The 56428-nt window shown below is 64.8% G+C and carries 54 protein-coding genes and 1 pseudogene (1 of these 55 cut by a window edge); 46 read left to right on the top strand and 9 right to left on the bottom strand.

The genetic code is table 11. From position 1 onward, the window contains the following. The 10 genes from AAG813_RS15890 to AAG813_RS15845 form a co-directional block, all read left to right on the top strand. Window positions 1-198, top strand: partial view of a response regulator gene (locus AAG813_RS15890; RefSeq protein ID WP_341916645.1) — the end only. 918 nt of this gene lie to the left of the window's left edge; the window shows 198 of its 1116 coding nt (coding positions 919-1116); its start codon lies off the left edge, out of view; it ends in the stop codon at window positions 196-198. 467 nt (window positions 199-665) lie between these two features. After that, entirely contained in the window at window positions 666-3098 is a 2433-nt protein-coding gene (gene nirB / locus AAG813_RS15885) for a nitrite reductase large subunit NirB (protein ID WP_341916644.1), read from the top strand. 29 nt (window positions 3099-3127) lie between these two features. After that, the gene (locus AAG813_RS15880; RefSeq protein WP_341916643.1) at window positions 3128-3910 is read left to right on the top strand and encodes a type IV pili methyl-accepting chemotaxis transducer N-terminal domain-containing protein; all 783 of its coding nucleotides are present in this window, start codon (window positions 3128-3130) and stop codon (window positions 3908-3910) included. 14 nt (window positions 3911-3924) lie between these two features. Continuing rightward, on the top strand, window positions 3925-4347 hold the full coding sequence (gene nirD / locus AAG813_RS15875; protein WP_341916642.1) for a nitrite reductase small subunit NirD: 423 nt from the start codon (window positions 3925-3927) through the stop codon (window positions 4345-4347). After that, window positions 4347-7247, top strand: a complete 2901-nt coding sequence (locus AAG813_RS15870; RefSeq protein ID WP_341916641.1) for a molybdopterin-dependent oxidoreductase — start codon at window positions 4347-4349, stop codon at window positions 7245-7247. The genes nirD and AAG813_RS15870 overlap by 1 nt, the downstream gene beginning before the upstream one ends. Window positions 7248-7303: 56 nt before the next feature. Beyond that, a complete protein-coding gene (gene ybiB / locus AAG813_RS15865) occupies window positions 7304-8209 on the top strand; it encodes a DNA-binding protein YbiB (protein ID WP_341916640.1) in 906 nt (301 codons plus the stop codon). Further along, the gene (gene cobA, locus AAG813_RS15860) at window positions 8206-8997 is read left to right on the top strand and encodes a uroporphyrinogen-III C-methyltransferase (protein WP_341916639.1); all 792 of its coding nucleotides are present in this window, start codon (window positions 8206-8208) and stop codon (window positions 8995-8997) included. Before ybiB ends, cobA begins: the two co-directional genes overlap by 4 nt. Window positions 8998-9106: 109 nt before the next feature. Further along, window positions 9107-10360, top strand: a complete 1254-nt coding sequence (locus tag AAG813_RS15855; RefSeq protein ID WP_341916638.1) for an NAD(P)/FAD-dependent oxidoreductase — start codon at window positions 9107-9109, stop codon at window positions 10358-10360. 141 nt (window positions 10361-10501) lie between these two features. After that, entirely contained in the window at window positions 10502-10714 is a 213-nt protein-coding gene (rpsU, locus tag AAG813_RS15850) for a 30S ribosomal protein S21 (protein ID WP_007872347.1), read from the top strand. Between the two features lie 84 nt (window positions 10715-10798). Continuing rightward, a complete protein-coding gene (locus tag AAG813_RS15845; RefSeq protein WP_341916637.1) occupies window positions 10799-11245 on the top strand; it encodes a GatB/YqeY domain-containing protein in 447 nt (148 codons plus the stop codon). Between the two features lie 94 nt (window positions 11246-11339). Here the strand turns inward: AAG813_RS15845 and pmbA are convergent, their stop codons facing one another. After that, entirely contained in the window at window positions 11340-12752 is a 1413-nt protein-coding gene (gene pmbA / locus AAG813_RS15840; RefSeq protein ID WP_341916636.1) for a metalloprotease PmbA, read from the bottom strand. A 25-nt stretch (window positions 12753-12777) separates the two neighbouring features. Between pmbA and yjgA the strand changes: the two genes are divergently transcribed. After that, complete coding sequence (gene yjgA / locus AAG813_RS15835; RefSeq protein WP_341916635.1) at window positions 12778-13365, top strand: ribosome biogenesis factor YjgA; 588 nt, start codon at window positions 12778-12780, stop codon at window positions 13363-13365. Between the two features lie 2 nt (window positions 13366-13367). Beyond that, window positions 13368-13958, top strand: a complete 591-nt coding sequence (mog, locus tag AAG813_RS15830; RefSeq protein WP_341916634.1) for a molybdopterin adenylyltransferase — start codon at window positions 13368-13370, stop codon at window positions 13956-13958. Window positions 13959-14527: 569 nt separating this feature from the next. Here mog and cysE read toward each other — a convergent pair. Together cysE and AAG813_RS15820 are read right to left on the bottom strand one after the other, a co-directional pair. Next, window positions 14528-15304, bottom strand: a complete 777-nt coding sequence (cysE, locus tag AAG813_RS15825; RefSeq protein WP_341916633.1) for a serine O-acetyltransferase — start codon at window positions 15302-15304, stop codon at window positions 14528-14530. A gap of 41 nt (window positions 15305-15345) precedes the next feature. Continuing rightward, entirely contained in the window at window positions 15346-16146 is an 801-nt protein-coding gene (locus AAG813_RS15820) for an RNA methyltransferase (protein WP_341916632.1), read from the bottom strand. Between the two features lie 100 nt (window positions 16147-16246). On the opposite strand from AAG813_RS15820, the gene AAG813_RS15815 reads away from it, so the two are divergent. From AAG813_RS15815 to AAG813_RS15745, 15 genes are all read left to right on the top strand, one after another. Next, window positions 16247-17191: an inositol monophosphatase family protein gene (locus AAG813_RS15815; protein WP_341916631.1), complete on the top strand. Its 945-nt coding sequence runs from the start codon at window positions 16247-16249 to the stop codon at window positions 17189-17191. Window positions 17192-17399: 208 nt separating this feature from the next. Beyond that, complete coding sequence (locus AAG813_RS15810) at window positions 17400-17699, top strand: phosphopantetheine-binding protein (RefSeq protein ID WP_096699803.1); 300 nt, start codon at window positions 17400-17402, stop codon at window positions 17697-17699. Window positions 17700-17707: 8 nt separating this feature from the next. Next, entirely contained in the window at window positions 17708-18367 is a 660-nt protein-coding gene (locus AAG813_RS15805; RefSeq protein WP_341916630.1) for a hypothetical protein, read from the top strand. Window positions 18368-18414: 47 nt separating this feature from the next. Then, window positions 18415-19794, top strand: coding sequence for an AMP-binding protein (locus AAG813_RS15800; protein ID WP_341916629.1), 1380 nt, complete (start codon window positions 18415-18417; stop codon window positions 19792-19794). Continuing rightward, entirely contained in the window at window positions 19784-20110 is a 327-nt protein-coding gene (locus AAG813_RS15795; RefSeq protein ID WP_341916628.1) for a 3-hydroxyacyl-ACP dehydratase, read from the top strand. The genes AAG813_RS15800 and AAG813_RS15795 overlap by 11 nt, the downstream gene beginning before the upstream one ends. Further along, complete coding sequence (locus tag AAG813_RS15790; RefSeq protein ID WP_341916627.1) at window positions 20107-21084, top strand: acyl-CoA synthetase; 978 nt, start codon at window positions 20107-20109, stop codon at window positions 21082-21084. The genes AAG813_RS15795 and AAG813_RS15790 overlap by 4 nt, the downstream gene beginning before the upstream one ends. After that, the gene (locus tag AAG813_RS15785) at window positions 21081-21686 is read left to right on the top strand and encodes a LolA-related protein (protein ID WP_341916626.1); all 606 of its coding nucleotides are present in this window, start codon (window positions 21081-21083) and stop codon (window positions 21684-21686) included. Before AAG813_RS15790 ends, AAG813_RS15785 begins: the two co-directional genes overlap by 4 nt. Next, window positions 21683-24037, top strand: a complete 2355-nt coding sequence (locus tag AAG813_RS15780; protein WP_341916625.1) for an MMPL family transporter — start codon at window positions 21683-21685, stop codon at window positions 24035-24037. Before AAG813_RS15785 ends, AAG813_RS15780 begins: the two co-directional genes overlap by 4 nt. Continuing rightward, window positions 24024-24833, top strand: coding sequence for a polysaccharide deacetylase family protein (locus AAG813_RS15775; RefSeq protein WP_341916624.1), 810 nt, complete (start codon window positions 24024-24026; stop codon window positions 24831-24833). Before AAG813_RS15780 ends, AAG813_RS15775 begins: the two co-directional genes overlap by 14 nt. Then, on the top strand, window positions 24830-25531 hold the full coding sequence (locus AAG813_RS15770; RefSeq protein ID WP_341916623.1) for a phosphatase PAP2 family protein: 702 nt from the start codon (window positions 24830-24832) through the stop codon (window positions 25529-25531). The genes AAG813_RS15775 and AAG813_RS15770 overlap by 4 nt, the downstream gene beginning before the upstream one ends. Before the next feature lie 73 nt (window positions 25532-25604). Then, window positions 25605-26798, top strand: coding sequence for a beta-ketoacyl-[acyl-carrier-protein] synthase family protein (locus AAG813_RS15765; protein WP_341916650.1), 1194 nt, complete (start codon window positions 25605-25607; stop codon window positions 26796-26798). Between the two features lie 7 nt (window positions 26799-26805). Further along, window positions 26806-27636 carry a beta-ketoacyl synthase chain length factor gene (locus AAG813_RS15760; RefSeq protein WP_341916622.1) on the top strand — a complete coding sequence of 277 codons (831 nt, stop codon included), beginning with the start codon at window positions 26806-26808 and terminating at the stop codon, window positions 27634-27636. Then, window positions 27630-28160 carry a 3-hydroxylacyl-ACP dehydratase gene (locus AAG813_RS15755; protein ID WP_341916621.1) on the top strand — a complete coding sequence of 177 codons (531 nt, stop codon included), beginning with the start codon at window positions 27630-27632 and terminating at the stop codon, window positions 28158-28160. The genes AAG813_RS15760 and AAG813_RS15755 overlap by 7 nt, the downstream gene beginning before the upstream one ends. Further along, window positions 28157-28888, top strand: a complete 732-nt coding sequence (gene fabG / locus AAG813_RS15750) for a 3-oxoacyl-ACP reductase FabG (RefSeq protein WP_341916620.1) — start codon at window positions 28157-28159, stop codon at window positions 28886-28888. Before AAG813_RS15755 ends, fabG begins: the two co-directional genes overlap by 4 nt. Window positions 28889-29117: 229 nt before the next feature. Next, on the top strand, window positions 29118-29876 hold the full coding sequence (locus AAG813_RS15745) for a class I SAM-dependent methyltransferase (protein ID WP_341916619.1): 759 nt from the start codon (window positions 29118-29120) through the stop codon (window positions 29874-29876). Window positions 29877-29960: 84 nt separating this feature from the next. Here AAG813_RS15745 and AAG813_RS15740 read toward each other — a convergent pair whose 3' ends face one another. From AAG813_RS15740 to AAG813_RS15730, 3 genes are read right to left on the bottom strand one after another with little or no spacing between them, the layout of a single operon-like run. After that, a complete protein-coding gene (locus tag AAG813_RS15740; RefSeq protein ID WP_341916618.1) occupies window positions 29961-30734 on the bottom strand; it encodes a glycosyltransferase family 2 protein in 774 nt (257 codons plus the stop codon). Between the two features lie 39 nt (window positions 30735-30773). Continuing rightward, window positions 30774-31586, bottom strand: a complete 813-nt coding sequence (locus AAG813_RS15735) for a lysophospholipid acyltransferase family protein (RefSeq protein WP_341916617.1) — start codon at window positions 31584-31586, stop codon at window positions 30774-30776. A 21-nt stretch (window positions 31587-31607) separates the two neighbouring features. Then, entirely contained in the window at window positions 31608-32960 is a 1353-nt protein-coding gene (locus tag AAG813_RS15730) for an NAD(P)/FAD-dependent oxidoreductase (protein ID WP_341916616.1), read from the bottom strand. Between the two features lie 405 nt (window positions 32961-33365). Here AAG813_RS15730 and mutS point away from each other — a divergent pair, with 405 nt between their 5' ends. The 3 genes from mutS to AAG813_RS15715 are packed head-to-tail and all read left to right on the top strand — an operon-like array spanning window position 33366 to window position 37606. Continuing rightward, window positions 33366-35915 carry a DNA mismatch repair protein MutS gene (gene mutS / locus AAG813_RS15725; RefSeq protein WP_341916615.1) on the top strand — a complete coding sequence of 850 codons (2550 nt, stop codon included), beginning with the start codon at window positions 33366-33368 and terminating at the stop codon, window positions 35913-35915. Window positions 35916-35943: 28 nt separating this feature from the next. After that, window positions 35944-36771, top strand: coding sequence for a proteasome-type protease (locus tag AAG813_RS15720; protein ID WP_341916614.1), 828 nt, complete (start codon window positions 35944-35946; stop codon window positions 36769-36771). Window positions 36772-36775: 4 nt separating this feature from the next. Continuing rightward, window positions 36776-37606: an alpha/beta hydrolase gene (locus AAG813_RS15715; protein ID WP_341916613.1), complete on the top strand. Its 831-nt coding sequence runs from the start codon at window positions 36776-36778 to the stop codon at window positions 37604-37606. A 587-nt stretch (window positions 37607-38193) separates the two neighbouring features. Here the strand turns inward: AAG813_RS15715 and AAG813_RS15710 are convergent. Further along, complete coding sequence (locus tag AAG813_RS15710; protein ID WP_341916612.1) at window positions 38194-39027, bottom strand: undecaprenyl-diphosphate phosphatase; 834 nt, start codon at window positions 39025-39027, stop codon at window positions 38194-38196. Window positions 39028-39229: 202 nt separating this feature from the next. On the opposite strand from AAG813_RS15710, the pseudogene AAG813_RS15705 reads away from it, so the two are divergent. The 8 genes and pseudogenes from AAG813_RS15705 to AAG813_RS15670 form a co-directional block, all read left to right on the top strand. Continuing rightward, window positions 39230-39637: pseudogene (locus AAG813_RS15705) on the top strand (DUF2306 domain-containing protein); the annotation flags it as partial. Continuing rightward, entirely contained in the window at window positions 39614-40195 is a 582-nt protein-coding gene (locus tag AAG813_RS15700) for a DUF6622 family protein (protein WP_341916649.1), read from the top strand. The pseudogene AAG813_RS15705 and the gene AAG813_RS15700, both read left to right, overlap by 24 nt. Window positions 40196-40210: 15 nt before the next feature. After that, entirely contained in the window at window positions 40211-40504 is a 294-nt protein-coding gene (locus AAG813_RS15695; protein WP_341916611.1) for a 2TM domain-containing protein, read from the top strand. Window positions 40505-40518: 14 nt separating this feature from the next. Continuing rightward, window positions 40519-41541 carry a dienelactone hydrolase gene (locus AAG813_RS15690; RefSeq protein WP_341916610.1) on the top strand — a complete coding sequence of 341 codons (1023 nt, stop codon included), beginning with the start codon at window positions 40519-40521 and terminating at the stop codon, window positions 41539-41541. Beyond that, window positions 41538-42512, top strand: a complete 975-nt coding sequence (locus AAG813_RS15685; protein ID WP_341916609.1) for an alpha/beta fold hydrolase — start codon at window positions 41538-41540, stop codon at window positions 42510-42512. The genes AAG813_RS15690 and AAG813_RS15685 overlap by 4 nt, the downstream gene beginning before the upstream one ends. A 45-nt stretch (window positions 42513-42557) precedes the next feature. Beyond that, entirely contained in the window at window positions 42558-42863 is a 306-nt protein-coding gene (locus AAG813_RS15680) for a 2TM domain-containing protein (RefSeq protein ID WP_341916608.1), read from the top strand. Next, on the top strand, window positions 42860-43903 hold the full coding sequence (locus tag AAG813_RS15675) for a histidine kinase (protein WP_341916607.1): 1044 nt from the start codon (window positions 42860-42862) through the stop codon (window positions 43901-43903). The genes AAG813_RS15680 and AAG813_RS15675 overlap by 4 nt, the downstream gene beginning before the upstream one ends. Continuing rightward, window positions 43900-44727: a LytTR family DNA-binding domain-containing protein gene (locus AAG813_RS15670; RefSeq protein ID WP_341916606.1), complete on the top strand. Its 828-nt coding sequence runs from the start codon at window positions 43900-43902 to the stop codon at window positions 44725-44727. Before AAG813_RS15675 ends, AAG813_RS15670 begins: the two co-directional genes overlap by 4 nt. Before the next feature lie 26 nt (window positions 44728-44753). On the opposite strand, the gene AAG813_RS15665 is transcribed toward AAG813_RS15670, so the two are convergent. After that, on the bottom strand, window positions 44754-46769 hold the full coding sequence (locus AAG813_RS15665; RefSeq protein ID WP_341916605.1) for a prolyl oligopeptidase family serine peptidase: 2016 nt from the start codon (window positions 46767-46769) through the stop codon (window positions 44754-44756). A gap of 317 nt (window positions 46770-47086) precedes the next feature. Between AAG813_RS15665 and AAG813_RS15660 the strand changes: the two genes are divergently transcribed. From AAG813_RS15660 to AAG813_RS15645, 4 genes are all read left to right on the top strand, one after another. Then, complete coding sequence (locus AAG813_RS15660) at window positions 47087-47725, top strand: DUF924 family protein (RefSeq protein WP_341916604.1); 639 nt, start codon at window positions 47087-47089, stop codon at window positions 47723-47725. 274 nt (window positions 47726-47999) lie between these two features. Further along, window positions 48000-48545 (top strand): DUF3455 domain-containing protein, encoded by a 546-nt coding sequence (locus AAG813_RS15655; protein ID WP_341916603.1) that lies wholly within the window; start codon window positions 48000-48002, stop codon window positions 48543-48545. Window positions 48546-48936: 391 nt separating this feature from the next. Beyond that, window positions 48937-49422, top strand: coding sequence for a hypothetical protein (locus AAG813_RS15650; protein ID WP_341916602.1), 486 nt, complete (start codon window positions 48937-48939; stop codon window positions 49420-49422). Window positions 49423-49540: 118 nt separating this feature from the next. Next, window positions 49541-50128, top strand: a complete 588-nt coding sequence (locus AAG813_RS15645; RefSeq protein ID WP_341916601.1) for a DUF3455 domain-containing protein — start codon at window positions 49541-49543, stop codon at window positions 50126-50128. A gap of 91 nt (window positions 50129-50219) precedes the next feature. Here AAG813_RS15645 and AAG813_RS15640 read toward each other — a convergent pair whose 3' ends face one another. Further along, window positions 50220-50675: a hypothetical protein gene (locus AAG813_RS15640; RefSeq protein WP_341916600.1), complete on the bottom strand. Its 456-nt coding sequence runs from the start codon at window positions 50673-50675 to the stop codon at window positions 50220-50222. Window positions 50676-50824: 149 nt separating this feature from the next. Between AAG813_RS15640 and AAG813_RS15635 the strand changes: the two genes are divergently transcribed. The 4 genes from AAG813_RS15635 (at window position 50825) to AAG813_RS15620 (ending at window position 55952) form a co-directional block, all read left to right on the top strand. Then, entirely contained in the window at window positions 50825-52921 is a 2097-nt protein-coding gene (locus AAG813_RS15635) for a glutamine--tRNA ligase (protein ID WP_341916599.1), read from the top strand. 128 nt (window positions 52922-53049) lie between these two features. Beyond that, window positions 53050-55296, top strand: a complete 2247-nt coding sequence (locus AAG813_RS15630; protein WP_341916598.1) for a hypothetical protein — start codon at window positions 53050-53052, stop codon at window positions 55294-55296. A gap of 197 nt (window positions 55297-55493) precedes the next feature. Beyond that, window positions 55494-55673 carry an SMR family transporter gene (locus AAG813_RS15625; protein ID WP_341916597.1) on the top strand — a complete coding sequence of 60 codons (180 nt, stop codon included), beginning with the start codon at window positions 55494-55496 and terminating at the stop codon, window positions 55671-55673. Window positions 55674-55703: 30 nt separating this feature from the next. Beyond that, window positions 55704-55952 carry a hypothetical protein gene (locus tag AAG813_RS15620; RefSeq protein WP_341916596.1) on the top strand — a complete coding sequence of 83 codons (249 nt, stop codon included), beginning with the start codon at window positions 55704-55706 and terminating at the stop codon, window positions 55950-55952. Window positions 55953-56428: the final 476 nt, after the last annotated feature.

Genomic DNA, 56428 nt, shown 5'->3' with positions numbered 1-56428 from the left:
CTGCCGGTCGGCGACAGCGTCAGCACCACCCTGCAGCTGCAGAAGCAGGCCACCTCGGCCGGCTGGAAGATAGCGGCCAGCGCCACCTTGCTGCGCGAGGTCGCCGGCACCGTGAAGACCGGACGGCGCAAGCGCTTTTCCCTGGCGGGTCGCAGTGGTGCCGTGGACGGCACCGAGGTGCTGGGCATCGCGCTGTAAGCGTCAGGAGCTGTCTGCGGTCCACTTCCCGCGAACGGGTACAAGCAGCGCGACGCAGACAGGCCCTGCACCATGACAAGCCCTGTGCATGCCCGCCTTTGGTGCGAATGGCGGGCCTCCCGGGCAACTGCGGCCACCAGCGCGGAGTCAGCCAGGCATGCCGCGCACGGGCCGAACCGGCCGGCCCTCCCCGGCGCGCCAAGGCCACACCCTCAGGCCCGTCCCTTGCGCCAACGCATGGCACAACTTTTGCGTAAGCCTTCACGGGCGCAACGACGCGCCCACCCGCAATCAGCACACTGCGGGTTCTGCGCATAACGACGTGCGTATTGGTGTACCTCATACCGGCCACAACCGGGTCCCTGTTCTGCAGGAGAGAGCATCATGGTTTTTACCTCCCCTTTTTCGCAAGCCGGCATGGCTTTGGCGCTTGCGCCGACGGCACCGGCCCCCACTGGAGTGGCACGATGAAAAAATCAAAACTGGTCATGGTCGGCAACGGCATGGCGGGCGTCCGTACCATCGAGGAACTGCTCAAGGTCGCGCCCGAGCTGTATGACATCACGGTGTTCGGCGCCGAGCCGCACCCCAACTACAACCGCATCCTGCTGTCCCCCGTGCTGGCCGGCGAGCAGACCCTCGACGAGATCGTTCTCAACAGCTGGGACTGGTACAAGGACAACCACATCACCTTGCATGCCGGCAAGAAGGTTGTCGAGGTGGACCGCATCAAACGCATCGTGCGCGCCGAAGACGGCACCGAAGAAGAATACGACCGCCTGCTGATGTGCACCGGCTCCAATCCCTTCATCCTGCCCGTGCCCGGCAAGGACCTGCAGGGCGTGATCGCCTACCGCGACATCGCCGACACCAACGAAATGATTGCCGCGTCGGAAAAATACAAAAAAGCCGTGGTGATCGGCGGCGGCCTGCTCGGCCTGGAGGCCGCCAACGGCCTGATGCTGCGCGGCATGGAGGTCAGCGTGGTGCATGTGATGCCGACGCTGATGGAGCGCCAGCTCGACAGCGTGGCCGGCAAGCTGCTGCAGAAGTCGCTGGAAGAACGCGGGCTGACCTTCCTGATGGGTGCGCAGACGCAAGAGCTGGTGGGCGGTCCGGACGGCCGCGTCACCGCCATCAAATTCAAGGACGGCACGGAAGTGGCCACTGACCTCGTCGTCATGGCGGTCGGCATACGCCCGAACACGCAGCTGGCCGAATCCATGCGCCTGCACTGCAACAAGGGCATCGTCGTCAACGACACCATGCAGACCGTCACGGACGCCCGCATCTACAGCGTGGGCGAATGCGCGGCCCACCGCGGCATCGCCTACGGCCTGGTCGCGCCGCTGTTCGAGCAGGCCAAGGTCGCGGCCAACCACCTGGCGCAGTTCGGCATCGGCCGCTACACCGGCTCGCTGACTTCGACCAAGCTCAAGGTCACCGGCATCGACCTGTTCTCGGCCGGCGAATTCATGGGCGGCGAAGGCACGGAAGAAATTGTCATGAGCGACCCCTTCGGCGGCGTGTACAAAAAGCTGGTCATCCGGGACGACAAGCTGATTGGCGCCTGCCTCTATGGCGACACCGTGGACGGCTCGTACTACTTCAAGCTGCTGCGCGACGGCCGCAGTGTCGGTGACATCCGCGACAAACTGATGTTCGGCGAGTCCAACATCGGCGACGCCGGCCACGAAGGCCACAGCAAGGCAGCGGCCATGCCTGATGAGGCCGAAGTTTGCGGCTGCAACGGCGTGACCAAGGGCACGATCTGCAAGGCCATCAAGGAAAAAGGCCTGTTCACACTCGACGAAGTGCGCAAACACACCAAGGCCAGCGCGTCCTGCGGCTCCTGCACCGGTCTGGTCGAGCAGATCCTGATGGCCACCGCCGGCGGCGACTACTCGGCCACGCCCAAGCTCAAGGCCATGTGCGGCTGCACCGACCACGGCCACCAGGCGGTGCGCGACGCCATTCGGAACAACAGGCTGATGACGATTGCCGATACCTTCAAGTTCATGGAATGGAGGACGCCGAACGGCTGCGCGTCCTGCCGGCCCGCCGTCAACTACTACCTGATCAGCACCTGGCCCAAAGAAGCGAAAGACGACCCGCAAAGCCGCTACATCAACGAGCGCAGCCATGCCAACATCCAGAAAGACGGCACCTACAGCGTGATCCCGCGCATGTGGGGCGGCGAAACCACGGCCAGCGAGTTGCGCCGCATCGCCGATGCGGTGGACAAATACAAGATCCCGACCGTCAAGGTCACCGGCGGCCAGCGCATCGATTTGCTGGGCGTGAAAAAGGAAGACCTGCAAAACGTCTGGAAGGACATCGGCATGCCTTCGGGCCACGCCTATGCCAAGGCCTTGCGCACGGTAAAAACCTGCGTCGGCAGCGAGTGGTGCCGCATGGGCACGCAGGACAGCACGCAAATGGGCAAGGACCTGGAGCGCGCCATGTGGCGCATGTATGCACCGCACAAGGTCAAGTTCGCGGTGTCGGGTTGCCCGCGCAACTGCGCCGAATCCGGCATCAAGGACGTCGGCATCATCGGCGTCGATTCCGGCTGGGAGATGTACATCGCCGGCAACGGCGGCATCAAGACCGAGGTCGCGCACTTTTTCACGAAGCTGAAAACCGCCGCCGAGGTGCTCGAGTACACCGGCGCCTTCTGCGAGCTGTACCGCCAGGAAGGCTGGTACCTGGAGCGCACGGTGCACTATGTGAACCGCGTCGGCCTCGACTACGTGAAGAAAAAAATCCTCGAGGACCACGAGGGCCGCAAGAAGCTCTGGGAGCAGTTGCAGTTTGCGCTCGATGGCGAGCCCGATCCGTGGTTCGACCTGAAGGAAGCGGCCGTTGATACGCGGCAGTTTTCCGCACTTCCCGCCTGACGCCCGCGATGTCCAGGATGAAAACACCGATGACCCACCTTCTACAGCGCCGCGTTTTCTGCAGCTTCGCCCTGGCCGCCGTGGTCCCCGTCCACGCCCAGGTGGCCGGACTCGGTGACGCCATCAACAAGGCCGGACGCCAGCGCATGTTGTCGCAGCGCATGAGCAAGGCCTGGTTCGGCCTGGGCCAGGGGATCCAGGCTGAATCTGCACGCCGCGTGCTCGACCAGTCCATGGCCCTGTTCGACCGGCAGCTGGTCGAACTCAAGACCTTTGCACCGGCCGGCGACACCCGCGATACCTACGTCTTGCTGGAATCCGCCTGGTCGGACTACAAAAGCCTGCTCGTCGGCGCCCTGCCGTCGCAGGACCGGGCCAAGGCGGTGCTCGACCAGGCCGGCAAGGTCCTGGCCCTGGCACACAAAGGCACAGGACTGTTCGAGCAACAGGCCGGCAAGCCGGGCGCCAGGCTGGTGAACGTCGCCGGCCGCCAGCGCATGTTGTCGCAACGCATGGCCCAGTTTTACCTGGCCAACAGCTGGAACGTGGAGAGCGCCCTAAGCCTGCGGGAAATCAGCAAGGCGCGCGAAGAGTTTGTGCCGGCGCTGGAACTGCTGCGCAATGCGCCCGAGGCCACCGCCGAGATCAAGCAGGAGCTGGTCCTGGCCGACAACCAGTGGATCTTCTTCGACAACGCCCTGAAGGCACGCGTGACAGGCCCCAAAGCCGCCACCGATGTTTTTGTGAGCAGCGAAAACCTGCTTCAAGTCATGGACCGGGTCACCGGCATGTACGCCCGCGTGCTCGGCTAAACAAGGACATTTTTATGAGCGAATGGAAAAAAATCTGCCTGGTCACCGACATTCCGGTGCTGGGCGCGCGCCGCGTGGCGCGGGAACGCGGCATCGATGTGGCCGTCTTTCGCAACGACCAGGACCAGGTCTTCGCGCTGCTGGATCGCTGCCCGCACAAGGGCGGCCCGCTGTCGCAGGGCATCGTGTTCGGCACCAGCGTGGCCTGCCCGCTGCACAACTGGACCATCGGCCTGGCCGACGGCTGCGCCCAGGGCGCCGACGAAGGCTGCACCCCGAAATTTGCCTGCAAGGTCGAGGCCGGCCAGGTGCTGCTGGACACTGTCGAGCTGGCCACGCTGGCCCTGGACCTGGTGCCTCCGCGCGCCGGTCCCTGCGCATCCACGGGTGCGCTCGGCGACGAAACCTTTGACGTGCAGGCACCGCAGACCGCGTGATGCCAAAGGAAACCAGATCCACCTGCCCTTATTGTGGGGTGGGCTGTGGTGTGATCATCGAGTCGCAGAGCGACGAGATCACGGGTGTGCGCGGCGACCCCGACCACCCGGCCAATTTCGGACGGCTTTGCACCAAGGGCTCGACGCTGCACCTGACGGCCTCGAACATCGTCACGCGCCAGACCCGGTTGCTGCACCCGATGCGGCGCGAGCAGCGCGGCGCCGCGCCGCAGCGCATCAGCTGGGACAGCGCGCTCGATGTGGCCAGCGAAGGTTTCGCGCGCATCATCCGCGAACACGGGCCGGACGCGGTCGGTTTCTATATCTCCGGCCAGTTGTTGACCGAGGACTACTATGTCTTCAACAAGCTCGCCAAGGGCCTGATCGGCACCAACAACGTCGACACCAACTCGCGCCTGTGCATGAGCAGCGCGGTGGCGGGCTACAAGCAGACCTTGGGCGCCGATGCGCCGCCCAGCTGTTACGACGACGTCAACCATGCACAGTGCATCTTCATTGTCGGCAGCAACACCGCCTACGCGCACCCCATCCTGTTCCGCCGCATCGAGGACGCCAAGGCCGCCAACCCGGCCATGAAAATCATCTTCTGCGACCCGCGCCGCACCGACACCGCGGGCATAGCCGACCTCTACCTGCCCATCCAGCCCGGCACCGACGTCGCGCTGTTCAACGGCATGCTGCACATCATGCTGTGGGAAGGCTGGACTCAGCCGGCATACATCGCCGAACACACGGGCGGCTTCGACGCGCTGAAAACCACGGTGCGCGACTACACGCCCGACCTGGTGTCGCAGACCTGCGGCATCACGAAAGACGACCTGTTCACCGCCGCGAAACTGTTCGCCACCTCGGCCTCTACCCTGAGCCTGTACTGCCAGGGCCTGAACCAGTCGAGCAGTGGCACCGCCAAGAACGCGGCGCTGATCAACCTGCACCTGGCCACCGCGCAGATCGGCAAGCCCGGCGCCGGTCCGTTTTCGCTGACCGGCCAGCCCAATGCCATGGGCGGGCGCGAGGTCGGCGGCCTGGCAAATCTGCTCAGCGCGCACCGCGACCTGGCCAACCCGCAGCACCGCGCCGAAGTCGCCGCGCTCTGGGGCATTCCTTCGGTGCCTGACCAGCCCGGCAAGACCGCCGTGGAAATGTTCCAGGCCGCGGCCGACGGCGAGATCAAGGCGCTGTGGATCGCCTGCACCAACCCGGCGCAGTCCATGCCCGACCAGGCCACCGTGCGCCGTGCGCTGCAGCGTGCCGAGTTCGTGGTGGTGCAGGAAGCTTTTGCCACGCCAGCCACCTGCGACTATGCCGACCTGTTGCTGCCGGCCACCACCTGGGGCGAAAAAACCGGCACCGTGACCAACAGCGAGCGCCGCATCAGCCGGGTGCGCCCGGCGGTGGCCGCGCCGGGTGAAACGCGGCACGACTGGTCGATTGCCGTGGCCCTTGCTCAGCGGCTGGAAAAGCTCCTGCCGGTGCAGAAAATCAGCACGCTGTTTCCCTGGTCCGCCGGGGACGAGGCGGCCGCCGTGGAGGGCATCTGGAACGAACACCGCGAATCCACGCGCGGGCGTGACCTCGACATCACCGGCATGAGTTACGCCATGCTGGACACCGCACCGCAGCAGTGGCCACTCAAGGAAGGTGAACACACCGGCAAAGCACGGCTCTACGAAGACGGCATCTTTCCGACCGACGACGGCAAGGCGCGCTTCGTCAACACGGTGTACAAGCCGGTGGCCGAGCCGCGCGAATCGCGTTACCCCTTCTCGCTGACCACGGGCCGGTTGCGCGACCAGTGGCACGGCATGAGCCGCACCGGCACGCTGGGCCGCCTGTTCGGCCATGTCGCCGAGCCGGCCCTCCAGATGAATGCGCAGGACATGGCGCGCCGCCTGCTGAAAGATGGCGACCTGGTCTACGTGACGTCCAAGCGCGGCTCCATCGTGGTGCCGCTGCAGGCTTCACCCGAAGTGGCGGTCAGCCAGGCCTTCATGGCCATGCACTGGGGCGGGGAGTACCTGAGCGGCCTGTCCAGCAGCGGCGAACCGCTGGCCGGTGTCAACGCGCTGACCACTTCCGCCTACTGCCCGAGCTCCAAACAACCCGAACTCAAACACGCGGCCATCAAGATCCTCAAGGCCGAACTGCCCTGGTCGCTGCTGGCCATGGCCTGGCTGCCGGAGGGCCAGGCGCTCGCGGCGCGTGAGCAGCTCAAGCCGCTGATGGCGAGCTTTGCCTTCAGCAGCTGCGTGCCGTTTTCCAACCAGGTGCCGCTGGGGGAGGCAGGCCGCCAGCGCACCGGCGTGCTGTTTCGTGCCGCCGGTTTTGAAGCGCCGCCCGAAGGCCTGCTGCAAAAAATCGAAAGTATTCTCGGCCTGGGCGGCGCTGATGCCCTGCGCTACGCGGACAGGAAAAAAGGCCAGCACCGAACGGCACGACTGGTTCGCCATGGCGACAACGCCGAACTCACCGGGTTTGTCCTCGCTGGCGATACCAGCGCGCAAGCCTGGATCAAGACCCTGCTGCAGGACGAACTGCCGGCGCAGAGTTATGGCCGCCTGCTGCTGCTGCCGGGCGCCAAGCCCCCGGTGGCCCTGCAGTCGCGCGGCAAACCGGTATGCACCTGTTTCAGTGTCACCGATGCCGAGATCGGCGCCTGCCTGACGGACATCACCCACGCGGTCGGCGGCGCCGGCTATCTGGCCAGCGAGGACGAACGGCTGCAGGCGTTGCAGGACAAGCTCAAATGCGGCACCAACTGCGGCTCCTGCGTACCCGAGATCAAGCGCCTCATCCGGACGACGGCCCAGGCCCGGCCCGCGGCAGCCACCGGCCCCACCGGCGACCGCACCGTGATCCCGATCAAGGTGATCGCCTGACAAACACCGGCTTAAGCTCATAACGGGAAGTTATCTGCCTTCGCCGACAATCACGCATGTCCATCGCTCAGTACATCAAGGTCATAGGCCGCGGCAAAGACGGCGCCAGGCCGCTCACGCGTGAGCAGGCGGCCGATCTGTTCGGCCAGGTGCTCGACGGCACGGTGACCGACCTGGAGGTGGGCGGCTTTTGCCTGGCCATGCGCATCAAGGGTGAAACGCCGGAAGAGATGGCCGGTTTCCTGGACGCGACTTACCAGCGCATGTTGCGTTTTCCGGCGAGTGACCGACCCGTCGTGGTGCTGCCGAGCTACAACGGCGCGCGCAAGCTGCCGGTGCTGACGCCGCTGCTGGCGCTGCTGCTGGCGCGTGAAGGGCTGCCGGTGCTGGTGCATGGCACGGCCACGGAGTCCGGCCGGATTTTTACATCGGATGTGCTTGCAGCCCTTGACATACCTGCGCTGACAGCTATTGAAAAAATAGCAAATGGCGAGGTGGTGTTTGCCCCCACCGAACTGCTGTGTCCGGGGCTCAAACGCCTGCTCGATGTGCGGCGTGCCGTCGGCCTGCGCAACCCGGCCCACAGCCTGGTCAAGATCATGAACCCCTGCCTGGGCAAGGCGCTGGTGGTCAGCAGCTACACCCACCCCGAATACGCTATCTCCATGGGCCGGACTTTCGAGCTGATCGCCGCCAACGCCCTGCTGCTGCGCGGCACCGAGGGCGAGGTCGTTGCCGATGCGCGCCGCACGCCGCAGATGGAAGCCTTTGTGGGCGGCAAGCGCACCCTGCTGCAGGAAGCGCAGCCCGGCACCCTGGCCAGCGTGCCGGATCTGCCCGCTGCCATCGACAGCGACAGCACCGCCGCCTATATCCGCGCCGTGATGTCGGGCTCACACGCCGTGCCGGCATCGATCACGCGACAGGTGGAACATATCTTGCAACTGACATTGCAACTATGACAAGCCGCAACAACAAGCTCTCTTCCAACGGCCGGTGCACCCTGGTCGGCGCGGGTCCGGGCGACCCGGAACTGCTGACCATCAAGGCGCTCAAGGCGATCCAGGTCGCCACCGTGCTGCTGGTCGACGACCTGGTCAGCGACGAGATCGTGGCTTATGCCAAGCCCGGTGCACGCATCGTGCATGTCGGCAAACGCGGCGGCTGCAAATCCACGCCGCAGGAGTTCATCGAAAAACTGATGATCATGGCCGCGCGCGAAGGCGAGAACGTGGTGCGGCTCAAGGGCGGCGACCCCTTCATCTTCGGCCGCGGCGGCGAAGAGGTCGAACACCTGCAGGCCGCCGGCATCGAGGTCCATGTCGTCAACGGCATCACCGCCGGCCTTGCCGCGGTGACCTCGCTGGGTGTTCCGCTGACACACCGCCAGCATGCCCACGGCGTGGTGTTCGTCACCGGCCACGCCAAGCCCGGCGACGCCGGCACCGACTGGCGCGCGCTGGCCGACACCGCCTGCAAGGCCAAACTGACGCTGGTGATCTACATGGGCGTCAGCGGCGCCGGCCGCATCCAGAGCGAATTGCTGACCGGCCTGCCCGCCACCACCCCGGTGGCCGTGATCCAGAACGCCTCGCTGCCCACGCAGCGCCACATCACCACCACGCTGGGCCAGCTGGCCGATGCCATAGTCGCGTCCGGGCTGGCCAGCCCGTCGGTCATCGTCGTCGGCGATGTGATCAGCGGCGTGGCCGCAGCGGCGGAGCTTCCCGCCCAATTTCGCGCCGCCTGAACGCCGCGGACGCCGGGGAGGCCCGGCTACACTCCTGTGTCCCGGTCGGGCCGGAACGCTATCTCTTTCATAGCTGCTTGTGCCCGCCCCTATTGGGCTGGAGGCCGATTTGACCCATAAATTTGACGTGGTGGTGGTGGGCGCCGGTGCGGCCGGGCTGTTCTGCGCCGGCATCGCCGGCCAACGCGGCCTCAAGGTGCTGCTGGTGGACCACAGCGAGAAGGTCGCCGAGAAAATCCGCATCTCGGGCGGCGGCCGCTGCAACTTCACGAATCGCGACACCACCCCGGCGAACTTCCTCAGCGAGAACCCGCATTTTTGCCGCTCGGCGCTGTCGCGCTACACGCCGCAGGACTTCATCGCCCTGCTGCAGCGCCACGGCATCCCGTTTCACGAAAAACACAAGGGCCAGCTGTTTTGCGACCGTTCGGCCGAGGACGTGATCAACATGCTGCTGGCCGAGTGCGACGCTGGCGGCGTCACTCGCTGGCAGCCTTGCAGCATAAAAAACATCACCAGCCCAGAGCAGCCGGGTGCAGGCTGCTACAAAATCGAGAGCGACCGTGGCCTGATCGAAGCGCCGCAGCTCGTCATCGCCACCGGCGGCCTGTCCATTCCCAAAATCGGGGCCACCGACTTCGGTTACCGAATTGCCAAACAATTCGGCTTGCGCCTGGTGGAACCGCGTGCCGGCCTGGTCCCACTGACTTTTGATGGCGAAGCCTGGGCACCGTACGCCCAGCTGGCCGGCCTGGCCCTGCCGGTGCGGATCGAAACCGGACCGGCCGACGCGACCCCGAAACAACGCAAAAAAGCCGTGGTCTTCGCCGAAGACCTGCTCTTCACCCACCGCGGCCTGAGCGGGCCGGCGGTGCTGCAGATCTCCAGCTTCTGGCGCGAAGGCCAGCCGGTGCGCATCAATCTGGCACCCGGCGTGGACCTGCCCACCCTGCTGCTGCGCGCCAAGGCCAGCTCGAAAAAGCTGATCACCAATGAGCTGGCGGCGCTGGTGCCCGCCCGCCTGGCCGACGCCTGGGTCAGCCGCGACCCGGCCTGGCAAAAACCCGTCAGCGAGGCCACCGACAAGGCCCTGACGACGCTGGCGGAGCGCCTGTCCGACTGGCAGCTGACCCCGACCGGCACGGAAGGTTACAAAAAGGCCGAAGTGACGCTGGGCGGTGTGGATACCCGGGATCTGTCGTCGCAGACCCTGGAATCGAAACAACCGGGCCTGTATTTCATCGGCGAAGTGGTGGACGTCACCGGCTGGCTCGGTGGTTACAATTTCCAGTGGGCCTGGGCGAGTGCCCACGCCTGTGCGATGGCTCTGGCAGACAATTCGGGGGCGGTGGCAGAAAACTGACCCGTACGGGTGCGCCGCCCATCGGTGTCTCAAGGACTTGCCTTGAAATCCCGCTATAATCTAAGGCTTTGCTAGCAAACCCGCGTCCGGCCTGATTCTGATCAGATCACTAAGGGCGCAAAATTTTGGATCACTTCATCAATGACGACTATTCGTGTAAAAGACAATGAGCCCTTCGACGTGGCTCTGCGCCGTTTCAAGCGCACCATCGAAAAACTCGGTCTGCTGACCGACCTGCGCGCGCGCGAGTTCTACGAAAAGCCCACCGCCGAGCGCAAGCGTAAAAAAGCTGCCGCTGTCAAGCGCAACTACAAACGCATCCGCTCCATGCAGTTGCCCAAGAAGCTGTACTAAGCCAGTACACGCCTTCCGGCACCTCACCAAGCCCGCTGAAGGACGCTCCAGCGGGCTTTTTACTTTTTACCGTTGGAGAAACCCATGTCCCTCAAAGAACAGATCACCGAAGACATGAAAACCGCCATGCGCGCCAAGGACAGCGAGCGCCTGGGCACCATCCGCCTGCTGCTGGCGGCCCTCAAGCAAAAAGAGGTGGATGAACGCGTGGTGCTCGACGATGCCGCCGTGGTCGCCATCGTCGACAAGCTGATCAAGCAGCGCAAGGACTCGATCGAGGCCTTCCAGAAGGCCGAGCGCAAGGACCTGGCCGACAAGGAAGCCGCCGAACTGGTGGTGCTGCAGGCCTACCTGCCGGCGCGCCTGAGCGCCGACGAAGTCACCGCCGAGGTCAAGGCCATCGTCGCCGAACTGGGGGCCACAGGGCCTGGCGACATGGGCAAGGTCATGGGCGCGGTGAAAGCCAGACTCGCCGGCAAGGCCGACATGGGCCAGGTCTCAGCGGCGGTCAAAGCGGCTCTGGCGGGCTAAGAACAGCGAAAGTTCGCGACAGCCCTCTCTTCAATCAAGCAGGGGCCGCGAATCTGGCTCTGCCAGTCCGCAGGCGCAACGGCCGTGGGGGCCTTTAGCTGCCGGCAATCTTCATCCGGTTGATGAGAATCGAGCCCACGCTCTTGGCGCCATAGTTGTAGACATCGGCGCCCACCGCCTGGATGCCCATCAGCATGTCCTTGAGGTTGCCGGCAATCGTGATCTCTTCCACCGGAAAGGCGATCTGCCCTTTCTCGACCCAGAACCCCGAGGCACCGCGCGAGTAGTCACCCGTCACGTAGTTCACACCCTGGCCCATCAGTTCGGTCACGAACAGGCCGGTGCCCAGCTTCTTCAGCATCGCATCGAGGTCGTCGCCGGCTTTTGTCAGGCGGCTGCTCAGCACCAGGTTGTGTGATCCGCCGGCATTGCCGGTGGTGCGCATGCCGAGCTTGCGTGCCGAATACGTGCTCAAAAAGTAGCCGCGCACAATGCCGGCCTCGACCACCTGACGGGCGCGCGTTTTCACACCTTCTTCGTCAAACGGTGCGCTGCCCTTGCCTTTGCGCAGGTGCGGGTCTTCGCTGATGTCGATGTGCGCAGGAAATGCCGGCTTGCCCAGGCTGTTCAGCAAAAACGTGCTTTTGCGGTACAACGCGCCGCCGCTGACGGCCTGCACAAAGCCGCCCAGCAGGCCGGCGGCCAGCGGCGATTCGAACAGCACCGGGCACTGCACGGTCTTGATCTTGCGGCTGTTCAGGCGCGCCAAGGCGCGTTCGGCGGCATAGCGGCCTACCGCCTCGGGGCTGGCCAGTTCGCTGGCGTCACGCATGGAGCTGTACCAGGCATCGCGCTGCATCTGGCTGCCCTTGCCGGCAATCGGCGCGACGGAGATGCTGTGGCGCGAGCTGGCATAACCACCGCGGAAACCGCGTGTGTGGGCGCTGAAAAAATGGCTTTGCTGGGCCGACACGCCCGCGCCTTCGCTGTTGGTGATGCGCTTGCTGGTGCCCAGGGCGGCCGCTTCGCACTGCAGCGCCAGCCGGGCTGCGCCTTCCGAGTCGATGGCCCAGGGGTGGAACAGGTCCAGCTCGGGGTGCACACGTGCGATGTCGCGGTCGGCCGGCAGGCCGGAGGTCTTGTCTTCGGCGGTGAAACGCGCGATGTCGTAGGCCGCCTTCACGGTCTGCTCGATCGCTGCCTTGGAAAAATCGCTGGTCGAGGCGTTGCCGCGTTTCTGGCCCACATACACCGTCACGCCCAGCGACTTGTCGCGGTTGCGCTCGACATTTTCGAGTTCACCCTTGCGCACGCTGACACTCAAGCCGCAGCCTTCGGAGGCCTCGGCGGCGGCATCGGTGGCGCCGATTTTTTTGGCGTGCGCGAGGGCGCTGTCCACCAGTTCCTCGAAAAAGTCACGGTGGTAACTGAAGCCCTTTTCCGGTTGGGAAGAAGGCCGGACCGCCTGTTTGGCGCCGGAGGATGTCTTGGAAGTCTTGAGGGTCATATGGGTAGCTATGATACTGACTGCTATGAACAACAAGACTCCCAAGGCTATCAAGGGCTACTGGTCCCACGGCCGCTTCGTGAAACCCGAAGAAATCGCGCTGGAAGAAGTGGGCCCGCCCAGCAAGACCCAGCTCAAGGCCGAAGCCGACGAAAAACAGGCCCTCGGCGAAGCCCTGCTCACCCTGCGCGCCGACCTGATGGCGCGGCTGGACCTGCCCGACAAACTGATCGACGCCATCGCCCAGGCCAAAAAAATCACCAATTTCGAGGGCAAACGGCGCCAGATGCAGTTCATCGGCAAGCTGATGCGCCCACTGGACACCGAACCGATTCGCGCCGCGATTGACGAGCAGAAAAACGGCTCCGCGCAGCTCACGCTGGCGCTGCACCTGGCCGAGCAGTGGCGCGACAAGCTGATCGCCTCCGACGATGCGCTGGGCGACTGGCTGACCGAACATCCGGACACCGACGCGCAGCAGTTGCGCGCCCTGGTGCGCCAAGCCCGCAAGGACGCCAAGCCCGAAAAACCGGGCGAAGCGCCGCGCCACGGCAAGTCCTACCGTGAGATCTTCCAGCTGGTGCGGCAGACGCTGGCGCCGGAGGCTCCCTGACCATGACCCACGATGCAGTGAAGATCGGCATCGTCTCGGTCAGCGACCGGGCCTCCAGCGGTGTCTATGAAGACAAGGGTCTGCCCGCGCTGAAAGAGTGGCTGGGCCGCGCACTGCGCAACCCGATCGAATTTGCAGAGCGCCTGATTCCCGACGAGCAGGCGCAGATCAGTGCCACCCTGATCGAACTGGTCGATGCAGGCTGCTCGCTGGTGCTGACCACCGGCGGCACCGGCCCGGCCCTGCGCGACGTGACGCCCGAGGCGACGCTGGCGGTCGGCCACAAGGAAATGCCGGGTTTTGGCGAGCAGATGCGCCAGATCAGCTTGAAGTTCGTGCCCACCGCCATCCTGTCGCGCCAGGTCGCCGTGATCCGCGACCAGAGCCTGATCCTGAACCTGCCCGGCCAGCCCAAGGCGATTGCCGAAACCCTCGAGGGCCTGAAAAATGCCGACGGTTCACAGGCCGTCGCCGGCATTTTTGCCGCCGTTCCGTATTGCGTCGACCTGATTGGCGGGCCTTACCTGGAAACCGACGAGGCGGTCTGCAAGGCATTCCGGCCCAAATCTGCGATTCGGGCGACTTTCGCCTGATTTTTTTGACCGGATCGGCACTTGGCCCTTGTTTGGCGGGCGCGGAAAGCTATTGATTCGATAGCATTCCTTGCATCATGCTGCGCCTGGGATCCGTTATGGACAGTAGGCGCAACTCCCCACTCCCTCCCCCCGCCCCTCCCTCGCCCCGCTGGGCGATGGAGGGGAGCCTCATTTGGCTGTGTGCGCTGCAACCACGTGCAAACATGACGGCCACGTGCCCCGACATGACGCGCTCTGCGCGTCATGTCTCCCAGCATCCGTTTCCGTTCCCTACCCGTTAGGCTGGGCCGAGGAGCGCAGGTCGAAGCGGATCAGGGCTCGCGATTGTCTGAGCCGCAGGCGAGTTCGAGCGAGACCCCGCTTTGACCGAGTACCGCAGGTTGCCCGGAGCGAAGCGAAGGGACCCAGACTGTCGGGTCGCCTTTTCTTTTGCTTACTTTTCTTTTGGCGACGCACAAGAAAAGTGAGTTGCCGCCGGGCAACCCCCGGCTTGCAGGCAAACCACAGCGCAACAAGCAAAGAACCGGCTTCGACAGGCCCAGCCCGAACGGCCCCAAAACCGCCCCCTACTTCCCCATCAACTGGTTTAGCTTGTCAGCCTCAAAGGTCTCCTGCAAAGCCGCATCATCCGGCACACAGTCCCGGTGCGTCTTGCCGCTCTCGGACAGCTTCTCGATCGCCTGCCAGAGCAGCGCGATCTGGTGCTCCTGCGAGGACGCGTTGTCGATCAGGCCCTTCATGGCCTGGGACAGCGGGTCGTCTTCCAGCGTGATGCCATAAGCCGAGAACTTGCTCTGGGCCGTCGTCACATCCGCACTCTCACCGGTTTTGGAGGGAATGATGCGCGCCGGAATGCCGACCGCGGTGGCGCCGGCCGGCACCGGCTTGATGACCACCGCGTTGCTGCCGATCTTGGCGCCGTCGCCGACCAGAAAACCGCCCAGCACCTTGGCGCCGGCGCTCACCACCACGTTTTTGCCGAGGGTCGGGTGGCGCTTCTCGCCCTTGTAGAGCGAGGTGCCGCCCAGGGTCACGCCCTGGTAAATCGTGCAGCCGTCCCCGATTTCAGCGGTTTCGCCGACCACCACACCCATGGCATGGTCGAAAAACACACGTTCACCGATGACGGCGCCGGGGTGAATTTCAATGCCGGTCAGCCAGCGCGCGATGTGCGAGATGAAGCGCCCCAGCCATTTGAGCTCGTGGGTCCAGCACCAGTGCGCGCCCCGGTGAAGAATGATCGCGTGCAGACCGGGATAACAGGTCAGCACTTCCCAGCCGCTGCGTGCGGCCGGGTCGCGCTCAAGAATGCACTGGATGTCGGAGCGGAGTCTGGAGAACATGCTGCGAGTTTATGGCTTGGCGGCTGACTCTGCTGGCGCGCTCAGGCTGGCCCCGCGTCGTGGGCTTTCTGGCTCATGGCCTTGGCCACGCCGCGCAGGATGTGGATCTCCTCGGGGCTCAGCTGCGCGCGGTTGAACAGCTGGTTCAGGCGCGGCATCAGTTTTTTGGGTGAGGCCGGGTCCAGAAAGCCGACGTCGGCCAGGGCCTGCTCCCAGTGCGCCAGCATGCCGGCCACGGCGGCGGCATCGGCCAGCCGGGGTTCCGGCGTCGCCGCCTGCACGCCAAAACCGCCGAGCGCCTCGCGCCAGTCGTAGGCAATCAGTTGCACGGCCGCGGCCAGGTTGAGCGAGCCGAACTTGGGGTCGGTCGGAATGCTCAGCGCCACATGGCAGCGGTAAACGTCTTCGTTTTGCATGCCGAATCGCTCGGAGCCGAACAAAAAGGCCACTCCGTCGGGCTTTGAAGCGAAACTGGCCTCCAGTCCTTGTCCAGTGGGCGTAGTCAGCTCTCTTTTTGATAGTAGATCGGCCGTGCCCAGCAACTCGGCGAAATGCTCGCGTGGCGCGCGGGTCGGCGGACCGAAGTCGCGCGGGGTCATGGCCGTGGCGCACAAATGGGTCATGCCGTCCAGCGCCTCATCCAGCGTGGCGACGATGCGGGCGTTTTTCAGCACGTCCAGCGCTCCGCTCGAACGCTGGATGGTTTCCTCGCGCCTGAGCACATTGTCCCAGCGCGGCGCCACCAGCACCAGGTCGCCGAAGCCCATGACCTTCATGGCACGGGCAGCGGCGCCGACGTTGCCGGCGTGGCTGGTGTTGATCAGGATAAAGCGCGTTTTCATGGATAAAAAGCCGGGTAACCGGCCCGAGCCGGTAAAATGGCGTTATTGTCGCCTGCCCCGGTTACCGGGCCGCAGCCCTTCTGCTCTTTCTTAGCCCTATATGTCCAGCAATCTCCACCCCATGCTCAATGTGGCCGTCAAGGCTGCACGCGCCGCCGGCGCCATCATCAACCGTGCTGCGCTTGATGTGGAGGCGGTCCGTGTCTCGGCCAAGCAGACCAACGACTTCGTCACCGAAGTCGACCACGCGGCCGAAGCAATCATCATCGAGACGCTGCTGACCGCCTACCCGGGCCACGGCATCCTGGCCGAAGAGTCGGGCAGCGAACATGGCGCCAAGGATTCCGAATTCGTCTGGGTCATCGACCCGCTGGACGGCACCACCAACTTCATCCACGGCTTTCCCTTCTACTGCGTCAGCATTGCCCTGACCGTACGCGGCAAGGTCGAGCAGGCGGTGGTGTATGACCCCAACCGCAACGACATCTACAGCGCCAGCAAGGGCCGCGGCGCCTACGTCAACGACCGCCGCATCCGGGTCGGCAAACGCACGCGCCTGCAGGAATGCCTGATTTCCACCGGTTTCCCCTACCGCCCCGGCGACAAGCTCAAGCCCTACCTGCACATGCTCGGCGAAGTCATGAGCCAGTGCGCCGGCGTGCGCCGCCCGGGCGCCGCTGCGCTGGACCTGGCCTATGTGGCCTCCGGTTTCAGCGACGGCTTTTTTGAAAGCGGCCTGCAGCCCTGGGATGTGGCGGCCGGCTCGCTGCTGGTCACCGAAGCCGGTGGCCTGATCGGCAACTTCACCGGTGAATCCGACTTCATGGATCACGGCGAATGTGTGGCCGGCAATCCGCGCATTTACGGCCAGCTGGTCACCACGCTCGGCAAGTACAGCAAATTTGCAGGCGCCGGCGACAAGGCCAGCGTGCGTCAGGCGGTGCTCGATGCCGCCCTGACTGACGAGGCCGCCGCGCCCAGCCAGACCCTGTCCGTGCCGCGCGCCCCGCGGGCGGTCAAATCCGGCGACAGCGAAACCGGTTAGACCGGCTAGGCCGGGAAAACTGCCGCCTTTTCGGGGCATTTTTGATGTGTTTTTTCGTTACGGTCTGACACACTCCAGGGGCGACGGCCTACAGCTGCGGCGCGGGTGAAAAACAATGTCAGTTACCATCAAAACATCAATGAACCACAGGGGTTGGCAGCACCGGCGCAAGGCCCCGACACCCTGAAAATCCATGCCTACAACCACGATGCCCGAATCCTCCCTTCAACCCTCTGCCGCGCCTGCAGCCGATGCTGCACTGATGCGTGAAGTGGCCGAACTGGTGGTCACTTCCCTGAATCTGGAAACCGCAGCCGCGGACATCCTGCCCGATGAGCCGCTGTACGGCGAAGGCCTGGGGCTCGACTCGATCGACATCCTGGAAATCGCGCTGGTCCTGTCCAAGCGTTATGGCCTGCAACTGCGCGCCGACCATGAAGACAACACCGCCATCTTCCAGTCGCTGCGCAGCCTGAGCGACCACATCGCGCTGCAAAGAACGAAGTGAAGCCTGGCTTGACGGCAACTGTGCTGCGCGGCGTCCGCTGGGCAGCCATTGCCGCCGTCTGCATCGCCTACCCGGTGCTGGCTCACCTCGCGTCCGCAGATCCCCACCCCGACCGGCTGGACGCCGCCGTAGCGATCGCGCCGCTGATTGCGCTGGCCCTGGTGCTGGCCTGGCGCTCGCCGCAGCGGCCCTGGATGCTGCTGCTGTGCCTGGCCGGCTGCGCCCTGCTTTATGCGATGAGCGGCTGGCTCGTGCTGCACTACAACTGGGTGTTTCTGCTGCAGCACGCCGGCATACAGGCGCTGCTGGGTCTGGCCTTTGCGCGTACCCTGCGCGCCGGCCAGCAACCCATGGTTTCGCGCTTTGCCGCCATCATCCACGGCAGCCTGTCGCCCGCCCTGGCCCGCTACACGCGGCAGGTGACCTGGGCCTGGACGCTGTATTTCGCCGTCATGACCACGCTGTCGCTGCTGCTGTTCTGGCTCGCACCGGTCAACGTCTGGTCGGCTTTTGCTAACCTGCTGAACCTGCCACTGCTGGTCGTCATGTTTTCTGCCGAATACGCGGCGCGCCTGCTGCTGCTGGCCCCGTCCGACCGGGCCGGTCCGCTGGAGGCGATACGCGCCTACCGCCAGGCCAGCGTGGGCGGGCTGCCGCCCTCGTCCTGACGGGACCGCCGCACTTCTGCAACATTTTTGCCAGCTTTGTCCATCCCATGACCACCTACGCGCTCATCAGCCACACCCATGGTGACGACATCCTGGCCTGGCGCTATGGGGAAATCGTCACGGTCCGCCAGTACCTGGCCGATGTGAAACACCTGGCCGCCTCGCTGCCGCCTGGCAAACACATGCTCAACGCCTGCAGCGACCGCTACCACTTCGCGGTCGGACTCGGCGCCGCCTTGCTGACGCAGAAGATCAGCCTGCTGCCACCCACCCACACACCGGAAATGATGCGGCAGCTGCGCACCCTGGCGCCTGATTCGTTTTGCCTGTCAGACGCTCCCCACGCGATCGAGTTGCCCAGCTTTGTTTACCAGGATGCGTTTGCCCACGGACCGTCGCAGATCGACCCCGACGCACCCTGCGACATACCCTTTCTACCCGGCGAGCAGGCCGTCGCCGACGTGTTCACCTCGGGTTCGACCGGCCGGCCACTGCCGCACCGCAAGACCTGGGGCTCGCTGGTACGTAGCGCCCGCGGCGAGGCGCTGCGGCTGGGGCTCGACGACGCCGCACCCTGCACCGTCATCGGCACGGTGCCGCCACAACACATGTTCGGCTTTGAATCGACGGTCCTGCTGCCCATGCAAAGCGGCGGCGCCCTCCATGCCGGCCAGCCGTTTTACCCGGCCGACATCGTCAGCGCTGTCAAGGCCGTGCCGCGTCCTCGCATGCTGGTCAGCACCCCCGTGCATCTGCGCGTGCTGCTGGCCTCGTCCGTTGAACTGCCCGCGCTGGACCTCGTGGTGTCGGCCACGGCGCCCATGGCCCCGCAACTCGCGCAAAGCTGCGAAGCCCGGTTTGATGCCCCGCTGTTCGAGATTTACGGTTCCACCGAAACTGGTCAGATCGCATCGCGGCGAACCGCACAAACCGCCGAGTGGGAGCTGTTTCCCCTGGTGACCCTGACACCGCACGATGAACGCATGTGGGCCTGCGGCGGCCATGTCGAACAGGTGGTGCCGCTCAACGATGTGCTGCAGGCCATCGACAACCGCCATTTCCTGCTGCACGGCCGCCTCGCGGACCTGATCAATATCGCCGGCAAGCGCAACTCGCTGGCCTACCTGAACCATCACCTCAACAGCATCCCCGGGGTACTCGACGGCGCATTTTTCATGCCCGACGACAGCGGCCATGAGACGGTGGTGCGGCTGATGGCGTTTGTCGTGGCCCCCGGTATGACGGCCGCCGCCGTGCAGGCCGCGCTGAAGGAACGGATAGACACCATCTTCCTGCCGCGCCCGCTGGTTTTGCTCGAGGCCCTCCCGCGCAATGCCACCGGCAAGCTGCCGCGCGATGCCCTCGAAGCGCTGGTCCGCCTCCACCAAAGCCCCGCCGCGCAGGAAAGCCCACCCCGTGCAGACTGAAGCCACAACGGTCTGTTTTGCCGCCGGTCACCCCGCTTTTACCGGCCACTTCCCGGGCAGGCCCATGGTGCCGGGTGTGCTGCTGCTTGATGCCGCGCTGCACGCCGCCACGCAAGCGCGCCTCAGCGTTGGGGACCGCCGGAGCGAAGCACTGCGCTGCCAGATCACCTCGGCCAAATTCCTCAGCCCGGTGCTGCCCGGCGAGATACTGACGATTGCCTGCTCGGCCACCCCCGCGGGACAGACTCGTTTTGACATCTCCGCCGGCGCCCGTCAGGTGGCCACCGGCACTTTTGCCTTCGAAAGCGTCCCATGAGCCAGGCGCCGACAGGTTCATCGGGCGCGGGTCGCCAGCCCGCCTGGCGGGACCGCCCGGAGCGCAGCAACATGCTGATGCTGCGCGTGATGACGTGGATTTCCCTGCGGCTGGGCCGCAGCGCGGGCCGCTTCGTGCTGTACGGCATTGCCGCCTACTTTCTGGTGGCCAACGCGGCCGCGCGCCGCGCATCGCGCGACTACCTGCAGCGCGCGCTGGCGCTGCCGGCGGGAGCGCGAGTCGCCTGGCGCCATGTGTTCAGGCATTTCTTCAGCTTCGCCTCGGTCATCCACGACCGGGTCTACCTGATCAACGACCGCTTCGGCCTTTTCGACATCCGCATCCACCAGGAACACCTGGTGGCCGAACTGACAGCGGACCGCAAAGGCGTGTTTCTGATGGGCGCGCATGTGGGCAGCTTCGAGGTACTGCGCGCGATCGGCCGGCGGCAGCCGGGCCTGCGCGTGGCCATGGTGATGTACGAGGAAAACGCGCGCAAGATCAATGCCGCCCTGAGCGCCATCAACCCGGCGGCGCAGCAGGACATCGTGGCGCTGGGACATGCGGATTCGATGCTGCGCGTGCACGAGCTGATCGAGGCCGGCAGCGTGGTCGGCATGCTGGCCGACCGCTGCCTGAACCGGGACACCACGAAGTCCGTTCCTTTTCTCGGCGCGCCGGCCGAGATTCCCGTGGGACCGTTTCGCATGGCGGCCATCCTGCGGCGGCCGGTGCTGTTCATGGTCGGCCTGTATGGCGGCGGCAATCGCTACGATATCCACTTTGAAACGCTGGCCGATTTTTCCGCCATTCCTGCGGGCGGGCGCGAAGCGGCGGTGCAGGCCGCGATGGTGCGGTATGCCGAACTGCTGGAGCAGCATTGCCGCGCGGCGCCCTACAACTGGTTCAATTTTTTCAACTTCTGGCAGGCCGGCAAACCGGCAGCTGCGCCCCAACCCGGTCCGACCCCATGACAGATGCATCCCGCCTGACCACTCTTTCACGAAAAACCTGGCTGGCCGGCGCCGGCCTGCTGCTGGTCCTCAGCCTCAGCCCCGCCTTCGCCGCCTGGGATGTGACCCAGCTGATGCAGGGCCTGGCGAAAAACAAGTCCGGCCGCGCCAGCTTTGTCGAAAAGAAATACATTGCCCTGCTCGAGGCCCCGGTGGAATCGTCAGGCGAACTGCTTTACACCGCGCCCGACCGGCTGGAAAAACGCACGCTCAAGCCGCGGCCGGAGTCGCTGCTGATAGAAGGCGGCAGCCTGACCGTCGAACGCGGCAAACGCCGCATGGTGCTGCGCCTGCAGGACTACCCGGAACTGGTGGCCTTCACCGAAAGCATACGCGGCACCCTGGCCGGCGACATGGTCGCCCTGCGGCGCGTCTACAACCTCGACCTCGAAGGTTCCGAGGAGCGCTGGACATTGACCCTGCGCCCCATCGAAACAAAAATGCTGGAAGCGGTGCAACGCATCCGCATCGCCGGCAGCCATGCCGAGGTCCGGACCATTGAAATCGAGCAGACCGACAAGGACCGCTCGGTCATGGTGATCGACAAGCTGGCCGCGAAATGAGCCGATTGCTGCGCCGCCAGTTCCTGCCGGTCTGGTTGTGGCTGGCCTTTTTGCTGGTTTGCGGCGCCGTCATCAGCCGCACCCAGATCACCACGGACCTGTCGGCCTTTCTGCCGCGCAACCCGACGGCCGAGCAGCAGTTGCTGATGGACCAGCTCAAGGACGGCCTGGCTTCGCGCCTGATCCTGGTCGGCATCGAGGGGGAGGACGGCCCGGCGCGCGCCCGCCTGTCCAAAGAGGTTGCCCGCACCCTGCGCGCCGACCCGGCCTTTGTCGCCGTCAACAATGGCGAGCCCGTCAACAAGGAGCGCGACCGGACCTACCTGTTCAACAACCGCTACCTGCTCAGCCCGCTCGTCACCCCTGAACGCTTCAGCACCGACGGCCTGCACGCGGCCCTGGCCGAAAGCATCGATCTGCTGGCCTCACCGGCCGGGCTGATGGTCAAGTCGCTGCTGCCGCGCGACCCGACCGGCGAAATGGTGCAACTGCTCGGGCAGCTCGATAGCGGCGCGCAGCCGCGCCTGATCGACGGCGCCTGGGCGTCCCGCGACGGCGCCCGCGCCCTGATGCTGATGCAGACGCGCGCCGCGGGGTCGGACACCGATGCCCAGCAAAGCGCCATGGCCGCCATCCGGCAGGCCTTCGACACGGCACGCCGGGACAGCCCCGCCGCCAAGCTGGTGATGACCGGCCCGGGCGTCTTTTCGGTGACCTCGCGCGAGGCCATCCAGAGCCAGGTCAGCCGCCTCTCGCTGATCAGCGTGGTGATCATTGCCACGCTGCTGCTGCTGGTGTACCGCTCGGTGACCGCACTGGCGCTGGGTTTTCTGCCGGTTCTCAGCGGCGTGCTGGCAGGCGTGGCAGCCGTCAGCCTGGGCTTCGGCGCGGTACACGGCATCACGCTGGGCTTCGGCACCGCGCTGATAGGCGAGGCGGTGGACTATTCCATCTACCTGTTCGTGCAATCCGAACAGGCGGACGACGGACAGGACAACTGGGTCAAGCGCTTCTGGCCGACGATCCGGCTGGGGGTGCTGACCTCGATTTTCGGTTTTGCCTCGCTGCTGCTGTCGGGCTTTCCGGGCCTGGCGCAGCTCGGCCTGTACGCCATTGCCGGGCTGGTGGCCGCCGCGGTCATGACGCGTTTTGTCCTGCCTCACCTGCTGCCGGCGAAGTTCCGCATCCACGACGTGTCGGCCATCGGCCGCGTGCTCAGCCAGCTGACGCGGCGGGCGGCAGCCCTGCGCTGGCCGGCGGCCGTGCTGCTGCTGGCCGCCTGCGTCGTCCTCGCGACCCACCGCGACACGCTGCTCAACGAAAAAATCTCCTCGCTGAGCCCGGTGTCGCAGGCCGACATCGCGCTCGACGAAAGCCTGCGCGCCGACATGGGCGCGCCCGATGTGCGTTACGTCGTGGTGATCTCCGGCAGCGACCGGGAATCGGTGCTGGTGTCCGCCGAGCGGGTGTCCGCGCTGCTGCAAACGCAGGTGGACCAAGGCGAACTCGCCGGGTTTGAAAGCCCCAGCCGCTACCTTCCCAGCACGGCCACGCAGCGTGCGCGCCAGGCCAGCCTGCCGCCGGCCGAGGTCTTGCAGCCGCGCCTGGCGCAGGCGGTGCAAGGCCTGCCGGTGCGCGCCCAGGTGTTCGCGCCCTTTCTGGCCGATGTGGAAAGCAGCCGCAGCCGGGCCCTGCTGCAGCCGACCGACCTCGAACAGACCTCCCTGGCCATGGCGGTCGATGCGCTGCTGCTCCAGCCCTCACGCGGTGGCTGGACGGCGCTGCTGCCGCTGCGGGCGCCGGAAGGCGCCGGCATCCAGGCCGACCGGATTCGCGCGGCCCTGGGCACCAGCTCGCCGGATGTGCTGTTTGTGGACATGAAAGCCGAATCCGACCGCCTGTATTCCGGCTACCTGCGCGAAGCCACGTTGTTGTCGCTGGGCGGGCTGCTCTCCATCGTCGTGCTGCTGCTGGTGGTGTTCCGCTCACCAACGCGTGTGCTGCGCATCATCGCGCCGCTGGCCGCCTCGGTCATCACGGTCACGGCGGGCCTGGCGCTGGCCGGCCAGCCGCTGATCATCCTGCACCTGGTGGGCTTGCTGCTGGTGGTGGCGGTGGGCTCGAACTACGCGCTGTTTTTTGACCGGCCCGATCCCCTGACCCCCATCCCGCACCGCACCCTGGCCTCGATGGCGCTGGCCAACCTCACCACCGTCGCGGGTTTTGGCCTGCTGGCGTTTTCCAAGATTTCCATCCTGCAGGCCATGGGTGCCACGGTGGCGCCGGGCGTCATCCTGGCGCTGGTGTATGCAGCGATTTTTGCGAGGCAGCCCCAAGATGCCCAGGCCTGAGCCGCACTGGCACGCCAACCCGCTGGTGCGCGCCTCGCTGGCGCTGCACGGGCTGGCGCTTGCCGCAGCTGTGGCGGCGCCCCCGCTGTGGCCTTGGGCACTGGCCGTTGTCGTCGCCAACCATGCGCTGCTGGCCGGCGTCGGCCTGTGGCCGCGCAGCCACTGGCTGGGTCCGAACTGGTCACGGCTGCCCGCGGCCGCGACAGCCCGAAACGAAATTGCCCTGACCATCGACGACGGGCCCGACCCGCAGGTCACGCCGCAGGTGCTGGACCTGCTGGACCGATACGCCGCCCGTGCCACTTTTTTCTGCATCGGCGACAAGGCGGCACGTTATCCGGAGCTGTGCCGGGAGATCGTTCGCCGCGGCCATGCGGTGGAGAACCACAGCCAGCGCCATCGCCACAACTTTTCCGTCATGGGTCCGCGCGGCATGACGCGGGAGATTCAGGCCGCGCAGGACACGTTGACGGCGATCACCGGCCAGCGTCCGCTCTTTTTCCGCGCACCGGCCGGCCTGCGCAATCCTTTTCTCGACCCCCTGCTCACCCGCATGGATCTTCGGCTGGCCAGCTGGTCGGTACGCGGTTTCGACACGCGGGTTGGCGATGCGCAGCAGGTCACCCACAAGTTGCTGAATGGCCTGAAGGCTGGCGCCATCGTGCTGCTGCATGACGGCAACGCCGCCCGCACGCCAGGCGGCATCCCGGTGATTCTCGAGGTCCTGCCCGCCGTGCTGGCCTGCGCTGCGGCGGCCCGCCTCAAGCCGGTGACCCTGCCCGAGGCCCTGGCATGAGCCCCACCCTGGTTCGCCCGCAGGCCCTGCCCTGGTACCGCCAGGCCGCACAGCTTGTGCCGCGCGACGTGGTCCTCAAAAGCATAGGCATTCCGGCTTTTATTGCCGTGTTTTTTGCCGCCTATTTCTATGTGCTCAACAACCCCGCCTATCCTGTCACCGTGATGCCGGTCATATGGCTGGACCGGCTGATCGGCTTTGAGCCCATGGCCCTGTCGCTGTATGTGTCGCTGTGGGTGTATGTGTCGCTGCCGCCCGCGTTTCTGGCGAGCCGGCGCGAACTCTATGTGTATGGCATGGCCATGGCCGTCACCTGCCTGACCGGGCTGCTCGTTTTCTACTTCTGGCCCACGACGGTTCCCGCCGCCGACATCGACTGGGCCCTGTACCCGGGCGTGGACTTCCTCAAGAACATGGATGCCGCGGGCAACGCCTGCCCGTCCCTGCATGTCGCTACCGCTGTTTTTTCGGGCTTCTGGCTGCATCACCTGCTGCGCCGTTTTGGCGCGCCGCCGTGGGCACGCCTGATCAATGCACTGTGGTGCCTCGGCATCGTTTACTCCACGGTGGCCACCCGCCAGCATGTGGCCGTGGACATGTGGGCCGGATTCTTGTTGGGGGCCTTCGCGGCGTGGTTGTCGCTGCGCCACGTGGTGCGTACCCGGGCCAACCACCATTGTCCTTACCTCGCTGCCTGACCGTCTCCTGGATCACCGTTTTTCCGGTGGAATTTGCTAACATGACTTCACTTTTAGATCGGCTAGTTTTCTTCTGAACCCGCTCTGGCTCTCCCATTTCACCGCGACCAGCAGCATCGGTCGCGGCCTCCAGCAAACCCTCGACGCCTTGCGCGGGCAGCGCGGTGGCCTCGCGCCCTGCGCTTTTGACACCGTCGATCTTCCGACCTTTGTCGGCGAGGTGGCGGCGGTGGACACCGTAGCCCTTCCCGATGCACTGGCGGCGTTCGACTGCCGCAACAACCGCCTCGCACTGCTGGGCCTGATGCAGGACGGTTTCGCCGAGGCCGTCGCAGCTGCCAGCCAGAAGTACGGCGCGCAGCGCATCGGCGTCTTCATCGGCACCAGCACCTCCGGCATCTTGCAGACCGAATTGGCCTACCGCCGGCTCGATCCGGTCACCGGCGCCTTTCCGCCCGACTTTTCCTACCGGACCACGCACAACACCTTCTCTGTGGCCGACTTCACACGCCACGTCCTGGCCCTGGCCGGTCCGGCGGTGGTGGTTTCGTCCGCGTGTTCGTCCAGCGCCAAGGTGTTTGCTTCGGCGCGCCGCATGATGGCGGCCGGCCTGATTGACGCCGCGGTGGTCGGTGGTGTTGATTCGCTGTGCCTGACCACGCTGTACGGTTTCAACTCCCTGGGCCTGACTTCCACCCAGGCCTGCCGGCCGTTCGATGTCGAACGCGACGGCATTTCCATCGGCGAAGCAGCGGCCTTCGCGCTGCTCGAACCGGTGCCGGACCGGCTGGACGCCGATGCAGTGCTGCTGCTGGGCATCGGCGAATCCAGCGATGCCCACCACATGTCCTCGCCCCACCCTGAGGGCCTGGGCGCGCGCATGGCCATGCAGGAGGCGCTGGCCACGGCCGGGCTGGACGCCGCGGACATCGACTACATCAACCTGCATGGCACGGCCACGCCGAGCAACGACGCGGCCGAGACGCGGGCCGTGGCGGCGCTGTTCGGTTCGGTCACGCCCTGCAGTTCTACCAAGGGCGCCACCGGCCATACCCTGGGCGCCGCGGGCGGGCTGGAGGCGGTGATCTGCGCGCTGGCCCTGCAGCACGGCCTGTTGCCGGCCGGCCTGAACACCCAACAGCTGGACCCGGCCCTGCCCCTGAACTACCTGCTGCACAACCGCGAGCAGGCCGTCCGTCGCGTGCTCAGCAATTCCTTTGGTTTCGGCGGCACCAACTGCAGTCTGATTTTTGGCCGTGCCGGGTAAGACGACGATGACACATTCCGCATCCGCTGCGCCGTCCCTCACGGTTTATGTCGAGGGCGTCGGCCTGCTGGGCCCGGGCCTGACGGGCTGGGCGCCAGGGCGCGAACTGCTGGCAGGCAGTACGCCTTACGAGGCGGCGCGCTGCGTGTTGCCGCTGCCCATGGCCCTGCCCCCGGCCGAACGCCGCCGCGCGGGCGCCGTGGTCAAGGTCTCGCTGGCCGTTGGCCAGGAAGCCCTCACGGCCTCGGGTCTGTCCGCCGCCGGACTGCCCTCGGTGTTTTCATCGTCGAGCGGTGACGCCATCAATTGCCATGAAATCTGCAGCGCCCTGGCATCAAGCGACAGGCTGATCTCTCCCACGCGTTTTCACAACTCGGTGCACAACGCCTCTTCCGGCTACTGGAGCATCTCCAGTGGCTCCATGGCGACCTCCTCCGTGCTGTGCGCCCACGACGGCAGTTTTGCGGCCGGCTTGCTCGAAGCAATGGCGCAGGCAGCGGTCGACCAGACGGCCGTGCTGCTGGTTGCCTACGACACCGACTATCCCGAACCGCTGCACAGTGTGCGGCCCCTGCCGGACTCCTTCGGGGTGGCCCTGGTGCTGACCCCGCAACGCAGTGAGCGCAGCCTGGCCCGGTGGACCCTGGCACCGGCCACCTGCCTCACAGGCGCCAGTGCAACCGCCATGGCCGACAGCGCGCTGGAGCAATTGCGCGCCAGCATTCCCGCGGCACGCTGCCTGCCGCTGCTGCGCAGTGTGGCGACGCAGGAAGCCGGCAGCATTGTGATCGACTACCTCGATGATTTGCAGCTGGCCGTGCAGGTGGAACCATGCTGAGCCCAGCGCATTGCCCAGCCACGCTGCAGCATGAAGACATCGCGCGCCGCATCCCCCACCAGGGCACCATGTGCCTGCTGGACAGCGTCAGCGCCTGGGACACCCAGCACATCGTCTGCCAGGCCAGCAGCCACCACGCGCCCGACCATCCGCTGCGGGCCCACGGCCGGCTCGGTGCCGCTTGCGGGGTGGAATACGCCGCGCAGGCCATGGCGGTGCACGGCACGCTGGTGGCCGAAACCCTGGCCGGCGCAAACGCTGCCACCACGCCGCCGCGCGCCGGCTACCTGGCCAGCATGCGCAGCGTCACGCTGGCCGTCGACCGGCTGGACACGGTCGCAGGCGACCTGAGCATCCGGGCCGACCGGCTGACCGGCGATGACAACACGGTGCTCTACAGCTTTGCCGTGCAGGCCGGCGACCAGCCCCTGCTCAGCGGCCGCGCCGTGGTGGTGCTCGACGCATCGGCGCTGGCGCTGCCCCCCTCCACCCCACCGCCCTCAACGGCAGGCAGCCCTCCATGACTCCACCCCTCAAACGCGCCCTGGTCACCGGCGGCAGCGGCGGGCTGGGCTCGGCCATCAGCCGACGCCTGGCGGCCGATGGCTTTGCCGTCATCGTCCACGCCAACAGCCACCTGGCCACGGCGCAGGCCGTCGCCGCCGACATCGTGGCCCAGGGCGGCCAGGCGCAGGCCGTGGCTTTCGATGTGACCGACGCCGCCGCCACCGCCCAGGCCCTGGAGGCCCTGCTGGAACACGGCCCCATCCAGGTGCTGGTCAACAACGCCGGCATCCATGACGACGCGGTGTTTCCCGGCATGCAGTTGGCCCAGTGGCAGCGCGTGCTCGACGTCTCACTCAATGGTTTTTTCCACGTCACCCAGCCGCTGACCATGCCCATGATCCGTACCCGCTGGGGCCGCATCATCACCATCACCTCGGTCGCGGCCGTGGCCGGCAACCGCGGGCAGGTCAATTATTCGGCCGCCAAGGGCGCGCTGCATGCGGCCACCAAGTCACTGGCACTCGAAGTGGCGAGCCGCGGCATCACGGTCAATGCCGTGGCGCCTGGCATCATCGACACCGCCATGACCCAGGGCGCCTTCAGCAAGGATGTCATCGACCGCATGGTGCCGATGAAACGCGCCGGCAAGGCCGAGGAAGTCGCCGACCTGGTCGGCTTTCTGGCTTCGGAACGTGCGGCCTACATCAGCGGTCAGGTCATCTCGATCAATGGCGGCATGATCTGACCCGTAAATCGGCTCTTGTCCGATTGACGCGCGACGCAAAGGGCATGAAGCTGGCCGGGAGAGCGCCAAAAGCCACCACCCTCTGGGTGAGGGCAAGAGCCCGCTGACCCGAAGCACCCCTTCCGGCAGGCATCAGCCTGCCCCTCCTTGCGCCTCGCCGGCACGCACCCATGACGGTCCCTCACGCGGCGCGTGCTACTGACTTTCCAGCTCGAAAGGCGAATTCACCATGAAGACTACCGACTCCGTTCCCGCGGCGCATGCACCGCATGGCCCGCTCACTGATTACTATCAGACCGAGCAGGACAGGCAAGCCTACTTACGCAAAATTTTTGACAACACCGCTGCCGACTACGACCGCATCGAGGCCATGCTGGCCTGGGGTACCGGTTCGCGTTATCGGCGTCAGGCCCTCATTCGCGGCGGCCTGAAACCGGGCATGCGGGTACTTGATGTGGGCGTGGGAACCGGCCTGGTTGCGGCCCAGGCCTGTCATCTCGCCGGCGACCCGGCCCTGGTCACCGGGATTGATCCAAGCCCCGGCATGCTGGCGGCCAGCAAGCTGCCCAAGACCATGGTGCTGATGGAGGGCCGGGCCGAGTCATTGCCTTTCCCCGACAATCACTTTGATTTCCTGAGCATGGGTTACGCCCTTCGCCACATCAGCGATCTGGGGGTGGCGTTTGCAGAGTTTCAACGGGTATTGAAACCCGGCGGCCGTCTCTGCATCCTCGAAATCACCCAGGCAAAAAGCGGTCTGGGACAGTGGATCCTCAAAACCTATATGCGGGGCGTGATCCCGATGCTGACACGACTGGTTTCCCGGCAAAAAGAGACCGCCACCATCTGGCGCTACTACTGGGACAGCATAGAAGCCTGTGTCCCGCCGGAACAAGTCATGGCCACACTGAGCGCCGCCGGGCTGGTGCAGGTCAAACAACACGTGGAAGTTGGCGTGTTTTCCGAGTACCAGGCGATCAAACCCTAGCCAGGTTGCACGCTATCTGTCAGCAAAATCCGTGTCTTTAACGCCATGGCGGCGCAGAAAGGCGGGCGCCATGAGCGCCGCCATTCAAGAGCGGGACCAGCGCCGCGCCAGCAACACGGGCAGCCGCAGCACAAAACCCAGGAACAGCCGTGAGTGCATCCAGCTCAGCAGCAGGTTGTCGCGCAGGTAGTTGAAATGCGACACGCCGCCTTCGTCGGGTCGGAAGTATTTGACGCTGGCCGGCAGGTTGACGGGTTTGACGCCCAGCCAGCACATGCGCACCACCGCCTCCGGGTCAAAATCGAAACGACGCATCCAGCGCTGGCCGTGCATGACACGCCGCAGCGGCGCGATCGGGTAGACGCGAAAACCGAACAGCGAGTCACCAATGCCGGCCCACAGCGTTTCCAGGTTCGCCCAGCCATTGGACACCTTGCGGCCATTGACACGCAGGCGCGGCGCGTCGGCGGCAAACACCGGCATGCCCAGCACCATGACTTCGGGCTGTGCGCTTGATGCGGCCATGAATTTCGGAATCAGGTGGGCCGGGTGCTGCCCATCGGAATCCATGGTCAGCACGTGGGTGAACCCCTGGGCCGCCGCCAGGTCCAGCCCGTGCAGCACCGCCGCGCCCTTGCCCACGTTGTGTGGCAGCACGATCACACGCAGGCCCTCATCCTGCGCCGCCATGGCCTGCAGGCCGGCGGCGCTGTCGTCGGTGCTGCCGTCCACCACGACCCAGACCGGCGTCCACTGGGCGCGCGCGGCGCGCACGGTTTCATAGACCTTGGGGCCGGGGTTGTAGCTCGGTATCAGGACCAGGTGGGTGCGGGACGCGCCGGGGGCGGAAACAGTCATCGTGTGGAAACCTGGACAGGAAACGCCAGGCCACGATGGTCAGGCCGGCGGTGAAACGGGAAAGCCGGGCAACTGCGCGTGCGCCAGCTCGGTCTGGAAATACTGTTCCAGCTCACTGACGAAACGCGCCGTGTGCTGCGGCGGATCAAAACGCTTGCCGAGACGGACCCGGTAAGTGATGGGCATTTTAGGGGCTCGCAGCAAGGGCCAGCCCTTACCCAGAAAACCGGAACTGGTTTCGATGAACACCGTCTGTACCGGCACCCCCGCACTTTTGGCAATCAGACCGGTCGTGCCCTGCAAGGGGCCCACGGGAAAACGTGTGGTTCGGGTGCCTTCGGGAAACAGCAGCAGATGGCTGCCCTGGTGCAGATCGTCCACCGCCAGTTGCACCATGGTGCGCAGCGGCGTATTGCGGATGTAGCCGGCGAGGCGCGCGCCCGCCCCATAAAAAACACTGTTGACGAGTTCGGCCTTCATGATGCAGCCGGTGCCGGGCAGGCGCGACAGGACCATCACCGCATCGAGCAGCGACGGGTGGTTGGGCGCGATGACCATGGGCGGCTGATCGCGCAGCGCGTCCAGTTCCGACAGGTCGAAGCGGCAGGCCCCGATCAGCACCAGAAAACGCAGGTAGTGCCGCGTTACAGCGGTCACCAGCTTGCGTCCCAGCCGTTTGCTCATCACACGCGGCAGCAGTGCGCGCATCGGAAAGGCCAGCAAGGTGACACCCAGGCTGAGCAGGCCCAGCGCCAGGTAACCCAGGTGCAACCGGACGGTTTCATGCAGGGCACGGCGGAGCGACGGCAGCGCCAGCGGCTCGGTCATGAGGGCATTGGACTCGTGTTTCATGGCATCCGCGCTGTGCGGCCGTCAGCGCGCCGCGGGCGCCGCGTCCTCGACCACACGGATGTTGGCCTTGCGCATGCGCATCGCCTGCAGGGTGCGCTTGTAGTTCAGGGCCGAGGAAATATAGAAAATCGCCTTGAGCACCGCCAGCGAGCCCCAGATCGGTGTCTTGCCGAAAATGTCGCCGGCCAGCATGGACAGCAGGGCCTCCTTCACGCGCCACACATTGCGCGGCCCCATGAACATGTCGCGCATGGTCGGGTTCGTCACGCGGTAGATGAACCACGAAAACTCTTTCGGCCCCTTGCGCACCTGCCGGTCGAATTCCGCCAGCGCAGCAGCGGCTTTCGCCGGTTCGCGCAGGCAGGTGTCGACGGTGTCGGCACCCACAAAGCCGCCCTGCATGGCCAGCATCACACCCGACGAAAACACCGGGTCGATGAAGGTAAACGCGTCACCGATCATCACGTAGTTGGGGCCGTGCGTGCGTTCGCAGGCGTAGGAGAAGTTGCCGGTCGCCTCGACATCGGACGACAGCGTGGCGTGGGCCAGGCGTTCGGCGAGCGCCGGGCACAGGGCAATCGTGTCGAGGAAAAATTCCTTCACGGGTTTGCTGCGGCTCTTGAGGTAGTGCGGCCAGACAACCGCACCGATGCTGGTGGCACCGTCGGCCAGCGGAATGAACCAGAACCAGCCGTGGTCGAACCAGAAAATCGTGATGTTGCCTTCGTCCTTCCCCGGGTGCCGCGTGGCGCCGGTGAAGTGCGCATACAGGGCCGAGCTGTTGTGTTTGGGGTTGCGGCGCTTGATGTCGAACTGCTTGCCCAGCAGGGTGTCTCGGCCGGAGGCGTCCACCACAAAGCGGGCCCGCCAGTCCTGCAGGCGGCCGTCTTCATGCTGCGCGTGCACCGTGGCGCCGCTGCGGTCGGCCGCAAAAGCCACCTCGCGCACCCTGCAGCCCTCCAGCACCTCGGCGCCCAGCCGGGCCGCATTGCGTATCAGGATCTCGTCCAGCTCGGAGCGCCGCACCTGGTAGGAAAACGGCATGGATTTGTCCCAGGCGTCGCCGAACATGAAGGTCTGGCTCTTGTTGTCATGCCAGGGCGACACAAACTCGGCGCCCCATTTTTCCATGCCGATGGCCCGCACGGCGTCCGCCACCCCGAGCTTTTCAAAAAGCGGGAGGTTGGCCGGCAGCAGCGACTCGCCGATGTGGAAACGCGGATGGTGTTCTTTCTCCAGCACCACCACCTTGTAGCCCCGCTGGGCCAGCAGCGCCCCCGCCGTGGAACCCGCCGGGCCGCCGCCGATGACCAGCACATCGCACTCGCCGGTCACGGCGGGCGCAGGGACGGCTGGTGAATTCAGCTCGGTCATGGGTTTTCCTTGGTCGATAGTGTCGAACTTGCCGCACACCTGCCGTGGTGATCCCGGACGGGACCATCGCGCATGTCAGGCGTGCAAGGGTTGAGTCTACTTCGGGGTACCCTGAATGTTTGTAGTGAAATGTCTGATCTTTCGGGATTTACCGGTCCGGCGCACATTCCAGCCCCTCCCGGGAGGGGCGACCTGGCAGCGATTTCCGTCAGGCCACAGGCGGGCCGGCCGGCAAGTGCTATTATTTTCCCGGCCCCTGTTGCCACCCCCCGCAGCCACCCTGAGTTCACCCGTGTATTCAGCCTTTTACCGCCCTCGCCTGAAACCCCCGTGAACCTTCCCCCGCCCGCCCTCCACCTTCCCGATTCCGCCCCCGCCCCCGCCGCGGCCGGAAAACACACGCCCATGATGGTCCAGTACCTGGGCCTGAAGGCGGACTACCCGGACACCCTGCTGCTGTACCGCATGGGCGACTTTTACGAATTGTTTTATGCCGACGCCGAAAAAGCCGCGCGCCTGCTCGACATCACGCTGACGCGGCGCGGCAACTCCAACGGCGAGCCGGTGGTCATGGCCGGCGTGCCCTTCCACTCGCTGGAAGGCTACCTTGCCAAACTGATCAAGCTTGGCGAGTCGGTGGCGATCTGCGAGCAGGTCGGCGACGTCGCCACCGCCAAGGGCCCGGTCGAGCGCAAGGTGGTGCGGGTGGTCACGCCCGGCACCCTGACCGACACCGAGCTGCTCAGCGACAAGACCGAATCCATCCTGCTGGCGGTGCACCAGGGCAACCGCAACACCTGCGGTCTGGCCTGGCTCAGCGTCACGCAGGGCGAAATCCACCTGGCGCACTGCGCCAGCGACGAGCTCGAGGCCTGGATCGCCCGGATCGCGCCCAGCGAACTGCTTTACAACGTCGATGTCACGCCCGCCTTCGAGCAGCGCCTGAAAACCCACCGCTGCGCCGTCAGCGCCCGGCCGGCCTGGCAGTTCGACAGCACGCTGGGCGCACGCCGGCTGCTGGCGCAGCTGCAGGTGGCGTCGCTGGCCTCGTGGAACGCCGAGGCCCTGCCCGAGGCCCACGCGGCCGCGTCGGCGCTGCTCGGTTATGCCGAACACACGCAGGGCCGCGCGCTCTCCCATGTGCACAGCCTGCAGGTGGTGCGTTCAGGCGAGCTGATCGAACTGCCCCAGACCACCCGCCGCAACCTGGAGCTGACGCAGACGCTGCGCGGCGAGGACTCGCCCACACTGTTTTCGCTGCTCGACACCTGTACCACCGGCATGGGCAGCCGCGCGCTCAAAAGCTGGCTGCTGAGCCCGCGGCGCGAGCGCAGCCAGGCGGCCGCGCGGCTCGAAGCCATCAGCGCCCTGCGCGGCGGCCTGCAGCAGACGCTGCGCGCCCGCCTCAAGGGCAGCAGCGACGTGGAACGCATCACCGCCCGCATCGCGCTGCGCCAGGTGCGCCCGCGTGAGCTCATCGCCCTGCGCGATACGCTACAAAAAACAGAGCTGCTGGCGCCCGACCAGCAAGGGCTACCGGCACTTTTGACCACTATTTTCGCGGACCTGCAGGCGCCGCCGGCCTGCGCCGCGCTGCTGCAGCGCTATGTGCTGGACGAGCCGGCCGCGCTGATCCGCGACGGCGGCGTGATCAACCATGGCTGCGACGCCGACCTCGACGAGCTGCGCGCGATCCAGACCAACTGCGACGACTTCCTGCTCGACCTCGAAGGCCGCGAGAAAGCCCGCACCGGCATCGCCAACCTGCGTGTGCAGTTCAACAAGGTGCACGGCTTCTACATCGAGGTGACCCAGGGCCAGCTCGACAAGGTGCCCGACGACTACCGGCGCCGCCAGACGCTGAAAAACGCCGAGCGATTCATCACGCCCGAGCTCAAGACCTTCGAGGACAAGGCGCTGTCGGCGCAGGAACGCGCGCTGGCCCGCGAAAAATGGCTGTACGAACAACTGCTCGATGAACTGCAGGCTTTTGTCCCGGTGCTGAGCCGTCTGGCACGCGCGCTGGCCAGCCTGGACGCCCTGTGCGCGCTGGCCGAACGCTCCCTCACGCTGAACTGGACCGCCCCGGTGTTCGTTAAAGAGCCCTGCATTGACATCACCCAGGGCCGGCACCCGGTGGTCGAGGCTCGGCTGGCGGAAACCAGCGGCGGCGCCTTCATCGCCAACGACTGCAGCCTGAGCGGCAAGAGCCGCATGCAGGTCATCACCGGCCCCAACATGGGCGGTAAATCGACCTACATGCGCCAGGTCGCCATCATCGTGCTGCTGGCCAGCGTCGGCTCCTACGTGCCGGCCAGCGCCTGCCGGCTCGGCCCGATCGACGCCATCCACACCCGCATCGGCGCAGCCGACGACGTGGCCAACGCGCAGTCCACTTTCATGCTGGAGATGACCGAAGCCGCGCAGATCCTGCACGCGGCCACGCCGCACTCGCTGGTGCTGATGGACGAAATCGGCCGCGGCACCTCCACCTTCGACGGCCTGGCGCTGGCCGGCGGCATTGCCGCCCACCTGCACAACAAAACCCAGGCCTTCACGCTGTTTGCGACCCACTATTTCGAACTCACCGAGTTCCCGGCGCGCCACCATGCCGCGGTCAATGTGCATGTCAGTGCGGTCGAGTCCGGCGCCAGCATCGTCTTTCTGCACCACATCGAGCCCGGCCCGGCCAGCAAGAGTTACGGTATCGCGGTGGCCAAACTGGCCGGTGTGCCGGCCGCCGTGGTCAACCACGCACGCCATGCGCTCGATGCGCTGGAAACCCAGCAGACCGCCAGCCGCGCCCAGGTCGACCTGTTTGCCGCGCCGCCCGAGCAGCCCGCCGCCGAACCCAGCGCGGTGGAAAAAGCCCTGCACGGCATCGACCCCGATGCGCTGAGCCCGCGCGAGGCGCTCGACGCGCTGTACCAACTCAAAAAAATAGCGGCCGCCTGAGCCGTCCCACCCCCAACGATTGCCCCCCATGACCTACTGCGTCGCCATCAAACTCAACGCCGGCCTGGTGTTTCTTTCCGACTCCCGCACCAACGCGGGGCTGGACCAGATCAGCACCTTCCGCAAGATGATCATTTACGAAAAGCCGGGCGACCGTTTCATGGTGCTGCTGTCGGCCGGCAACCTGTCGATCTCGCAGTCGGTGCGCGAGATCCTGCAGATCGAGCAGCTCAAGGACCCGGAAGGCGGCCCGCCCATCACCATCTGGAACGCCAAAAGCATGTTCGACGCGGCGCGGGTGCTGGGCGCCGCGATCCGCCGCGTGCATGAGCGCGACGCCGAGGACCTCAAACACGCGGGCGTCGAGTTCAACGTTTCGCTGATCTTCGGCGGCCAGATCCGCGGTGAAGGCATGCGTCTGTTCCAGGTCTATTCGGCCGGCAACTTCATCGAAGCCACGCCCGAGACGCCCTACTTCCAGGTCGGCGAATCCAAATACGGCAAACCGGTGCTGGACCGTGTGATCACCCCCGAAACGCCGCTGGACGAAGCCGCCAAATGCGCGCTGGTCTCGATGGACTCGACGCTCAAGTCCAACCTGTCCGTCGGCCTGCCGCTGGACATGGTGGTCTACGAAGTCAACTCGCTGCAAAGCGACAAGGTGGTCTGCATCGACCACGAGAACCCCTACTTCCGCATGCTGCACGACAACTGGGGCAAAAAGCTGCGCCAGGTTTTTGACAGCATCGAAGATCCGATGTGGACCGGCGGCGAAACGCAGGTGCCGCTGCTGACGCCGCTGACACGCAACCAGCCCCTGAAAAAAATCACTTCCCCCGAAGAAAAACTGATCTGACCCCGTGCCCGCCTCCACCAAACCCCTCATCATTTTTTCCCACGGCAACAGCTTTCCCGCAAGCACCTACGGCGTGTTGTTCCAGGGGCTGCGCTCGCGCGGCTTCCAGGTCAAGGCGATTGAAAAATTCGGCCACGATCCGCGTTATCCGGTCACCAGCAACTGGCCCAACCTCGTGCAGCAGCTCGCCGACTTCACCAGCGAGCAGGTCGAAAAAACCGGTCAGGCGGCCTTTCTGGTGGGCCACTCGCTGGGCGGCTTCCTGAGCCTGATGTGCGCCGCGCGCAACCCCGTTCTCGGCGGTCTGCCGGTGCGCGGAGTGCTACTGATCGACTCGCCCATCCTGGGCGGCTGGCGTGCCGCCGCGCTGAGCGTGGCCAAACGTGCGCAGCTGGTCGGCTCGATTTCACCCGGCGCCATCAGCCGCAAGCGCCGGCACCAGTGGCTGGGCCAGGCCGAAGTGCTGGCACATTTCCGCAGCAAAAAAGCCTTTGCACGCTGGGATGAACAGGTCCTGCTCGACTACATTGAACACGGCACACACGATGCCGGCGGCCAGCGTCTGCTGAGTTTTGACCGCGACGTGGAAACCGCCATCTACAACACCCTGCCCGACAACCTCGAGGGCCTGCTCAAGCGCCATCCGCTCAAATGCCCGGTGGCCTTTATCGGCGGGCGTCAGTCGGCCGAAATGAAACAGGTGGGCATGGCGATGACCGAGAAGGTCACCCGGGGCCGCATCATGATGCTCGACGGTAGCCACCTGTTCCCGATGGAAAAACCCGTCGCCACGGCGGCGGCGATCGAGGCGGCCCTGCGCAACCTGATGGGCTAATCAGCCCCGAATGAAATTTGTCATTGCGGGCCTGACCCGCAATCCATGCGTATTGAGTTGCGGCGTTGGCGGGATGTTTTCAGGCATCACGCTGCGCTTGCAGTCCGTTCTCGACAGTAGTTTCAACTCCACTCCCAACCCCCCGCCCTTCCCTCGCCCCGCTGGGCGAGAGAAGGGAGCCCCATTTGGCCGCGTGCGCTGCGCTCGCGTGCAAACATGACCGTGCGTTGGGAGTCCCGCCCTTGAAGCGCTTTGCGCTTCAAGGACTCCCGATTTCTCTTCGGGGTTTTCGGTTTTCTTCGCCAACCCGTCGGGCTGGGCCGAGGAGCGCAGCCGAAAACGGATCAGGGCAGGCACTTGTTTGAGCGAAGCGAGTTTGTGCCTGACCCCGTTTTCGGCGAGCACCGCAGGTTGCCCCGGAGCGTAGCGCAGGGGACCCAGACCATCGGGTCGCCTTCTCTTTGCTTACTTTCTCTTGGCGAAGCAAGAGAAAGTGAGTCGCCCGCCGGGGCGAGACCCGGCTTGTTGGCAAGTCAGGCTGCAGGAGTCATCCAACATGGATCCCGGATCAGGTCCGGGATGACATCTCAGCCCGCCCAGGTGACCCAGCCCATCTGCGCCGTCACCAGCACCACGACACCGAAGACGATGCGGTACCAGGCAAAGGGCACAAAGCTGTGGGTGGCGATGTAACGCAGCAGCCAACGAATGCACAGCCAGGCACTGACAAAGGCAAACAGCAGCCCGACGCCGAACATCGGCAGGTCCGCGACTGACAGCAGGGCGCGGTCCTTGTACAGGCTGTAGGCACCGGCACCGATCAGCGTCGGAATCGCCAGGTAAAACGAAAAATCCGTCGCCGCCTTGCGTGACAGGCCCAGCAACATGCCGCCAATGATGGTGGCGCCGCTGCGGCTGGTGCCGGGCACCATGGCCAGGCACTGCACCAGGCCGACCTTGAGCGCATCCATCATGGTCATGGCCTCCACTTCATGAATGCGTGCCGTGGCTGGATTCATTTTTTGCCGCCGCTCGGCCCACAAAATGACGAAGCCGCCAATGATGAAGGTGCTCGCCACCACCACGGGCGTGAACAGGTGGGCCTTGATGGCCTTGCCAAACAGCAGGCCCAGCAGCACCGCCGGCACAAACGCGACCAGGACATTGAGCGCAAACTGCTGCGCCTGTTTTTCCGTGGGCAGCGCCACCAGCGTGTCGCGCAGTTTTTGCCAGTAGACCAGGATGACCGCAAAAATGGCGCCGGTCTGGATCGCAATGTCAAACACCTTGGCCTTCTCGTCGTCAAAACCCAGCAGGGCGCCGGCAAGAATCAGGTGGCCGGTGGAAGAAATGGGCAGGAACTCGGTCAAACCCTCGACGATGCCCATGACGGCAGCCTTGATCAGCAATGCAATGTCCACACGCGCTCCAAAAATATGGGCTGATTATCGCTGTCGGCCCGCTGCCCCCGGGGCGCGGCAGGCGCCGGGCCGCGCTTTTCGCGTCCGCTGGCTGCAACTCGCACCGCGTCTCCTGCATTTCGTCGCAAAGCCCTCGCGCCGGCGCAGCCGTCCCGGCAAAGTCCGTTTCACCTTGTTTTGACCTTGTTGACCGGAGAACACCATGGACATGTCACCCACCATCGCCATCCACCTGAGCGCCGTTCTCGGCGCCACCGCGGTCGGACCCGTCGCGCTGTGGGCGCGCCGGGCCCGCGCCCCGCGCCCGCGGCTGCACCGCGCCGCCGGTTATGCATGGGTCACGCTGATGCTGGTGGCCGCCACCTCGGCCATCTTCATCCGCGATTTCCGGCTGCCCAACATCAACGGCTACACCCCCATCCATACCCTGATTCCGGTGACATACGGCATGCTTGCGCTGGCCTTCTGGTTCCTGGCCAGGGGCAACATCACCGGCCACCGCAAGACCATGCAGCGCCTGTACATCGGGGCCTGCGGCGTGGCCGGTGCCTTCACCCTGCTGCCCGGCCGTTACCTTGGCAACCTGGTGTTCGGCCAGTGGCTGGGCCTGATTTCCCCGCGCTACCAGCCGCCCCAGGGAACCCCGCTGATCGGCCAGATCCTGACGAACACGCCGCTGTGGGTCTGGGGGCTGCTGGCCGCCCTGCTGGTGCTCGGCTGGAGCCAGACCCGCAGCCGCAGCGTGGGTCTGGCCCGCATCACCCTGCTGCCGCTAGGGCTGGACGCCCTTTCGCTGTACGGCACCGTCTCGGCCTTTGGCGCCTCGGCCGCCGTGCTGGGCAGCTGGCTGGCCGCCGCGACCGGGCTGCTGCTCATCGTCACGCCCATGCCGCTGCCGGCCGGGACGGCCTACGACCCCGACCGGCGTCAGTTCCAGCTGCCGGGCAGCTGGGTCCCGATGGGACTGATCATGGGCATCTTCCTGACCAAGTACATGGTGGGTGTGGGCTTGGCGATGAACCCGGCCATGGCGGCCAACACAGGGCTTACCCTGGCCATCGCCACGCTGTACGGCGTTTTCAGCGGCATCTTTGCCGGCCGCACGATACGCCTGCTGCGGCTGGTGCGGCAGCCCGCTGCCCCCGCCATGACCACCCTCCACGCCTGAACCGGAAAGCACACCATGAACACAAACAACCCGCAAGACAAGCAGCTCGAACGCCAGGCGCGCAAACGCGCCGCCGCCAAACTGGGCTGGTACCTCCACGCCTGCGTCTACCTGCTGGTCAATCTGCTGCTGGTCACCCTGTCGGTCAGCAGCGGCCGCCACTGGGCCGTGTTTCCCCTGCTCGGCTGGGGCCTGGGCCTGGCGGTGCACGGCGTGGTGGTGTTTCTGCTCACCGGCGGCGCCGGCCTGTACCAGCGTCTGGTGCAGCACGAGCGCGAGCGCCTCGCGCAGCAACGCGACATGTGGTGAACGGGCGGCACACCATGAAAAGATACCTGACAAGCTGCGCGTTCTGGCTGGCCGCCGCCTGTGCCCAGGCGGGCACCGGCCTGGCCACCGTGCCCGGCCTGCAAGGTGACGGCCCCGTCACCGTGTTTTACCCGTCCAGCGCGCCGGACGGCCCGGTCCAGCGCGGCCCCTTCCACCTCACGCTGGCCGGCGACGGCATACCGATGCGCGGCAACGGGCGCCTGATCGTCATTTCGCATGGCTCGGGCGGTGCGCCCTGGGTGCACACCGACCTGGCCCGCTCCTTGGTCGAGGCCGGCTTTGTGGTGGCCCTGCCCGAGCACCGGGGCGACAACGCCCGCGACCCGTCCACCCCGGGCCCCGAAAGCTGGAAGCGGCGGCCGGCCGAAGTCTCGCGCGCCATCGACGCCGTCGCCGGCGACACCCGCTTTGCGCCGCTGCTGGCGCTGGACAAGGTTGGCGTGTACGGCGGCTCCGCCGGCGGCCATACCGCGCTGAGCCTGGCGGGCGGGCGCTGGTCGCCGGCAAACTTCAAACAACACTGTGAAGCCCACATCACCGAGGATTTTTCCTCCTGCGTCGGCTTTCTCACACGCTTGCGCGGCAACTTTCTGGACGGCCTCAAGACAAGCCTGGCACTGGCCGTGATCCGCCAGCGTTTTGACGATGCCGCCTGGCAAAGCCATGCAGACACACGGGTGCGCGCCATCGTGGCCAGCGTGCCTTTTGCGGCCGACTTCGACATGGCGTCGCTGGCCAGCCCTCGCGTGCCGCTGGGCCTGGTCGTGGCGCAGCAGGATATCAACCAGGTGCCGCGCTTCCATGTGGGCGCCGTGCGCGCCGCCTGCAGTTCGTGCGAAGTCATCGCCGATCTGCCGAGCGCCGGCCATGGCGCCATGTTGTCGCCGCTGCCGCCCTTGCGCCCCGGCAGCATTGAAGCCGAACTGCTGGGCGACCCGCCTGATTTCGACCGCAGGCAGTTGCCCGAGGTCGACCGAAAGATCACAGCCTTTTTCCGCAAACACCTGCTGCCATGACCCGAGCCACCACTTTCACTGTTTTTGCCGCCTTCGCGGCCGTGGCCCTGCTGTTCACGGCCCTCGCCGCCGCCATAACCTTCGGCGGGCCGGCACCGATCGCGCCGCTGGCCAGCATCAACGAACCCTTTTCGAAGGTGGACTTCAGCGCCGTGCCGCCCGCGCGGTCTTTTGCAGCCCGCGACGGTACCTCCCTGGCCTGGCTCGACTACCCCGCTGCCGGTGGAGCCCGGGATACACGCCGCATCGTGCTGGTGCATGGCTCGTCGGCGCGCGGCCGCTCCATGCACGTGCTGGCCCAGGCGCTGGCTGCAGCCGGCTTCAACGTGGCCGCACTCGACATGCGCGGCCACGGCGACTCGGGCCCGCGCGGGCAGGCCGCCTACGTGGGCCAGCTGGAGGACGACGTGGAAGATTTCATGCGTGCCGTGCCGCACACCGGCCCCAGCACCTTGCTGGGATTTTCTTCCGGCGGCGGCTTCGTGCTGCGTTTTGCAGGCGGCGCGCGGCAGGCCCTGTTTGACCGCTACGTGTTGCTCTCGCCCTACCTGCGTCACGACGCCCCCACCGCCCGGCCGGGCAACGGCGGCTGGGTGTCGGTGGGCCTGCCCCGCCTGGTCGCGCTGCACGTTCTCAATCGCGCCGGCCTGACCACCTGGAATGACCTGCCGGTGCTGAACTTCGGCTTGAACGACGCGGCCCGTCCCCAACTCACGCCCTCCTATTCCTTCACCCTCGCCACCAGCTTCGGCCCGCATGACGACTACCTGGCCGACATCCGCGGCGTCCAAAGCGCGCTGCGCATCGTGGTCGGCAGCGACGACGAGCTCTTTCGCGCCGAACAGTTTGCCGGGGTGTTTGCCGCAACCGGCCAGCCGGTGCCGGTCACCCTCGTGCCCGGCGTCAACCACATGGGCCTGACGCTGGACCCGCGCGCCTGGCCGGCCATCATCGAAGCTTGCCGCAGCTGAAGCCGCACCTGCTGCCCTAGAATGTTTTTTTCGTACCTTCCCAAGATGCACACACCGCCCCTGTCCGAAGACATCGAACGCCTGGCGCACAAACGTGCGGGCGCCAAGCTGGGCTGGTATGTCCACGCCGCGCTCTACCTGCTGGTCAATCTGGTGATCTTCGCCCTGTCGATCCACGGCTTCGGCAGCCGGCCCTGGTCGCTGTTTCCGCTGCTGGGCTGGGGCCTGGGGCTGGTGCTGCATGGCGTGTCGGTGTTTGTGCTGGGCAACGGCAGCGGCCTGCGCGAGCGTTTGGTGCAGAAAGAGCGCGAACGCCTGCAGCGCGAGCTCGGCGACGGCCCGCAGCGATGAACATCGACTGGACCGCCAAGCTGCGGCACCTGCTGCAAGTCCTGGCCTTCGCGCTGGCCATCGCCACCATCCAGTACGCCTTCATGCCGGAGCGGCCCTGGGGTCCGCCGCTGGTGTATTCGCTGCTGATCGCGGGCATCACCTGGGCCGGCATCGACATCGGCCGCCACCTCTTCCCGTCGAGCGCAGAAACCGGCTGGCCCAAGGGATGGGCTGGCCTGGTGCTGGTGGCAGGCAGCATCGTGCTGGGTTATCTGGCGGGCACGGGCATCGCCGACCGCCTCTGTGACTACTACGGCTGGTTTCCGCCCGGCGCCGGCCACAACGACAGCAGCCAGCTGCGGACCTCCATCCTGATCACCGCGCTGGCCGGCATTGCCGGCAGCTTCTACTTCTATTCCATCAACAAGAGTGCCTACCTCCTGCGCAAGATGGACGAAGCGCGCCAGCACGCCAGCGAGGCGCGCCTGAAGCTGCTGGAAACCCAGCTCGAGCCGCACATGCTGTTCAACACTCTGGCCAACCTGCGCGCGCTGATCGCCACCGACCCGCAGCGCGCCCAGGTCATGCTCGATCACATGATCGACTACCTGCGCGCCACGCTCGGTGCCTCGCTGGCACCCACCCACACGCTGCAGGCCGAGTTCGACCGCCTGCGCGACTACCTCGAGCTCATGCTCATCCGCATGGGGCCGCGCCTGACCTACACGCTGGAGCTGCCTGCTGAGCTGGCGCAGCATCCCGTGCCCACGCTGCTGCTGCAGCCGCTGGTGGAAAACAGCATCAAGCACGGGCTGGAGCCCAAGGTCGAAGGCGGGCACATCACCGTGCGCGCCCGGCGCGACGGCGCGACGCTGGTGCTCGAGGTGCTGGACACCGGCGTCGGCCTGTCGGGCGCCGACAAGGACCGCGCCGGTTTCGGCATGGCCCAGGTGCGCGAGCGCCTTGCCAGCACCTACGGTGCCGACATCGCTATTGAATTGGTAGCTGATGGCGCAGGCGGGACAAGGGCCAGCGTCCGATTTCCCTTCAAACCATGAACCACCATCCCAACCACCCGGCCACCGCCCTGATCGCCGAAGACGAGCCGCTGCTGGCGCAGGCGCTGCAGGCCGAGCTGGCACGCGCCTGGCCCGCGCTGCGCGTGCTGGCGACAGTGGGGGACGGCGCCTCGGCCGTGGCGCAGTCGCTGCAGCTGCTGCCCGAGGTGCTGTTTTTCGACATTCGCATGCCGGGCCTGGGCGGCCTGGAGGCCGCGGCCGAACTGGCCGACGACTGGCCGCAGGACACCCCGTTTCCCGCGCTGGTGTTTGTCACCGCCTACGACCAGTATGCGGTGCAGGCCTTTGAAGCGCAGGCGGTGGACTACCTGCTCAAGCCGGTGCAAGCCGCGCGCCTGCAGAAAACAGTGTCAAAAGTGCAGCAAGCCCTTGCCAATCGGGCGCAAGCAGCTATGAATTCAGGAGCGCCCCTGGATGCGACCCTGGACCAGTTGCGCCAGCTGCTGGCCGCCACCCGCGCGCCGGGGCCGGAGAGCGGCCCGCTGAAGGTGCTGCAGATCAGCGTGGGCACAACCATCCGCATGGTGCCGGTGGGCGAGGTGGTTTATTTCGAGGCGGCCGACAAATACGTGCGGGTGCTCACCACCGATCACGAGTACCTGATACGCACACCGCTGAAAGAGCTGTTGCCCCAGCTGGACACGCAAGCCTTCTGGCAGATTCACCGCGGCACCGTGGTGCAGGCCGGCGCGATTGACACAGTCAGCCGCGACGAGACCGGCAAACTCACGCTGAGCCTGCGCGGCCGGCCCGAGAAGCTGGCAGTCAGCCGGCTGTACAGTCCGCTGTTCCGCGCGCTGTAGCCACCAGGCACCAGCCGCCGGCCGACCTATCTCGGCATCAGCTGGTAATAGTCAAAGCCAGCGCTGCGCCCGCCCAGGCAGCCGGCCAGCTTGTCCTCGATGGTGCGCCACATGGCCAGCCGGTTGCGCCACTTCGAGATGCTGTGGCCTTCGTCGGCAAACAGCAGGTACTGCACCGGGCGGCCCAGCTTCTGCAGCCCGGCCACCACATCGTCCGAGTCCTGGCGCAACACGCGAATGTCGTTGCCGCCGTGCACCACCAGCAGCGGTGCGGTGATCTTGTCCAGATGCGTGATCGGCGAGTTCGCCAGCATCTGCGCACGGTCTTCGGGCTTGTTCACGTCGCCGTAAAAACGTCCGAAGATGTGCCGGCTGCGCCAGAACGGCGGCCAGTTGTCCACCACACGCGGCCAGTTCGCCACGCCCACCACGTCCACACCGCAGGCGTAGTCATGCGGCTTCTGGATCAGCTGCGCCAGCACCGAAAAGCCGCCGAAGCTGCCGCCCATCACCGCCAGGCGTTTCGGGTCGGCCACCTGCTGGTCAATGGCCCATTGCACGCCCTCGGCTATGTCTTTCTGCAGGCGGCCAAAATACTCCCGCTCGCCGGCCCACATGTGTTCACGCCCGTAGCCGGACGAGCCGCGGTAGTTCAGCGTCATCACCGCGTAGCCTCGGTTGACGAGCAACTGCGAGGAGTCAAACACCGCCGGGCTCCAGCTCTCACGCACCCAGGGGCCGCCGTGGATGGACACCACCATGGGCACCGGCCCCTTCACACCGCGCGGACGAATCAGGTAGCCGTGGATGGTGCGGCCGTCAGAAGCCTTGAACGAAAACGGCTCCTCCTTGGCCAGCACCGCTGCTGCCTCGCGCTGCAGCGGGTTCAGCCGGCTCACCTCGCCGGTGCGGCGGTCCAGCAGCAACTCGGCCGAATCAAAGTGCCCCACGCTGCGCAGCACCACCCGTTGCTGGTCTTCGGAAAAACCTTGCGGCCGCGTGATCACCGGCTCGTCCGGCAGCAAGCCGGCTGCCAGCGCCTTCTGCACCGCGGCCTGCACCTCGCGGCCCAGTGCCGCGTCCAGGTAACTGATACGCGGCATGTCGGGCTCGAAAACATAAGCCACCGGACCGCCCCTGATGCCAAAAAGCGCCAGGCCCAGATCCACCTGGTCGTGTGCGGCCAGCACGCGCTCCTGCCCGCTGGCCAGGTCCACCTCCAGCAGAGCGGTCTTGTCGCGCCCGATGTTGGACGTGACCCAGGCCTTGCCTGCCGCGGGGTCCACCCGGTTGAACCAGTACGAGTCGAATCCGCCGACGGTCTTGAGCGTGCGCCAGCTGCCATCGGGCTGCAGCAGCTCAATGGCCACATCCGAACCGTCGGCGCGGCCCAACTGGCGTGCGCGGCCGACCAGCTCACGGTTGACGCCAAGAATCCAGCTCGTCACCGTGCCGTCGCTGCGCGCCACCTCCTTGAAGCTGCGGGTCAACGCGTCGCCCTCGTACAGGTCCAGCGTCGATTTGTCGCGCCGGTTGCTGGCAAAGAAAAACTTCGCGCCGTCGAAGCCCGAGCGCCCCAGATACACAGAGCGCACGCCGCGCCACGGGGTGACCGCCCAGGGCGCCAGCACGGCGGCCTGCGTGTCCTGCACGAAGAGCTGGATGTTTTCGTCACCGGTCGGGTCCTTGCTGTACAGCACGTGCCGGCTGTCGGCCATCCAGGTGTGGGTGCCGCCGCCGCGCCCCTGGTTGCCAATGGCATAGGTGGTGACGGCGCTGCCGTCGGCGACCGGTCGTACGGCCAGGCCGCTGTCGGTGCCCACCGTTTGCAGCCACATCAGCCGCTGCCCGTCGGGCGACAACACAAAGCCCGCGGCAAAGTCGATGTTGGCGACAAAACGCCGCACCGGCACCAGCGGCGCCAGCTCACCGCGGCTTTGCGCAGCCGCCAGATTGGATTGAATGGGCGCCGTGGTGCAGGCCCCCAGGGTGAGCAAAACCAGCGCGGCGCCCAGGGCGACCGGAATTCGACTGAAAGACATCGGACCCTCCTTGATTTTTTTCTGGCCGGTGGTATCGGCCCGGCCATGATAGTGGCGAACAGCGGTTTGACACACCCCCGGTCATCGCCAGGCGCGGCGCCCACCGGTCCTGCGCCGTGCGCCCCGTGTATCCAAAAAAATGGAAAAAGTGCCCCTGGTGCTTACCGGGCTTGCGCGAGCAGCTATGGATTCAGGAGCAACCATGGCAAGCGCACCGGCCGCACCAGTTCGTCCGCCGACGCGCTGCAGCAACGCGGCAACGGCGCGGGGGATAGAAAAACCAGCATCGACCGCATGTACAGTCAACGCTTCAGCCCATGCCCTCTTCAACGCCCTCAACGCCCTCCCCGGCTTCCGCCTCGCCCGACCAGGTTCTTGAGTTCTGGTTCAGTGATGGCCTCACGCTGGGCTGGCCCAGCCAGGACATGGGCAAGCGCTGGTTCAACGGCGGGCCCGAACTCGACGATGAAATCCGCCAGACATTTCGCCCGCTGGTCGAACAGGCACTGGCCGGCGGCCTCGACGGCTGGGCGGCGCAACCGCTGGGCCGGCTGGCGCTGGTGATCCTGCTCGACCAGTTTCCACGCAATATCTTTCGCGGCACCGACAAGGCCTTTGCCGGCGACGAGCAGGCCCAGCGGCTGGTCAGCGAAGCGCTTGCGCAGGGCATCGACCAGACCCTGCCCTGGGTCGGCCGCGTCTTTTTGTACATGCCGCTGACCCATGCCGAGAACCTGGCCCTGCAGGAAGAAGGCGTGCGCCGCTTCAGCGCCCTGGTCGCGGCCGTGCCCGAGGCGCACCGCGCCAGCGCACAGAGTTCGCTGGACTTTGCTGTCAAACACCGCGACATCATTGCCCGCTATGGCCGGTTTCCCTACCGCAACGCCGCGCTGGGGCGCACCAGCAGCGCGCTGGAATTCGAGTTCCTGAAAATCGGCCCGCGTTTCGGGCAGTAACCACCGAACACCGCGCCGCCGGCCCGGCCAGCGCGGATGCGCGGGCAACACGCCCGCCGGCACGACCCGTCCATCACCAGCACCGCACGGCACAGACCGGCGTGATTTTTTTCACGCCCTGCCTGTCTGCGCTGAATCCACCGGCGCGCCGGCCACGTATCCCCGGCAGACGCCATCGAACTGCCCGCCTCGTTGCGGCCATCCGGTGCGTTGACCCCGCGACATCCACAACCTACAACTGGCGCCCGCCAGCTCACTACCAGGAGTGCCCCTCATGCTGATCCGTACCGCCCTCGCCACCGCTGCCGTCTCCCTTGTTGCCGCCTGCGGCACCATGACACCGATGATGCCAACCTACTCGCAGGCAGGCCTGCCCGCCGCCGTCCAGGTGCCCGCCGGCAACCGGGTGGCCCTCGAAACCGTGGGCATGGGCGACATCACCTACCAGTGCAGCGCCAAAAAAGACATGGCCGGCCAGTTCGAATGGGTGTTTGTCGGCCCCGACGCCAAACTGATGGACCGCAGCGGCAAGCAGGTCGGCAAGTACTACGGCCCGCCGGCCACCTGGGAGGCCATGGACGGCTCCAAACTGACCGCCACACAACTCGCCGTCGCGCCCAACATGGCCGGCAACATTCCGCTGCAGCTCGTCAAGGGCAACCCCGCCATGGGCAGCGGCGCCATGCAGGGCGTGACCTACATCCAGCGCGTGGCCACGATGGGCGGTGTTGCACCGGCCACCCCGTGCGCCGCCGGCAACCTGGGCGCCAAGCAGATCGTCAAGTACCAGGCCGACTACATCTTCTACAAGGCCATGTAAGCCCCGCGCTGCAATTCTTCGGCCGCCTCCATGGTGAGCGGCCGGTTCCGCGTCTGGCGGGGCCGGCCTTGACAGCCTGCGGGCCATCGCGCGAGCGGTGGCCCGCAGGTTTTTTTTGGTGCAGGCGACCGGTCGCGTTTTTTGCCCGCAATTCTCGGGCGCGGCGTCCTACATACGCTTACACCTGTTGCAAGCGAAACTGGTCAGCAGCCGCACCCAATAATGAACCAGACCTTCCATGAGACGCCTCCCCACCAGCCAGTCTGGAAAGCCTCAATCCATGGGAGACCGTTGTTCCACGCCGCGCTGTGCGCTGTCTCATGCAAGAGGCAGCCGCCTACAGGGCCCGGCCTGGAGTTGCGGTTTGATGATGTGCAAGGAGTAACCTGAGATGAGAAACACGCACCATATGTTTCGCGCGATCAGTCTGGCCATCGGCCTGACCCTGCTGGTAGTCACCGGCACGGCGGCCATGATCGCTGCTTTTTCAGGCCCCGCTTCCACCCCCCGCACTTATGGCGCCTATGACCAGCCGGTGGTGCTTGCTCCCTTGCCAGCCGCTGCGCAAGCCCTCTCTCTGGCGGGTGACGATCACCTGCTCTACCAGCGCGTAGCCCGCGCCGACGGCACCCAGGAATGGGAACTGACACCGGCTCCGCCAAGCACCCTGACCCGGGACAACAGCAGCAGCGCCGTCGTGGCCATGCGCCCCGCGCTGGATGCGTCGGGCTTCACCCGCGTCAGCTACAGCCTGCAGGCCAAGCCAGGCGGCTTCAGCAAGACGCTGAAAAGCTGCAACAACAACGGCTTGGCCGGTCCAGGTTCCAAACCAAAAACACTGGCCGCGTATGACATTTCCTGCACCACCGTGGGCTGAAAAGCTTCTGGCGCCGGTCGCCGACAGGACAAGCCGCGCCGGCGTGCGGGGGTTTTCCCGTACAACACCTCCCATGATCATGGGGTGTACTAGGGCAAGCTCACAGTCCGGAACCTTTGTGAAAACACCTTCCTGCCGCAATGCCCTTTTTGGCCGCCTGTCGCGCAGCCTGCTTGTGATCATCGGCAGCGCCGCCTTGTTGGGCGCCTGCGGCTACCGGCCCCTGCAGCCCTACAACAACCAGAAAGACCTGCCCGAGGCCATTCGTGTGCCCGACGGTTACCAGCCGGTGCTGGAAGCCACCAGCAACGGCAGGCTGCTGTACGAATGCCAGGCCGTCAAACGCGCGCCGTATGAATACGAGTGGCTGATGCGAAACGCCAGCGTGGACCTGACCGACACCTACGGCGGCACCATCATGCACAAGCCCGGGGCTCGCGCGAGCTGGGTCCATCGCGATGGCTCCAGCGTCATGGCCCGCGAATTTTCCGAGGTACTCAACGGCAACAACAACCTGCCGCTGCAGCGTTACATCGCCCAGTCTTCGGGCGTACCCGGGGCCCTGCACAACATCGCCTATGTCCAGCGCCTGCGTACCGTGGGCGGCGGAATATCGAGCATCCCCTGCACTTCGGCGCAGCTGGGCATGCGTAAAACAGTGCCCTACGAGGCCGAATACATTTTCTGGCGCGCCAAAGGCTCCTGAACTGCCTGCTTCCGGATTGGGTCACAGCGCCCACAAAAAAGCCCGCAGGCTTCAAACCTGCGGGCTTTTTTGGTTCTGGCAAAGGCTGGGTTCAGCGGCCGTAATAACCTGACCCCTGGTTTTGCACGTAGTAGCCACCCTGGCGATAACCACCACGGCGGTCATCGTCGCGGCCATGGTGGCCATGCCGCTTGTGCCATCCATGGGGGCGGCCGTAATACACCGGTGCGGGCTGCACGTAGACCGGGCGCGGCTGGTAGTACACCGGCGCCGGCTGGTAATACACCGGTGCAGGCTGCACATACACAGGGCGGGGTTGCACATAAACCGGCTGGGGCTGCACGTAAACCGGCTGCGAGTACACCGGGTAGGCATTGGTCACGCCGATCTGCGCGCCCGGAAGCGCCACACCGACGGAAAACTGCACGTCGCTGCGGGCATGGGCACCGCCGGCAAACCCCATCGCCACGATGGCCAGGGCGGCAGCGGCGCCGGCCATCAGCATCGGCTTGCGGGACGGTGCGGCTTGAAAGGTTGTCTTAAGCATTGCTTTCTCCTTGGTACTGGGCAGAAAAAGCCCATGTAGGTATTAAACGCGCCAGCCGGCGAACCGGCTACCGCACGCACAGTGAAGAGCGTAGCCAAAAGTAACGCTCACCTCGTCTTTACACATGCCCACCCCCTAGAATCAGCCTCATGAACGCCCCTGCAGACAAAGAAAACCACAAGCCCAGCAATTTCCTGCGCCAGATCATCGAGCATGACCTGGCCGCCGGCACCTATTCCGGCCGCAAGTGGGGCGGCAGCCCCGGCGACGCCACCCACCACGCCGCCGGCCAGCCGGACACCGCACGCATTCGCACCCGTTTCCCGCCCGAGCCCAACGGCTACCTGCATGTGGGCCACGCCAAAAGCATCTGCCTGAACTTCGGCCTGGCGCGCGACTACGGCGGCGTGTGCCACCTGCGTTTTGACGACACCAACCCCGAAAAAGAAGACACCGAATACGTCGACAGCATCATCGATGCGGTGAAATGGCTGGGTTTTGACTGGAACGCCCCGGTCAACGGCGTCGCCACCTCGCACCTGTTCCAGGCCAGCGACTACTTCGACTTCATGTACCGCGCCGCGGAATACCTGATCGAGACCGGCCACGCCTATGTGGACGAACAAAGCGCCGACGAAATGCGCGCCAACCGCGGCGACTTCGTCAAGCCCGGGGTGGACAGCCCTTTCCGCCAACGCACGCCGGCCGAGAACCTGGCGCGTTTTCGCGAAATGAAGGGCGGCAAACTCGCCGACGGCGCCGCCGTGCTGCGCGCCAAAATCGACATGGCGAGTCCCAACATCAACATGCGAGACCCGGCGATTTACCGCATTCGCCGCGCCACGCACCACGCCACCGGCGACCAGTGGTGCATTTACCCGATGTACTCGTTTGCGCACCCGATCGAGGACGCGCTGGAAAACATCACCCACAGCATCTGCACGCTCGAGTTTGAAGACCAGCGCCCGTTTTACGACTGGACGCTGGAGCGCATCGTGCCCATCCTGCGTGCGCCGCAGTTTGCGCAAGCTCGCGAGCTGGTTGAAAAAATCGAAGGCCAGGGCCTGGAAGCCGGCAAGGAATTTGCCCTGCACTGCCACAACCACGCTGACAAGCTGTTTGCCAGCGAGCCAGAGGCGCAGATGCGCGCCATGTTTGTACGCTGGGAGCACAACCCCGACGCCGTGCTGCACGACCTGCCCGCGTTTTTTGCGCTGCTCAAAAAAGAACTCGCGCAGTTCACGCCGCTGCTCGAACACGCGCTCGACGGCGAACGCCCCAACCTCTTCCTGCTGCCGCACCAGCACGAGTTTGCGCGGCTCAACCTGACCTATGTGCTGACCAGCAAACGCAAGCTGGCCCAACTCGTCAACGACAAACGCGTGACCGGCTGGGACGACCCGCGCATGCCCACCATCGTCGGCCTGCGCCGGCGCGGCTACACGCCCGAAGCGATTCAATTGTTTGCCGAACGCATAGGCGTGACCAAAAGCGACAGCTGGATTGACTACAGCACACTCGAAGGCTGCCTGCGCGACACGCTGGACCCGACCGCTCCGCGCGCCATGGCCGTGCTCGACCCGGTGAAGCTGGTGCTGACCAACTGGGACGAGGTCATGGGCGCCGGTAAGCTCGACGAGTGCGCCGCCCCCGTGCACCCGCACCACCCCGACATGGGCACGCGCCAGTTCAGGATCGGCAAGGAAGTGTGGATCGAACGCACCGACTACGAAGAGACGCCGCCCAAGGGTTTCTTCCGCCTGTTCCCCGCCCACACCAATGCCAGCGGCCAGGCGATTGCGGCCAGCAAGGTGCGCCTGAAATACGGCCACGTCATCGAATGTGTGGGTGCGACCAAAGACGCGGCAGGCAACATCACCGAAGTGCAGGCCAAACTGATTCCCGACACCAAGAGCGGCACCCCCGGCTCCGACAGCGTCAAGGTCAAGGGCGTGATCACTTGGGTCGGCGTGAACGACGCGGTGCAGGCCGAAGTGCGGCTGTACGACCGCCTGTTCACCCAGGCCCACCCCGAGGCCGACGGCAAGGACTTTCTGGACAACCTGAACCCGGACAGCCTGAGCGTGGTGACGGCCTATGTGGAGCCGTCACTGGCGAGTGTTGAAGCCGGACAGCGCTTCCAGTTTGAGCGGCATGGGTACTTTGTCACTGACATCAAGGATCACGCTGCGAACAAAGTCGTGTTCAATCGGGTGACGGGGATGAAAGACTCGTTTAGTAAATAGGTCACTCGAGCAAAGGCAGCGGCGGACAGATACATCATCCTAGCTACTCACATCTATCGCAGTTTCTGCTACCTAAAATCATCTGAAGCTAAATCGCCCTAGTCCAACGTAACTCATCGAAGGTAATTATGGATAAGTCTTGGCGCAATCTGGAACAGTACGTCAGACATCTGGGCCAAATACTTTGGCACAAACCCTTGTTACCAGAGCGCATCGACGGCGTCAATTTCGATGGCGTAGCTAGGCTTTCTGATGAGGAGATAGTCCTCGTTGAAATTACGGAAGAACATAACCTAGAGAAGGTTAGAGCTGATACCGCAAAAATTGCAGCGGTCAAGATGCAGTTCGCGGCGCAATCGATTGTGGCTCGAGCATTTATTGTGCTCAAGGAAGAGCCTACGCCGGGCATGCTCGATATCGGCAAGGCAAATAAAATACATGTTTTATCTGTCCGTTCATTCGCACAGCAGGCGTTCGACTTTAATGCCTATGAGTCACTCAGATCAGCTAGTCCATTTGGAAGTGCCATTGATCCCGCCACTGGTCAATCAGACTCCAACACCTATATTCCGGTTACATACTTGGTAAACGACTCAGGGAAAACATTTGGCGTACGCGATATTTGTGACAATCTCTCTCGCAGAAATAGGCTTGTACTCCTTGGAGAGTACGGCACTGGAAAAAGCCGATGTGTTCGCGAAGTTTTTCAAATCATTTCGAAAGAATTTAAAAGCGCTTCCGCCTATCCGTTAGCAATAAATTTACGTGAACACTGGGGAGCGCTTTCAGGCGTGGAGATAATCGCTGGCCACTTTCAACGCCTGGGACTTTCAGGATCAGTTGACAGGGCGATGCAACTGCTAAAGGCCGGCAGTATCCTCCTTCTTCTTGACGGATTCGATGAGGTAGGAACACAGACGTTTGGAAATAGCGAAGACCGCCGAGCATCCATACGAAAGCAAGCGTTGAGTGGTGTACGTGATCTACTAGAAATTTCTACAGGCGGCGTACTCGTAACCGGCCGACCACACTACTTTGAGGACAACAAAGAGCTTCTCGAAGCGATTGGCTTGTCGTTCCGAACTGATGGGACATCGGTTTTAAAGTGCCGAGATGAGTTCGAAGAACCCGAAGCTAACGCATACCTCACCGCATTGGGTTTAAAGGCTAGGGCGCCAAAGTGGTTGCCCAAAAAACCCTTGATGTTTCAGATCCTCGCATCAATGGACCGGTCAGATGCAGAAGAAATTCTGCAATCGCAGTCTGGTGAGGTCGGTTTTTGGGGACAGTTCATTGACACAGTCTGCACACGCGAAGCCAAGATGCACACTTCTATCGAAGCCGCTACGGTGCGTAGCGTCCTCGGACTTCTCGCAAGATTTACCCGGACCAGTTCCCAAAACCTTGGCCGACTCACGCCGAAGGACATAAATCGAGCGTATGAGCTAGCCACTGGGTACGCTCCGGATCAAGCTGGGCAACTAATGTTATCAAGGCTCTGCACGCTCGGCCGGATTGAACCGGAGTCGCCCGATCGTCAGTTTGTAGATCCATACATAGTGCAACTTCTCTTTGCTGACTGCGTTGTTGACGATATTTCAAGTAAGAATCATGAAGTTTTAGGTGAAGCTTACTCACAAGCTCTACAACCGCTTGGGCTGTATTTTTTGGCTCAATGGATTGAACTGTATGACTTTGAATCAGATGCACTTTCCTTCGTTCACCGCGATGGAGCAGCTCAAAACTCTCAAGTACTTGGAGAAATCGTCGCAGCATTGCTCCTACTTGATGGCGAGCCTCTTGACTTTTCTGGAACGAAAATAGTTGGAGCTGAGATCTGCATCTTGGCCCTAGGATTTCGTAAAATTTATAACGTAGAGTTTTCTGATGGAATTATTGATTTGCTATCTCTAGAAAATTGCGTCGTTGAGGACAAATCAAACGTATCAGTTAAGCGAACGGAAATATTGCGAGCGAGTGGACTCTCATCAGCCGCGTCGCTGCCTGAATGGGTAGAAGGCTGCAAGCTCTACGCTGCAGATAGCGTCTCAAATGCGGCGAGGATTAAGGCGAGCCCGCTACCCCCAGCACAGAAGCTATTTCTTTCGATCGTCCACAAAGTTTTTTTTCAGCGCGGCGGTGGGCGCAAAGAGAACTCTCTATACAAAGGTGGTTTTGGTCAGAATTTCGACAAGAAGCTTATCGACAAAATTCTCACAATGCTGGTATCCCAAGGTTTAGTAGAAAAAAGCAAGGATTCTTCTGGAAGCATCTATAACCCAAGGCGGGAATATACGGCTCGGATGAAGGCAATTAGAGATCAGCTTTCTCTAAGCAAGGACCCGCTTTGGCTGCAATTAGAGTCGCTCACGTAACAAGCCTATTTAATATTGCTTTGGATCTAGTGGACGCTGGCGGAGCACGTGCCAGTCAGCGGCTAACGCCGTTGGGGTTGACCCGAAACGCAAAACCCGCATGCAAGTACCGTCAGGCCAGTTGTCACAGCCTGATCGGCTAAACATCTGGTGGACAGAGCCGCCATCTGGGCGATACACCTAGCCCCAAGGAACACATGAGCATCACCCCCGCCGCCGCCTGGCTGGTTCTTCTGATCGCCGACATCATGGAAACCGTCTGGGCCATCAGCATAAAGGCGTCCGATGGTTTCACCGAAATGAGCTATGGCGTCGTGACCATCATCGCGGCCGGCTTGAACTTCTGGCTGCTGGGCCTGGCCTTGAGCATGGGTTAACCTCGCCGCCTCACCCACCAGGAAACCATCATGAAAAAACTCAATGTCACCATCCAGCTCGAAATGTCCGTCCCCGACGATTGGGAGCTGGCTGAAACGTCCGAAGGCACGCCGGTGCTGAAGATGCCCGATGGCCGCTTCATGGACCTGGCGATCGAGCCGCTGTTTGCCACCAACCCCGACGAGACCTGGAGCAGCACCGAGGACGAAGACCAGCTCAACGACATCCTCGACATGGTGGAGAGTGAAGGCGTGAGCTACGAGTTCGTCACCCACTGAAGAAGAAGAAGCCGCCGCGGTTCAGCGGCTTTTCTCGACCGGGTTGGCCCTCAGCCAGTTGGCCGGATAAGCCCGCATGAACTCCCGGGCCTTCTCGGGCCCGGCGCTGAGCCTAGCCTAGGCCGCGCCCTCGATCAATGTCGCAACTACGCGTTTCGCTGGCATGGCTGTCGCCGCTCACCGTCCGCACGGTGTAGCCGGGAGGCCCCTGCCCCTCGCCCCCCAGCCTTCCCCACACACCCGCCGTCCCCTGGGCCGGCCCTCAAGTTTTTGACGTGCCTTGCCGATATTCAAAGGGAGTACCGGCAAGGCCGCAGCGCGGGCCGTCGTAAGCGTCTGCTCTGCACCCTCTTGAGAGTGGGCTAAGTATTGTCCAAGATGGTGCCCACCAAGTAGTAGAAGGTGGGCACCATGTCAGAGCTGGTTGAGGGGTCGAGAGTTGTAAAGATTGGGCCCACGGGCAGGCCCGTGTACGC

The organism is Polaromonas sp. YR568 (genome assembly GCF_943371715.1).
Classification (GTDB): Bacteria; Pseudomonadota; Gammaproteobacteria; order Burkholderiales; family Burkholderiaceae_C; genus Polaromonas.
Note: the sequence above shows the minus strand (reverse complement) of the source record. Positions and strands in the feature narration are given on the sequence as shown.

Excerpts from the sequence above, each read along its gene's own strand:
- nirB (WP_341916644.1), top strand. The coding sequence starts at position 666 with ATGAAAAAATCAAAACTGGTCATGGTCGGCAACGGCATGGCGGGCGTC.
- AAG813_RS15880 (WP_341916643.1), top strand. The coding sequence starts at position 3,128 with ATGACCCACCTTCTACAGCGCCGCGTTTTCTGCAGCTTCGCCCTGGCC.
- nirD (WP_341916642.1), top strand. The coding sequence starts at position 3,925 with ATGAGCGAATGGAAAAAAATCTGCCTGGTCACCGACATTCCGGTGCTG.
- AAG813_RS15870 (WP_341916641.1), top strand. The coding sequence starts at position 4,347 with ATGCCAAAGGAAACCAGATCCACCTGCCCTTATTGTGGGGTGGGCTGT.
- ybiB (WP_341916640.1), top strand. The coding sequence starts at position 7,304 with ATGTCCATCGCTCAGTACATCAAGGTCATAGGCCGCGGCAAAGACGGC.
- cobA (WP_341916639.1), top strand. The coding sequence starts at position 8,206 with ATGACAAGCCGCAACAACAAGCTCTCTTCCAACGGCCGGTGCACCCTG.
- rpsU (WP_007872347.1), top strand. The coding sequence starts at position 10,502 with ATGACGACTATTCGTGTAAAAGACAATGAGCCCTTCGACGTGGCTCTG.
- AAG813_RS15845 (WP_341916637.1), top strand. The coding sequence starts at position 10,799 with ATGTCCCTCAAAGAACAGATCACCGAAGACATGAAAACCGCCATGCGC.
- pmbA (WP_341916636.1), bottom strand. The coding sequence starts at position 12,752 with ATGACCCTCAAGACTTCCAAGACATCCTCCGGCGCCAAACAGGCGGTC.
- yjgA (WP_341916635.1), top strand. The coding sequence starts at position 12,778 with ATGAACAACAAGACTCCCAAGGCTATCAAGGGCTACTGGTCCCACGGC.
- mog (WP_341916634.1), top strand. The coding sequence starts at position 13,368 with ATGACCCACGATGCAGTGAAGATCGGCATCGTCTCGGTCAGCGACCGG.
- cysE (WP_341916633.1), bottom strand. The coding sequence starts at position 15,304 with ATGTTCTCCAGACTCCGCTCCGACATCCAGTGCATTCTTGAGCGCGAC.
- AAG813_RS15820 (WP_341916632.1), bottom strand. The coding sequence starts at position 16,146 with ATGAAAACGCGCTTTATCCTGATCAACACCAGCCACGCCGGCAACGTC.
- AAG813_RS15815 (WP_341916631.1), top strand. The coding sequence starts at position 16,247 with ATGTCCAGCAATCTCCACCCCATGCTCAATGTGGCCGTCAAGGCTGCA.
- AAG813_RS15810 (WP_096699803.1), top strand. The coding sequence starts at position 17,400 with ATGCCCGAATCCTCCCTTCAACCCTCTGCCGCGCCTGCAGCCGATGCT.
- AAG813_RS15800 (WP_341916629.1), top strand. The coding sequence starts at position 18,415 with ATGACCACCTACGCGCTCATCAGCCACACCCATGGTGACGACATCCTG.
- AAG813_RS15790 (WP_341916627.1), top strand. The coding sequence starts at position 20,107 with ATGAGCCAGGCGCCGACAGGTTCATCGGGCGCGGGTCGCCAGCCCGCC.
- AAG813_RS15785 (WP_341916626.1), top strand. The coding sequence starts at position 21,081 with ATGACAGATGCATCCCGCCTGACCACTCTTTCACGAAAAACCTGGCTG.
- AAG813_RS15780 (WP_341916625.1), top strand. The coding sequence starts at position 21,683 with ATGAGCCGATTGCTGCGCCGCCAGTTCCTGCCGGTCTGGTTGTGGCTG.
- AAG813_RS15775 (WP_341916624.1), top strand. The coding sequence starts at position 24,024 with ATGCCCAGGCCTGAGCCGCACTGGCACGCCAACCCGCTGGTGCGCGCC.
- AAG813_RS15770 (WP_341916623.1), top strand. The coding sequence starts at position 24,830 with ATGAGCCCCACCCTGGTTCGCCCGCAGGCCCTGCCCTGGTACCGCCAG.
- AAG813_RS15760 (WP_341916622.1), top strand. The coding sequence starts at position 26,806 with ATGACACATTCCGCATCCGCTGCGCCGTCCCTCACGGTTTATGTCGAG.
- AAG813_RS15755 (WP_341916621.1), top strand. The coding sequence starts at position 27,630 with ATGCTGAGCCCAGCGCATTGCCCAGCCACGCTGCAGCATGAAGACATC.
- fabG (WP_341916620.1), top strand. The coding sequence starts at position 28,157 with ATGACTCCACCCCTCAAACGCGCCCTGGTCACCGGCGGCAGCGGCGGG.
- AAG813_RS15745 (WP_341916619.1), top strand. The coding sequence starts at position 29,118 with ATGAAGACTACCGACTCCGTTCCCGCGGCGCATGCACCGCATGGCCCG.
- AAG813_RS15740 (WP_341916618.1), bottom strand. The coding sequence starts at position 30,734 with ATGACTGTTTCCGCCCCCGGCGCGTCCCGCACCCACCTGGTCCTGATA.
- AAG813_RS15735 (WP_341916617.1), bottom strand. The coding sequence starts at position 31,586 with ATGAAACACGAGTCCAATGCCCTCATGACCGAGCCGCTGGCGCTGCCG.
- AAG813_RS15730 (WP_341916616.1), bottom strand. The coding sequence starts at position 32,960 with ATGACCGAGCTGAATTCACCAGCCGTCCCTGCGCCCGCCGTGACCGGC.
- mutS (WP_341916615.1), top strand. The coding sequence starts at position 33,366 with ATGATGGTCCAGTACCTGGGCCTGAAGGCGGACTACCCGGACACCCTG.
- AAG813_RS15720 (WP_341916614.1), top strand. The coding sequence starts at position 35,944 with ATGACCTACTGCGTCGCCATCAAACTCAACGCCGGCCTGGTGTTTCTT.
- AAG813_RS15695 (WP_341916611.1), top strand. The coding sequence starts at position 40,211 with ATGAACACAAACAACCCGCAAGACAAGCAGCTCGAACGCCAGGCGCGC.
- AAG813_RS15690 (WP_341916610.1), top strand. The coding sequence starts at position 40,519 with ATGAAAAGATACCTGACAAGCTGCGCGTTCTGGCTGGCCGCCGCCTGT.
- AAG813_RS15685 (WP_341916609.1), top strand. The coding sequence starts at position 41,538 with ATGACCCGAGCCACCACTTTCACTGTTTTTGCCGCCTTCGCGGCCGTG.
- AAG813_RS15680 (WP_341916608.1), top strand. The coding sequence starts at position 42,558 with ATGCACACACCGCCCCTGTCCGAAGACATCGAACGCCTGGCGCACAAA.
- AAG813_RS15675 (WP_341916607.1), top strand. The coding sequence starts at position 42,860 with ATGAACATCGACTGGACCGCCAAGCTGCGGCACCTGCTGCAAGTCCTG.
- AAG813_RS15670 (WP_341916606.1), top strand. The coding sequence starts at position 43,900 with ATGAACCACCATCCCAACCACCCGGCCACCGCCCTGATCGCCGAAGAC.
- AAG813_RS15665 (WP_341916605.1), bottom strand. The coding sequence starts at position 46,769 with ATGTCTTTCAGTCGAATTCCGGTCGCCCTGGGCGCCGCGCTGGTTTTG.
- AAG813_RS15660 (WP_341916604.1), top strand. The coding sequence starts at position 47,087 with ATGCCCTCTTCAACGCCCTCAACGCCCTCCCCGGCTTCCGCCTCGCCC.
- AAG813_RS15655 (WP_341916603.1), top strand. The coding sequence starts at position 48,000 with ATGCTGATCCGTACCGCCCTCGCCACCGCTGCCGTCTCCCTTGTTGCC.
- AAG813_RS15650 (WP_341916602.1), top strand. The coding sequence starts at position 48,937 with ATGAGAAACACGCACCATATGTTTCGCGCGATCAGTCTGGCCATCGGC.
- AAG813_RS15640 (WP_341916600.1), bottom strand. The coding sequence starts at position 50,675 with ATGCTTAAGACAACCTTTCAAGCCGCACCGTCCCGCAAGCCGATGCTG.
- AAG813_RS15635 (WP_341916599.1), top strand. The coding sequence starts at position 50,825 with ATGAACGCCCCTGCAGACAAAGAAAACCACAAGCCCAGCAATTTCCTG.
- AAG813_RS15630 (WP_341916598.1), top strand. The coding sequence starts at position 53,050 with ATGGATAAGTCTTGGCGCAATCTGGAACAGTACGTCAGACATCTGGGC.
- AAG813_RS15625 (WP_341916597.1), top strand. The coding sequence starts at position 55,494 with ATGAGCATCACCCCCGCCGCCGCCTGGCTGGTTCTTCTGATCGCCGAC.
- AAG813_RS15620 (WP_341916596.1), top strand. The coding sequence starts at position 55,704 with ATGAAAAAACTCAATGTCACCATCCAGCTCGAAATGTCCGTCCCCGAC.